At 46.1% G+C, this 57,671-nt stretch carries 56 protein-coding genes and 1 other RNA gene (1 of these 57 running past the window's edge); 28 read left to right on the top strand and 29 right to left on the bottom strand.

Features of this window, described 5'->3' with window-relative positions:
• The 10 genes from ABWW54_RS18850 to ABWW54_RS18895 all read left to right on the top strand — a co-directional run.
• Nucleotides 1-278: hypothetical protein (locus tag ABWW54_RS18850; RefSeq protein WP_353414613.1), on the top strand; the 278-nt coding region annotated here is incomplete at its 5' end.
• 463 nt (nt 279-741) lie between these two features.
• Complete coding sequence (locus ABWW54_RS18855; protein WP_353414615.1) at nt 742-1,236, top strand: nuclear transport factor 2 family protein; 495 nt, start codon at nt 742-744, stop codon at nt 1,234-1,236.
• 900 nt (nt 1,237-2,136) lie between these two features.
• On the top strand, nt 2,137-2,481 hold the full coding sequence (locus tag ABWW54_RS18860) for a cupin domain-containing protein (RefSeq protein ID WP_353414617.1): 345 nt from the start codon (nt 2,137-2,139) through the stop codon (nt 2,479-2,481).
• A gap of 68 nt (nt 2,482-2,549) precedes the next feature.
• Nucleotides 2,550-2,969 (top strand): GNAT family N-acetyltransferase, encoded by a 420-nt coding sequence (locus ABWW54_RS18865; RefSeq protein WP_353414619.1) that lies wholly within the window; start codon nt 2,550-2,552, stop codon nt 2,967-2,969.
• Between the two features lie 201 nt (nt 2,970-3,170).
• Nucleotides 3,171-3,665, top strand: a complete 495-nt coding sequence (locus ABWW54_RS18870; RefSeq protein ID WP_353414621.1) for a GNAT family N-acetyltransferase — start codon at nt 3,171-3,173, stop codon at nt 3,663-3,665.
• Between the two features lie 47 nt (nt 3,666-3,712).
• A complete protein-coding gene (locus tag ABWW54_RS18875; protein WP_353414622.1) occupies nt 3,713-3,940 on the top strand; it encodes a hypothetical protein in 228 nt (75 codons plus the stop codon).
• A 203-nt stretch (nt 3,941-4,143) separates the two neighbouring features.
• Nucleotides 4,144-4,716 (top strand): flavodoxin family protein, encoded by a 573-nt coding sequence (locus ABWW54_RS18880; protein ID WP_353414624.1) that lies wholly within the window; start codon nt 4,144-4,146, stop codon nt 4,714-4,716.
• A gap of 88 nt (nt 4,717-4,804) precedes the next feature.
• Entirely contained in the window at nt 4,805-5,677 is an 873-nt protein-coding gene (locus ABWW54_RS18885; RefSeq protein WP_353414626.1) for an alpha/beta hydrolase, read from the top strand.
• Nucleotides 5,678-5,758: 81 nt separating this feature from the next.
• Entirely contained in the window at nt 5,759-6,154 is a 396-nt protein-coding gene (locus tag ABWW54_RS18890; protein ID WP_353414628.1) for a MerR family transcriptional regulator, read from the top strand.
• A 44-nt stretch (nt 6,155-6,198) separates the two neighbouring features.
• Nucleotides 6,199-7,092 carry a sterol desaturase family protein gene (locus tag ABWW54_RS18895; protein ID WP_353414630.1) on the top strand — a complete coding sequence of 298 codons (894 nt, stop codon included), beginning with the start codon at nt 6,199-6,201 and terminating at the stop codon, nt 7,090-7,092.
• Nucleotides 7,093-7,127: 35 nt separating this feature from the next.
• Here ABWW54_RS18895 and ABWW54_RS18900 read toward each other — a convergent pair whose 3' ends face one another.
• Nucleotides 7,128-7,667: a YaeQ family protein gene (locus ABWW54_RS18900; RefSeq protein WP_353414632.1), complete on the bottom strand. Its 540-nt coding sequence runs from the start codon at nt 7,665-7,667 to the stop codon at nt 7,128-7,130.
• Nucleotides 7,668-7,740: 73 nt separating this feature from the next.
• Between ABWW54_RS18900 and ABWW54_RS18905 the strand changes: the two genes are divergently transcribed.
• Nucleotides 7,741-8,964, top strand: a complete 1,224-nt coding sequence (locus ABWW54_RS18905; RefSeq protein ID WP_353414634.1) for a M24 family metallopeptidase — start codon at nt 7,741-7,743, stop codon at nt 8,962-8,964.
• Nucleotides 8,961-9,431, top strand: a complete 471-nt coding sequence (locus ABWW54_RS18910) for a GNAT family N-acetyltransferase (protein ID WP_353414636.1) — start codon at nt 8,961-8,963, stop codon at nt 9,429-9,431. Before ABWW54_RS18905 ends, ABWW54_RS18910 begins: the two co-directional genes overlap by 4 nt.
• Before the next feature lie 44 nt (nt 9,432-9,475).
• On the opposite strand, the gene dbpA is transcribed toward ABWW54_RS18910, so the two are convergent.
• The 11 genes from dbpA to ffh form a co-directional block, all read right to left on the bottom strand.
• Nucleotides 9,476-10,858 carry an ATP-dependent RNA helicase DbpA gene (dbpA, locus tag ABWW54_RS18915; RefSeq protein ID WP_353414638.1) on the bottom strand — a complete coding sequence of 461 codons (1,383 nt, stop codon included), beginning with the start codon at nt 10,856-10,858 and terminating at the stop codon, nt 9,476-9,478.
• Nucleotides 10,859-10,962: 104 nt separating this feature from the next.
• Nucleotides 10,963-12,009, bottom strand: coding sequence for a hypothetical protein (locus ABWW54_RS18920; RefSeq protein ID WP_353414640.1), 1,047 nt, complete (start codon nt 12,007-12,009; stop codon nt 10,963-10,965).
• A gap of 118 nt (nt 12,010-12,127) precedes the next feature.
• Complete coding sequence (locus ABWW54_RS18925; RefSeq protein ID WP_353414642.1) at nt 12,128-12,415, bottom strand: peptidylprolyl isomerase; 288 nt, start codon at nt 12,413-12,415, stop codon at nt 12,128-12,130.
• Between the two features lie 3 nt (nt 12,416-12,418).
• Nucleotides 12,419-14,191 (bottom strand): glycoside hydrolase family 9 protein, encoded by a 1,773-nt coding sequence (locus tag ABWW54_RS18930; RefSeq protein ID WP_353414644.1) that lies wholly within the window; start codon nt 14,189-14,191, stop codon nt 12,419-12,421.
• A 167-nt stretch (nt 14,192-14,358) separates the two neighbouring features.
• Nucleotides 14,359-15,036, bottom strand: a complete 678-nt coding sequence (locus tag ABWW54_RS18935) for an alpha/beta hydrolase (RefSeq protein ID WP_353414646.1) — start codon at nt 15,034-15,036, stop codon at nt 14,359-14,361.
• A 103-nt stretch (nt 15,037-15,139) separates the two neighbouring features.
• Nucleotides 15,140-16,501 carry a M20/M25/M40 family metallo-hydrolase gene (locus ABWW54_RS18940; protein WP_353414648.1) on the bottom strand — a complete coding sequence of 454 codons (1,362 nt, stop codon included), beginning with the start codon at nt 16,499-16,501 and terminating at the stop codon, nt 15,140-15,142.
• 6 nt (nt 16,502-16,507) lie between these two features.
• Nucleotides 16,508-19,162: an efflux RND transporter permease subunit gene (locus ABWW54_RS18945; protein WP_353414650.1), complete on the bottom strand. Its 2,655-nt coding sequence runs from the start codon at nt 19,160-19,162 to the stop codon at nt 16,508-16,510.
• A 102-nt stretch (nt 19,163-19,264) separates the two neighbouring features.
• Entirely contained in the window at nt 19,265-19,897 is a 633-nt protein-coding gene (locus ABWW54_RS18950) for a YceI family protein (RefSeq protein ID WP_353414652.1), read from the bottom strand.
• Between the two features lie 133 nt (nt 19,898-20,030).
• Complete coding sequence (locus ABWW54_RS18955) at nt 20,031-20,987, bottom strand: type II secretion system F family protein (RefSeq protein WP_353414653.1); 957 nt, start codon at nt 20,985-20,987, stop codon at nt 20,031-20,033.
• Nucleotides 20,988-21,054: 67 nt separating this feature from the next.
• Nucleotides 21,055-22,854 (bottom strand): acyl-CoA dehydrogenase, encoded by a 1,800-nt coding sequence (locus tag ABWW54_RS18960; protein WP_353414655.1) that lies wholly within the window; start codon nt 22,852-22,854, stop codon nt 21,055-21,057.
• Nucleotides 22,855-23,031: 177 nt separating this feature from the next.
• Complete coding sequence (gene ffh, locus ABWW54_RS18965) at nt 23,032-24,453, bottom strand: signal recognition particle protein (protein WP_353414657.1); 1,422 nt, start codon at nt 24,451-24,453, stop codon at nt 23,032-23,034.
• Nucleotides 24,454-24,573: 120 nt separating this feature from the next.
• Here ffh and ABWW54_RS18970 point away from each other — a divergent pair, with 120 nt between their 5' ends.
• The 3 genes from ABWW54_RS18970 to ABWW54_RS18980 all read left to right on the top strand — a co-directional run bounded on the left by ABWW54_RS18970 (nt 24,574) and on the right by ABWW54_RS18980 (nt 27,315).
• Nucleotides 24,574-25,395, top strand: coding sequence for a cytochrome C assembly family protein (locus tag ABWW54_RS18970; protein ID WP_353414659.1), 822 nt, complete (start codon nt 24,574-24,576; stop codon nt 25,393-25,395).
• A gap of 136 nt (nt 25,396-25,531) precedes the next feature.
• A complete protein-coding gene (locus ABWW54_RS18975; RefSeq protein WP_353414660.1) occupies nt 25,532-26,683 on the top strand; it encodes a flavodoxin/ferredoxin-dependent (E)-4-hydroxy-3-methylbut-2-enyl-diphosphate synthase in 1,152 nt (383 codons plus the stop codon).
• Entirely contained in the window at nt 26,680-27,315 is a 636-nt protein-coding gene (locus ABWW54_RS18980) for a Pr6Pr family membrane protein (RefSeq protein ID WP_353414662.1), read from the top strand. Before ABWW54_RS18975 ends, ABWW54_RS18980 begins: the two co-directional genes overlap by 4 nt.
• 141 nt (nt 27,316-27,456) lie before the next feature.
• On the opposite strand, the gene rnpB is transcribed toward ABWW54_RS18980, so the two are convergent.
• From rnpB to rsmI, 5 genes are all read right to left on the bottom strand, one after another.
• An RNA gene (gene rnpB / locus ABWW54_RS18985) (RNase P RNA component class A) lies at nt 27,457-27,899 on the bottom strand.
• Between the two features lie 67 nt (nt 27,900-27,966).
• Complete coding sequence (gene pyrD, locus ABWW54_RS18990) at nt 27,967-29,055, bottom strand: quinone-dependent dihydroorotate dehydrogenase (protein ID WP_353414664.1); 1,089 nt, start codon at nt 29,053-29,055, stop codon at nt 27,967-27,969.
• Between the two features lie 94 nt (nt 29,056-29,149).
• Entirely contained in the window at nt 29,150-30,883 is a 1,734-nt protein-coding gene (locus ABWW54_RS18995; protein ID WP_353414767.1) for an ABCB family ABC transporter ATP-binding protein/permease, read from the bottom strand.
• A 90-nt stretch (nt 30,884-30,973) separates the two neighbouring features.
• Nucleotides 30,974-32,176, bottom strand: coding sequence for a D-alanyl-D-alanine carboxypeptidase/D-alanyl-D-alanine-endopeptidase (locus ABWW54_RS19000; protein WP_353414666.1), 1,203 nt, complete (start codon nt 32,174-32,176; stop codon nt 30,974-30,976).
• On the bottom strand, nt 32,160-33,065 hold the full coding sequence (rsmI, locus tag ABWW54_RS19005) for a 16S rRNA (cytidine(1402)-2'-O)-methyltransferase (protein ID WP_353414668.1): 906 nt from the start codon (nt 33,063-33,065) through the stop codon (nt 32,160-32,162). The genes ABWW54_RS19000 and rsmI overlap by 17 nt, the downstream gene beginning before the upstream one ends.
• Before the next feature lie 65 nt (nt 33,066-33,130).
• Between rsmI and ABWW54_RS19010 the strand changes: the two genes are divergently transcribed.
• The 5 genes from ABWW54_RS19010 (at nt 33,131) to ABWW54_RS19030 (ending at nt 37,952) form a co-directional block, all read left to right on the top strand.
• On the top strand, nt 33,131-35,350 hold the full coding sequence (locus ABWW54_RS19010) for a penicillin-binding protein activator (protein ID WP_353414669.1): 2,220 nt from the start codon (nt 33,131-33,133) through the stop codon (nt 35,348-35,350).
• Entirely contained in the window at nt 35,301-35,654 is a 354-nt protein-coding gene (locus ABWW54_RS19015) for a YraN family protein (RefSeq protein ID WP_353414671.1), read from the top strand. The genes ABWW54_RS19010 and ABWW54_RS19015 overlap by 50 nt, the downstream gene beginning before the upstream one ends.
• 152 nt (nt 35,655-35,806) lie before the next feature.
• Complete coding sequence (locus tag ABWW54_RS19020) at nt 35,807-36,439, top strand: BON domain-containing protein (protein ID WP_353414672.1); 633 nt, start codon at nt 35,807-35,809, stop codon at nt 36,437-36,439.
• A gap of 16 nt (nt 36,440-36,455) precedes the next feature.
• Entirely contained in the window at nt 36,456-36,944 is a 489-nt protein-coding gene (gene rfaE2, locus ABWW54_RS19025) for a D-glycero-beta-D-manno-heptose 1-phosphate adenylyltransferase (RefSeq protein ID WP_353414673.1), read from the top strand.
• 36 nt (nt 36,945-36,980) lie between these two features.
• On the top strand, nt 36,981-37,952 hold the full coding sequence (locus tag ABWW54_RS19030; protein WP_353414675.1) for a hypothetical protein: 972 nt from the start codon (nt 36,981-36,983) through the stop codon (nt 37,950-37,952).
• A gap of 67 nt (nt 37,953-38,019) precedes the next feature.
• Here ABWW54_RS19030 and ABWW54_RS19035 read toward each other — a convergent pair whose 3' ends face one another.
• Both ABWW54_RS19035 and ABWW54_RS19040 read right to left on the bottom strand, forming a co-directional pair.
• Nucleotides 38,020-39,306 carry a penicillin-binding transpeptidase domain-containing protein gene (locus ABWW54_RS19035; protein WP_353414677.1) on the bottom strand — a complete coding sequence of 429 codons (1,287 nt, stop codon included), beginning with the start codon at nt 39,304-39,306 and terminating at the stop codon, nt 38,020-38,022.
• A gap of 3 nt (nt 39,307-39,309) precedes the next feature.
• Nucleotides 39,310-39,834 carry an RNA pyrophosphohydrolase gene (locus ABWW54_RS19040; protein WP_353414678.1) on the bottom strand — a complete coding sequence of 175 codons (525 nt, stop codon included), beginning with the start codon at nt 39,832-39,834 and terminating at the stop codon, nt 39,310-39,312.
• Between the two features lie 169 nt (nt 39,835-40,003).
• On the opposite strand from ABWW54_RS19040, the gene ABWW54_RS19045 reads away from it, so the two are divergent.
• Nucleotides 40,004-40,651 carry a histidinol-phosphatase gene (locus ABWW54_RS19045; protein WP_353414680.1) on the top strand — a complete coding sequence of 216 codons (648 nt, stop codon included), beginning with the start codon at nt 40,004-40,006 and terminating at the stop codon, nt 40,649-40,651.
• Between the two features lie 96 nt (nt 40,652-40,747).
• Nucleotides 40,748-41,215: a peroxiredoxin gene (locus ABWW54_RS19050; RefSeq protein WP_353414681.1), complete on the top strand. Its 468-nt coding sequence runs from the start codon at nt 40,748-40,750 to the stop codon at nt 41,213-41,215.
• A gap of 79 nt (nt 41,216-41,294) precedes the next feature.
• On the opposite strand, the gene ABWW54_RS19055 is transcribed toward ABWW54_RS19050, so the two are convergent.
• Genes ABWW54_RS19055 through ABWW54_RS19065 form a run of 3 tightly spaced genes read right to left on the bottom strand, consistent with a single transcriptional unit; the run spans nt 41,295 to nt 44,297 of the window.
• Nucleotides 41,295-41,954, bottom strand: coding sequence for a glutathione S-transferase family protein (locus ABWW54_RS19055; protein ID WP_353414682.1), 660 nt, complete (start codon nt 41,952-41,954; stop codon nt 41,295-41,297).
• Nucleotides 41,955-43,088 carry a type IV pilus twitching motility protein PilT gene (locus ABWW54_RS19060; protein WP_353414683.1) on the bottom strand — a complete coding sequence of 378 codons (1,134 nt, stop codon included), beginning with the start codon at nt 43,086-43,088 and terminating at the stop codon, nt 41,955-41,957.
• A gap of 39 nt (nt 43,089-43,127) precedes the next feature.
• The gene (locus ABWW54_RS19065) at nt 43,128-44,297 is read right to left on the bottom strand and encodes an anthranilate phosphoribosyltransferase (protein ID WP_353414685.1); all 1,170 of its coding nucleotides are present in this window, start codon (nt 44,295-44,297) and stop codon (nt 43,128-43,130) included.
• Here ABWW54_RS19065 and cysG point away from each other — a divergent pair.
• Nucleotides 44,292-45,683, top strand: a complete 1,392-nt coding sequence (gene cysG / locus ABWW54_RS19070) for a siroheme synthase CysG (protein WP_353414687.1) — start codon at nt 44,292-44,294, stop codon at nt 45,681-45,683. The genes ABWW54_RS19065 and cysG overlap by 6 nt on opposite strands.
• Before the next feature lie 24 nt (nt 45,684-45,707).
• On the opposite strand, the gene ABWW54_RS19075 is transcribed toward cysG, so the two are convergent.
• The 4 genes from ABWW54_RS19075 to rplU form a co-directional block, all read right to left on the bottom strand.
• Complete coding sequence (locus ABWW54_RS19075) at nt 45,708-46,499, bottom strand: hypothetical protein (protein ID WP_353414689.1); 792 nt, start codon at nt 46,497-46,499, stop codon at nt 45,708-45,710.
• A 50-nt stretch (nt 46,500-46,549) separates the two neighbouring features.
• Nucleotides 46,550-47,194: a response regulator gene (locus tag ABWW54_RS19080; protein WP_353414691.1), complete on the bottom strand. Its 645-nt coding sequence runs from the start codon at nt 47,192-47,194 to the stop codon at nt 46,550-46,552.
• A 127-nt stretch (nt 47,195-47,321) separates the two neighbouring features.
• Nucleotides 47,322-47,579, bottom strand: coding sequence for a 50S ribosomal protein L27 (rpmA, locus tag ABWW54_RS19085; protein WP_353414693.1), 258 nt, complete (start codon nt 47,577-47,579; stop codon nt 47,322-47,324).
• Between the two features lie 28 nt (nt 47,580-47,607).
• Nucleotides 47,608-48,207: a 50S ribosomal protein L21 gene (rplU, locus tag ABWW54_RS19090; RefSeq protein ID WP_353414695.1), complete on the bottom strand. Its 600-nt coding sequence runs from the start codon at nt 48,205-48,207 to the stop codon at nt 47,608-47,610.
• A 226-nt stretch (nt 48,208-48,433) separates the two neighbouring features.
• Here rplU and ABWW54_RS19095 point away from each other — a divergent pair, with 226 nt between their 5' ends.
• From ABWW54_RS19095 to ABWW54_RS19105, 3 genes are all read left to right on the top strand, one after another.
• A complete protein-coding gene (locus tag ABWW54_RS19095; RefSeq protein ID WP_353414696.1) occupies nt 48,434-49,459 on the top strand; it encodes a polyprenyl synthetase family protein in 1,026 nt (341 codons plus the stop codon).
• 86 nt (nt 49,460-49,545) lie between these two features.
• On the top strand, nt 49,546-50,367 hold the full coding sequence (locus ABWW54_RS19100; RefSeq protein WP_353414697.1) for an ABC transporter permease: 822 nt from the start codon (nt 49,546-49,548) through the stop codon (nt 50,365-50,367).
• A gap of 13 nt (nt 50,368-50,380) precedes the next feature.
• A complete protein-coding gene (locus ABWW54_RS19105; protein ID WP_353414699.1) occupies nt 50,381-51,601 on the top strand; it encodes an ABC transporter ATP-binding protein in 1,221 nt (406 codons plus the stop codon).
• On the opposite strand, the gene ABWW54_RS19110 is transcribed toward ABWW54_RS19105, so the two are convergent.
• Nucleotides 51,598-52,323 carry a spermidine synthase gene (locus tag ABWW54_RS19110; protein WP_353414700.1) on the bottom strand — a complete coding sequence of 242 codons (726 nt, stop codon included), beginning with the start codon at nt 52,321-52,323 and terminating at the stop codon, nt 51,598-51,600. The two genes, ABWW54_RS19105 and ABWW54_RS19110, sit on opposite strands and share 4 nt — an antisense overlap.
• 107 nt (nt 52,324-52,430) lie before the next feature.
• Nucleotides 52,431-54,377 carry a M1 family metallopeptidase gene (locus tag ABWW54_RS19115; protein WP_353414701.1) on the bottom strand — a complete coding sequence of 649 codons (1,947 nt, stop codon included), beginning with the start codon at nt 54,375-54,377 and terminating at the stop codon, nt 52,431-52,433.
• Nucleotides 54,378-54,479: 102 nt separating this feature from the next.
• On the opposite strand from ABWW54_RS19115, the gene ABWW54_RS19120 reads away from it, so the two are divergent.
• Complete coding sequence (locus ABWW54_RS19120; protein WP_353414702.1) at nt 54,480-55,535, top strand: helix-turn-helix domain-containing protein; 1,056 nt, start codon at nt 54,480-54,482, stop codon at nt 55,533-55,535.
• Nucleotides 55,536-55,663: 128 nt separating this feature from the next.
• The gene (locus ABWW54_RS19125) at nt 55,664-56,476 is read left to right on the top strand and encodes a sterol desaturase family protein (RefSeq protein ID WP_353414704.1); all 813 of its coding nucleotides are present in this window, start codon (nt 55,664-55,666) and stop codon (nt 56,474-56,476) included.
• Between the two features lie 154 nt (nt 56,477-56,630).
• Here ABWW54_RS19125 and ABWW54_RS19130 read toward each other — a convergent pair whose 3' ends face one another.
• On the bottom strand, nt 56,631-57,671 hold the 3' portion of the coding sequence (locus tag ABWW54_RS19130) for a helix-turn-helix domain-containing protein (protein WP_353414705.1). The gene runs 147 nt beyond the window's last position; the window shows 1,041 of its 1,188 coding nt (coding positions 148-1,188); its start codon lies off the right edge, out of view; it ends in the stop codon at nt 56,631-56,633.

Genomic DNA, 57,671 nt, shown 5'->3' on the forward strand with positions numbered 1-57,671 from the left:
TATGCGGAATCAGACTCATGGAACACGGTAAAGACTTTGTTTATTTAGAAGAGCATGAAGAGGAAATTAATAACCTACAGCTAATGTATGAGGGTCTAGAAGAAGACTATCATCTGCATGTAAGTGGCTTAGCTGGCCTTGCAACATACTTCGCATTTGATAAATGGTATTACGCTGTTCCACTGGCAATAGTCCTTTATATATTCCTTAGAAAATTTCATTCGAAACAGGTTTTTGACAAAGACATAAGGCATGACAGGAAAGACCAAGATATTTAACAAGTTGCCCAACTTCACTCCGCCCGTAAACGGGCTCCGCGGGACGCGCCTGTCGGCGCGCCCCTTGGCAAGGCGTTATGTGTGTTTTTAGTTAAGGGCAGGTTATTTCTTTTAATCGAGATCAAGTTAGTTTGCTGTAGGTGTTGCGCGTAAAAGTCAGGCGCAACTGGTTAGCGACAATAAGGTACAGGCTCAATCCACATGAATATTTCTACTACGTAAATATTCAAAGAAAAATGTGTAATCGGTAAGGCGCTCGTAGTTTGGCAAATTCTGCCAAATCAGTTTATGCTATGAAAAACGGTTTAGTTCTTTTCGCTCCGTTCAACATCATCTAGAAACAGAGAAATGGAAATTCTAAAAGATCACCACATAACAAGAACATAAACTACCCCTCCCGTTGGTCGCGCGGCGCGCGTAATGGGCATGTACTTTCTGTCTTCATCTGATCTAGAGGTAATATATGAGCATTGGAAAAATATCGACTAAAGCCTTACTTTTGGGAATTTTCACGCTGACTTTAGTAGGTGAAGTTAATGCGAAAGAAAGCACAGGAACTGCTTTAGAGAAATCTAATCTAAAGAAGGCTCTGTATTGTATGGATATTCTCGAGAATCGACCTGACCTTGAGCCTTCGCTCCGAATAAGTATTTTACGTAATGAGTGTTACAGCGAAGACTTTATTGAGCATGCCCCGAACATTGAGGGTGGTAGAGAAGGATTATTAAGCTTGTTTGCAAGCCGGTATAAGAAGTACCCAAAACTGTCAATGTCCATTAAACGAACCGCTTCCGACGGAGACCTTGTTTGGCTCCATCTGCACGTCAAACACACGCCTGAGTCTCTTGGTGCTGCTGGAATTCATATATTTCGAATGAAAGAGGGAAAAATTGTTGAGCATTGGGGTGTGAATCAGCCGGTCCCAGAAAAATCAAAAAATGACAATACAATGTTTTGAACTAGTTTCTGGGCTTTCCAAGTAACACACTGTCGCAGTTCACTCCAGTACAAACGGAACCTCCCTTGGCAAATAGACAACGTTAATAACGATGAATTCGCAATTTACTCGAAATCAAATAGTTCTTTACCTAATAAAGCTTTTATCCGCATTGTTCTTTATTTTATGCGCGGTTTACGTTTTATATGAACTGAAACCGTCTTTGAAAATAATCGCCATTGCAGCTGGCGTTGTGGGAACATTATTTCTAATTCATATAACTATTAGATTATTGGAGAACTTGATCCAAGAAAAAAAGAAAGTTATGTCTAGTCGTGTACTAGCAACATGTGAATTGCTTAGTGAACTCTTCGAGGCTACCCGCTATGTTCTTTTTGGAGTTTGGTTGGGCGTTTCATATTATAGAGATGATCAGTCATCGTATATTGCGGCCGCGGTTGTTTTTTTATTCTATTTAAGAGAAACCTACGCAAAAAAAGTTAATCGGATTAAACACGAAAAAGCCAACAACGTTCGCACACGACCGGTTTGAGAGGCGTTCTGAATACTGTGATCCTTAGCTAAACCTTAAGTTTGAAATGGAATCTGTGTAAATGGCATTCGCAGCATTTTTAGCTTACGCTTCTGGAATACTATTTTTTGTATTCTGGATTTACCTAAATACAAAAATTGTATTTTCTCTGGTGCCTAAAGAACGCTATTTTTTAAGATTTCTTGCTTGGGTTTCTATAGGCCTTATATCCTCTATCATTGTATATGCTTTATTTATGGGCTTTGTAATGCTGATGGTTTTTGTTGCAAATAACGTTCTGGGGCTCACTGTATGAACCTTGTACATGTTCGAAATTAAAAGAGTCAGTAAGGCTAAGCTATGTACAAATACCCGCATATCTAAAAATCATGAAAATTCCATTTTCCGAGAATCTATCAAAGTTACCATTACCTGCCACTAAGAAATGGCCCGAGGGTGTTTGGGACACAGAGGCTCTAAAGCACGGCTCAATGTCACTGATTCTGTTTGCCCCCGAAGGAAATGACCATCAAACTCCGCACACACAAGATGAGTTGTATCTGGTCATCGAGGGCAGTGGCGTTTTGGAGGTCGAGGGTACAGAATTTTCCTTTGAACGCGGCGATGCTCTTTTTGTAAAGGCTGGCGAAAAGCACAGATTCACCCAGTTTGAGAAAGGTCTAACAATGTGGGCCGTATTTTGGGGCGATGAAGGTGGCGAAACCAATGCCTAACAAATTGTTCAGCTTTCCCCTGCCCGTCAAACAGCACTGCGCTGTGCGCTTGTAGACGATTCCCGATCATGATGAAATTTGCAACAACTAAAAATGAAATCATTGAATGCTTCAATGTACTCTCACTCCTGAGGCCGCAATTAAGTTTAGATGAGTTCCTATCAAGCGTTGAGAGGATGTCTGAGAGCACAGGGTACAAATTAGCTTATTTAGTAGAAGGTGAAATAAGAGCTGTAGCCGGTATTAGAATTTCTGAGTGGCTTCACACTGGGAAGTATTTGGAAATTGAGGAACTGATCACCAACGAAAGAGAACGGTCTAAAGGTTATGGTGGCCAGTTGTTTGATTGGATTCTTGAATACGCCAAAGAAGAAGGCTGTAACCAAGTCCGGCTGGTGTCAGGTGTGACTCGTGAAAAAGCCCATCAGTTTTATCTGAATAAAGGTATGAAGTTTGAGGCCAAGTATTTTTCCATCAATGTACCGTAACCCCTCAAAGAACAAGCGACTTGATTTTTTCGGCAAGCCGTCCACTGTTCCACAAGGGCTCCCTGAATTAAGCTGGAACCATGCAGGTCTTAATAAACCAAGTTACTGCCTTTTTTCATGACTGCAAGTTGATACCCCATACACGCACAAACCAGCTAAACTGACGATAGTTACGCAGGCAATATTTAGAGAGCTCGAAAAATGAACGAGATTGTTACCACCTATCATTTAGAAATGAACTCAGTGACTGAGTTGAACGAAAAAACTGACTCAAAAGGCTTAAGTGTCCTAGAAGCAGAACTTGATGAGTACAGATTTAATCGATACCTATATGAGTACATAGGTTCACCGTGGGAATGGACAGACAAACTGTCGCAATCTGATTCTGAATGGGCAGAGTATGTCGAAAATCCAAATTTGAGGACATGGGTAGCCTATTTAAAAGGCTCAATCGCCGGGTATTTCGAACTCCTAGCCAACGGTGATGGCACCACCGAAATCGCGTATTTTGGGTTAGCCGAATCGTTTATTGGCAAAGGTTTCGGTGGTTACTTTTTGTCTCAAGCGATAAAGAATGCTTGGTCTATTGACTCTACAAAGCGTGTTTACGTGCACACGTGTACTCTAGATCATGAGTCTGCATTAATGAACTATAAGGCCAGAGGCTTCAAGGTTTACAGAACCGAAACAACCTAAAAATAACCAGCACCGCTGAAACAACGCAACGTCAAAGGAGATATAAGATGATAATTAGTAACCCGACTTATGAGCCAGTAAGCCTGTCCATTCTTACCAACAATGGCCCCGTTGGGCCCTCGTCAATACCCGGTGGCGCGTGGCAGCAAGTGGATATGCCTGCTGGCACAAACACCATTCAGATCACCATGGGTCAAGAGTTCAATGACGATTTACGAGCTAATGACTGCGTCACCTATACTGAGAACGGTTTGTTGCTTTCTGGACCACTGTAAATGGCGCCGTAGTGTTGTTTATTTAATAAGAATGGAATGTGCAGCACGTGCGTATCACTTACCACAAGCAGCGCCACACATTCAATTGAACGCCTCTTTTACGGTGCATCACCACCGCTCATTTAAAAGGCTCTTCAACATTCAAAAGGCATCAATAGTGGATACGTTTATAACAAAGCCTTCAAGGCGTTTAGGAGTCACAGTTGGCTAGAGTAGCGATTGTTTTTCATTCAGCTAGCGGAAGCACCAAACGGCTAGCCCAGGCGGTGGCCAATGGTGCGCGTTCCTTGCCTGAAGTCGATGTATTAGAGATCGAATTAACAGGTTCCGATATTAAGGAAGGTAGGTACAAAAATCAGAGCGTACTGGACAGGTTAGATGACGTTGACGCCGTCATTTTTGGCTCGCCAACGTACATGGGAAGTGTTTCCGCTCAGTTCAAAGCATTTGCCGATGCGACGGGCGACAAATGGAGTGAGAAAAGATGGGCCGACAAAATAGCAGGAGGCTTTACCATTGGCTCTAACGTTAGTGGCGACCAGTTAATGACCATCCAGTATCTTCAAATATTCGCTAGTCAACATGGAATGATCTGGGCCAGTTTAGACATTCCAGGCGGGGGTGACCCAGAAGGTCGTAATCGTTTGGGAGCGCAATCAGGCCTGATTGCCCATAGCACCGATAGCAATCTACACGAAACGGATCTGGTGACGGCGGAGTATTTGGGCTTGCGAATTGCGAAATTAGCATTACGGAACTCAAAAAGTGACGCCTGATAATCCATTCCTCAACCGTCTACGACTCATTGCAAGGTAGTTTATGAATTCCAACAAGGTAGTTAACAACAAATCTGTAGTTAGTCTAATGATCGGATTGATCCTACTCATAGCCACAAATTCTTATGCGTTACCCGCGAACATTGAAACACGTTTAGATGTTACGTATGGCGAATCTGAAGATCAGGCATTGGACGTCTATTACCCTTCAGTGAAAACACGAAACGCGCCCGTTATATTTATGGTGCACGGTGGCGCATGGAGAGTTGGGGATAAAGCCTCTAAGTCAGTCGTTAAAAACAAAGTCGCTCACTGGGTACCAAAGGGTTTTATTTTCGTTTCGGTGAATTATCGAATGCTGCCTAACACTCGTCCTGTTAAACAAGCCGAAGACATAGAAAAGGCTCTAGAGTTTGCGCAACGAAACGCTCGTCGGTGGGGTGGAGCACCAGAGAAATTTATTCTGATGGGACACTCAGCTGGAGCCCATTTAGTGGCTCTGGTGTCCGCGCGCAATGATCCGGCGCAGACACCCTGGCTTGGTACTGTTGCGTTAGATTCCGCCGCGTATGATGTGGTGAAAATAATGAGCTCTCCGTCTCCTGCCAGATTCTATAAAAAAGCGTTTGGCAAACACATCGAGTATTGGAAGATGGCCTCCCCTATTCTTAAGCTGGAGGCGAAAACACCTCCATTTTTAGCCATTTGTTCAACCAAGCGTAAGGATGATTCATGTTCGCAGGGCGGAAACTTCGTCAAAAAAGCAAACTCTCTTGGGTCTCGCGCACAGCTTATGCGTGTGCCTCTTTCTCACCGGAAGGTCAACGTGGACCTGGGTTTGAATAATTGCTACACACAAGGGGTGGATGATTTTCTAAAGACCTTGCATCCAAGTGTAGCGTCACTTTTAAGCGGACAATCGCGCTTGCGACAAAGGCGGCGCAATTGCACAGATTACTAGAGCTACAACTGTGTGCAGTTTATGATGATATTCTCTATTGCTACTCCGACTGGCATCCTCCGCGGAACGTGCAGGTGATTTATGTACATTGGTGAAGTTTCAAAGACAACCGGAGCGTCGATAAAAGCGATTCGGTTTTATGAAGAAATTGGCTTGCTCAATGACGTACAAAGATCGGGAAAATACCGCGTCTACGATCAACACCATGTAGTGCTCATCGAGCTAATACTCAAAGCTAAATCACTTGGGTTCAGATTATCCGAGATGAAAGGGTTTTCGGATCAACAAGACAACCATTCTCCTTGGGAACGAATTCTTCACCTTATTACTCAAAGGGCGGAGCAGGTAGACGTTGAATTAGTTGAATTGAAAAAGCAGCAAGAAGCGCTCTCAAACTACAAGAACAGCATCGAGAACTGTTTGGCTGAGAACCCAAATTGCACGGTTAACCATATTGACCTTGACTCTCCCCCATAAGGGAGACCGTAGACTTAGCGCTTAGCCACTCTGGAGAAGCCATTATGTACACATTTCTAACCCGGCATTTGCTGTTATTGATTCTGACGTGTAGCGTATTTACGTTTTACGTGGGTCATTTAAATCAATGGAATCTGGAGCTTGTTGTTCTGGGTACAACGTCATTAACCCTGGCGATTGCGCTTCTGTTAGAACGCCGCATTCCATTTGACCCCAACTGGAATAAAAGCCAGGGAGATACTACGACCGACCTCACCAGTGCCTTTGTGTTGATTGCTTTAGTGGATCCGTTTCTAAAATTTCTATCGCCGATAGTCGTGGTAGCCGTCTATTCATTGCTTAACCTCGCTGGCCCCAACAGTATTATTGACCCGGCGTCGCTGCCATTGATCATACACATCATCGTTGTCACGCTGCTTGTTGAATTGGGGCGGTACTGGTCGCATCGGCTTCATCATGTGTTGGCCCCACTATGGCGCCTGCATGCTATGCACCACAGTAGCCGAAGACTCTATGCCATTAACAATCTGCGCTTTCATCCACTAAACTACGGGCTTAACTTCGGCGTCAGCGTACTTCCGGTGATGATACTTGGCTTTCCACCGGAAGCCTTGCTCGGATACTTGGCCATCAGCCAGCCGATCTTAATGCTACAACACGCAAATCTTAACCTTAACAGTGGCTGGCTAAACTACGTGTTTAGCACTAACGAATTGCACCGCTGGCATCACTCAAACTCGGCTGAGGAAGCAAATTCTAACTACGGTAATGCCATCGTGTTGTGGGACCATGTCTTTAACACGTTTCGCTACGAGGCTGATTCAATCAACAGCCCAAGGACGGTTGGTCTGTTCGCATCGGATCAAAACTACCCTGAAAAAATGGGCTACTTTAAACAACTTTGTTCATCCTTCAAGCCAGGATGCTGTGCGACATAAATTTGCTACGGTAAGTACGTCGAAATCGCAGCGAGTTAATTCAATTCTTGCAACGTTTCCCAAGTGACCTCGGCGTGGTTAGATTCATCCGTGATGTAGGCGGATTGCCCTGTGATGGTAATCGACCAGTCCACCGTCCGGCTTAACAAGCCTGCTAGATGTTCAATTTCAGCCGCGTTAAAGCGAACCACTTCTGAATTCAGAAAACCGAATTTAGATTGGCTTTGCGACCACCAACTCTCGGATTTGGTATTAAACGAATAGACCTTAACGGCTTTTGCTTTTCGTGTGGCTTTCTTGATTCTTTCAGAATCAGGCTCACCCACTTCGATCCATAACGAAGTTTGATCATCCAGGGTACGCCGCCAAATGTCAGGTTCTTCAATGTCACTTAGGCCTTTGGTGAATTGAAGGTCTTCTTGTGCGTTTAAGCAAAACGCCAAGACCCTTGCAATTAGACGCTGAGTTGTCTCTGAGGGGTGCAACGCCACCGTTAAATTTAGAGTGTCGTAGTGGTTGCGTTCTAAGTCAGAGAGTGCAATCCTCAACTTATATATCGTCGGTTTTATGGCCACGAAAGAGTTTCCAAGTGTTATTCGATTGGGGACCTGTTTATAACGTTTATTGGCGCCTAGCGCGAGGAAAATAATGACCATTGGTGTTGGTGGTAGCGATGCCCAAACTGAACTCGCTAAACTGAATGACATGACTGGGGACGTTACCCCAATCAGCAAGTCGGAATACGAACTTAGAATTAGAAAAGCGTGCGCGTTAATGCAAGAAAATGATCTTGGTGCGATCTACCTAAACGCAGGCACAAATCTTTATTACTTTACAGGCACTCGTTGGGGCGCCAGCGAGCGCATGGTTGGTGCCATACTGACCAGCGCTGGCGAATTGCACTATATTGCACCGGCGTTTGAGATCAGCACGCTAAGCGGCTACATGTTGATAGACGGAAAGGTTCACGGATGGCAAGAGCACGAAAGCCCCTATTCTCTTTTTGGTGATGTTTTAAAAAAAGCAAATATCACCAGCAAGCGCATTGGCCTAGATGAGTCTTGCTCGTTTTTTATTTCAGACGGGCTCTCTAAAGCCAACCCCGAGAACGAGTTCTCGAATGCGATGCCAGTGACGGCTGGATGCCGGATGTGCAAATCAGAAAACGAACTTGCGCTGCTCCAACAAGCAAAAGACATGACGCTCGAAGTTCATAAAGCGGCCGCAAAAATTCTGCGCCCAGGTATCAGTACTCAAGAAGTCACGTCTTTCATCCATCAAGCACACCTTAAAGCCGGTGCCGCAAAAGGATCTTACTTCTGTATCGTTTTATTCGGCGAAGACACCGCTTATCCTCACGGCGTCAGCAACCCGAAAACATTGGATGTGGACGACATGGTGTTGATAGACACTGGCTGCCAAGTTGAAGGATACAACTCCGACATCACTCGTACCTATGTATACGGCACCCCAAGTGACCGAGCGAGAGAGGTATGGAACCAAGAAAAGTCCAGCCAAGCTGAAGGGTTCGCAGCCGCCAAACTGGGCGAACACTGCGGTTCAGTTGATCGTGCAGCACGCGGCTACTTAGAGGCAGAGGGCTATGGCCCAGGGTACGCCACTCCAGGGCTTCCCCATCGAACAGGGCACGGAATTGGGCTGGATATCCACGAGTGGCCATATTTAGTCTCTTCGGATAAAACGCCGTTAGACATCGGCATGTGTTTTAGCAATGAACCAATGATTTGCATCCCCGGAGAATTTGGCATTCGTTTAGAAGACCACTTCTATATGACCGAGCAGGGTCCCAAATGGTTTACCGAACCCTCTTACTCAATTGATGACCCATTTGGGTATTCAATAAATTCATGACCACGGAATTCCACTGGCAAGTTAAATCTTTTGAACAGCTCTCGCCCGTTGAGCTGTTCGATTACTTGAAGCTGCGTCAAGCGGTGTTTATTGTTGAACAGACCTGCGCTTACCCAGACATAGATGACACGGATAAGCTGGCTCATCACTTGCTCGGCTACAAAGGTGGGCTACTGGTAGCCTGCGCGCGCTTGATTCCAGCCAACGTCACCTACGAGCATCCCTCTATTGGCCGCATAGCAACGCACGCTCAAGCGCGTGGTTCTGGCCTAGGACGCCAACTGATGACACACTGTGTTTCAACCATGCACGACTTGTATCCTGGTCAAACGATTAAAATTGGCGCTCAACAGTACCTTGAAAACTTCTACCAATCGTTTGGATTTGAAACGACTTCTGATGTCTATTTAGAAGACGGTATTCCACACATAGATATGGTGTTGGAGAGCCCTGATCAACAACCCTAAATCGCCGCGCCCGCCTTTCGCGAGACTAGGATAGCTTTCGCTGGCTAAATAAGCCTTACTCGAAACGACTTGCCTTTGATTTTCCCTTGGCTAACCTTATTGAGTGCGGATTTTGCGATGGCTCTTTCTATTGCGACGTACGCCCAATTATCCATAACTTGTATCTTGCCAATCTGATCCCCTTTAAAATCACCTCCCTTGGTAATAGCACCAACAATGTCACCTGGACGAAGCTTTTGCTTTTTACCACCCTCTATACGCAAGGTGGACATGACTGGGCGCTCGGGCTTTTGTGAAGCCAACTCCTTGGGAGGAAGCTCAGAAACCGTAATTTGCTTACCTAAATAAGACTCTAATTGGTCGATGCGAAATTGTTCGGACGCTTGAAACAGCGCATGAGCAGTGCCTTTTGCTCCGGCTCGGCCTGTACGACCAATTCTATGAGTATAGACTTCAAGCTCACGAGGCAAATGGTAATTGAAAACAACATCGAGTGAATCAATGTCCAAACCGCGCGCTGCCACGTCTGTTGCCACTAAGGTATTGATACTGTTGTTTGAAAATCGAATCAACGTTTGATCTCGGTCTTTTTGCTCCATGTCTCCATGCAGCGCCGCAGCGCTAAAGCCCCCACTTTTTAGGCCTCCAGCAACACTTTGAGCGTCAGCTCTGGTATTACAAAACACCACACTCTGCAAACTACCCTGCTGTAGAAGCAATAATTGAAGAGCGTGCATTCGCTCTTTTTCATTAACCACTTGATAGAAATGTTCATCGATCCGAACTGAATCCTGAGTAGGAGCCACCTTGGCAAGCTCTGCATTTTTGGTGATTTTTTCAGCAATCTCTTTAATCTTCGGAGGATAAGTTGCGCTGAACAATAATGTCTGCCGTTCCTTAGGAACAACGTCAATGATGGCGTCGAGCGTCTTTTGAAACCCCATATCAAGCATGCGGTCGGCTTCGTCCAGCACTAAGGTTGTGAGTTCCTCTAAGGGCAATGAACCTTTATTGAGATGATCTTCAACACGCCCAGGCGTGCCAACAACAATGTGCGCCCCTTTGGCAATAGAGTCGGCCTGAGCTTTAATTGGCGTACCACCATACAAAGTAATAATTTTAACGTTGGGGACACTTCTGGCAAGGCGCCGAAGCTCTCCAGACACTTGTTCGGCTAGCTCTCTAGTAGGGCACAACACCAAGGATTGAACTCGGAAACGTTTCACATCCAGTTTGTTTAGCAACCCCAATCCAAACGCAGCGGTCTTACCAGAGCCCGTTTGACCTTGCCCGATGACGTCTCGCCCTTTCAATATCAACGGTAGGCTCTGCGCTTGTATGGCCGTCATTGAGTTATAACCTAATGAACTCAGGTTTGTGACCAGTTCAGGAATTAATGCCAATGAGGCAAAGTCATTTGAATTCATAATAGAGAGGAAAAGGAAGCCGTATTTAATGGCTCCATTTTACCCTCTTTTCGATCTTTTAGCTCCCTGTGAATTCACAAATAGAATACGACACTATCCGCCTGTCACTGCCCCACCGACCTAAACTCAATTTCAAACCAATACGATGTCGGTATGATTTTACCGCGGGCACCTTGTTTGCGAGTTACGTTAATTTTGCTCTTCTGGCGGAATTCATTAAATCCATGTTCGCTCATATGTTCGCGTAAGGCGCACTGCATTTTTTCCGTAAATAGATCCGACGAAAATACCGGAAAACCATCGTTAGTTAGATTCATTCTAAATACACCGTCCTCAATAGCAACGGATGACTTCCTCATTACTCGACGTTTATCGTCATCACAAGACTTTGTGGCTCCCAACGTGTTCAGTTCCACCTTGGCCCACGTTTGAGGCCCTGGCACCGATTGTTGAACGTTTACATTTCGTAGGCTAAACACAGATCGCTCACCATCAAATAGGGTAGCCAGTGTCGCTCTGAGTTTTGGCTTACTGATGAGCGCCAAGTCTTTTCGTAGTGTGTCTCGAGCTTCGAGTTTTGTTAATGAGTCTATGTAGAAAGCATCAGGTTCAACATTAATGATAAGTCGTCCTAAGTAAGTAGCTTCGCCTGACTGAATATCGAAGGTCAATCCAAAATGACTGATGTCGACGTCTTGGTGAGAGGAAACAGTGTCAGTGTACCGACCTCGCTGACGAGTTCCGACTGCTTTTCGAATGGTAATTTTATTTATCCGATATCGGCCTTCAGGCACTCTATAAGCATTCACTAATTGACGACGAAACATTGTTTTGTCGCCCATGTCCACTTGTTGGGTTTTTGAATTGTTAAGCTGAATCTGAGTATTGTAAAAGCAAATTATTTTCTCACCCGTCACTAAGTTCTCACACTCGCCATAAAACTCACTGACACGCTCATCGAACGAAAACAGTTTCGCGTTCATAAACATGACCCCACTTCCTGCCTTCGACTTGAGTCGTTTGTAATTAGTGAGGATCGTTACTTTTTCATACTGAGTAACAGACGTGCTGTCACGTGACAAGCCATCAATGGGCAACGCCAGTGACAAAAGAAAGCAGACCAATGCTGAGAACTTACAATACCAATTCATTCTGATTTACTACGAATTTTGGTTTAACCACAGAATCAACGCACCGCCTATATACGATGCGTTGGAACGAACAATCACGCTAGAAGGATAACCTAAAGGGGCTTAATTTAAAGCGGCATTAATCTTTGTACAAGACTTGAATGAGATGAAACCCAAACTTAGTTTTAATCGGGCCCAAATATTTTTTATCTTCACTGCCATTAGCGAATACCGCTTTATCAAACGCCGGCACCATAGCGCCTTTGCGGAATTCGCCGAGATCACCACCCTTCTTTGCTGACGGGCAGGTTGAAAATTTCTTCGCTAACCCAGAGAAATTTTCTCCTTGGTCAAGCTTTCCAGCTATTTTTTCGCACTCATCTTTTGTTTTAACCAAAATGTGTGAGGCACACGCTAGTTTTGCCATTATTTAATCACGTTGAGAAACCGCAGCGCCTAGTATATACACCAATGGTGCATTCCAGTTAATCGCAATTTCATTTGTTGAATAACTGCATTCGATATCCGCGTAATTGGTCGCTGGAAGGTCCCCGTCATACGGACATTTATCTTGTCGACCCGTATGGGGGCCACCGGCTAAGAAGCCTGGCACGGGAATACTAAGAGTATCCGCGACTGAAGGCCGATGGTGAATGTGCATTGGGGTCAGATTGCCATACCCGGTAACAAAAGAATACCCCGTTGCATTGGTTCCAAGAACGTAGTCCAAGGTTGAGAGCGCCGCTGTCTGATATTTCTCTTCCATGGTACTTAAGTAAGCTTGATACAAAACGAGCCCATTATTAAGTGCCGACGAGTTGCTGCCCCACTGAAAATCACCGTCGTTCATGGCAACGTTGTAGGCTGAACCCTCGTGCAAGGCTAATAGTTCATCCGCCGACGACTGCAATTGCTTCTTAACTAAAGCGTAGTCGTTCTGTCCCAGTAAACCTTCTCCAAAACTCACGAGGGACACGAGAGGCAACACCGACACATTTCCCCAATTAAGGTGTGCGGACAGGTTTAGCTCCTGCTGGCGATAATCATTCCAATAGGCCTTGTCTTTAGTCAACAAAAATAGTTCAGCGGCTGCCCACGCAAATTCATCGCTAACTTCGTCGTCTGAATAAGCTCCGGTGCTCACATCCTCAGGCTGCTTATAAATCGCATCTGGATGTTTCTTTGCCCACGCGTACGCTCTTATCGCCTTCTTTCGGTAACGTTGACTGACGTTATCAAGCTCCGCATCATAAGGGCTCATCACTCGACTTGCCATTGCCATAACGGCAGCAAAGTCCAACGCGGCGGTAACAGACTTACCTATAACCCATCGTTGATTCACATCTTGATCTGGCATGGTATTCAAATTCGAAAAATTTAACGCGGTGAGCTTATGATAGACCCCGCCATCGGTGTCCTGCATGGATTCCAACCAATCCAAGTTCCATTTTATTTCATCAAGCAGATCAGGGATCGCATTGCTCGATTCAGGAATTGACAGATCCAGCGTCTTATACTCGTCTGAAAAATGTTCAAACGCTAATAACATGGTGTATGTCGATATGCCGGAGTTCACGGTGTACTTACCGTAGTCACCCGCGTCGTACCAACCTCGAGGAGCCGAAATGCTAGACCCGGTTTCTCTAAGTGGACCTGCCGCTGAGCCGTGCACCTTAACATCAGTATCTGGATGCCCAAGCTTTCGTGCGAAAATCCCGGCGTACTCTGTTTTGAGTTCGATGCTGGCTCTGTTCAAATAAAATGACTTTATGGACGCTTCATGCACGGAATCTAGCGCAGCGTCTGAAATGCTAAAGGGCGAAGAGAGCTTTTTACCAACCCTTAGCCGATATAATCCGTCGCTATCAAGTTTAGAGAAATCGGCCTGTTGTACAGACTCCTTGGAATACTCCCAAACAACGGGCTCGCTCAGTTTGCCTCTGAAAACAACCTCAGAACCTTCGGCCCCGACGACCTCAAATTCAGAAGTCGACTGCGATAGAACAATCGCCACTTTATTCGCTCTTGTCCGATAACCAACTTGGTTTAGCCTAATAACAGATGAACTGGCGTTGGGGCTTTTTAATGTAAGGTCTGCGTTTTCTGCGTGAGACGTTGCGGTAAAAAGCGATAACACTCCACACGCAAGGAGATTAACTAAGGTGAGTCGACTGCAACGCGTTTGAATGATTTTTGGAAACATAAGGCAACACTCTTTATTCCCACCAATTTAAATTTAGTGGTGTAAATTGCCTCTCTCTTTTGTCCTCTAACCCTAAGATACTATGTTTTTACCAGAAGGAAAACCACCAGGTGTGTGACACACTTTTTGCCGAGGACCTAGCGTTATCGCATTCCTAAGAGCATCGGCTATTTATCTCGAAACACGGACTCAATCCATTTCCCGATATCTTGAATTTGTTCCATCGCGACTTGGTGTTCCATCGGGTATGTTTTCCAATCAACGTGATAACCCAATTCTTTTAGTACGCCGACACTCATTTCTCCTAACCCAATTGGTACAACGGCATCAAACGTGCCGTGGCTCGCAAAAATGGGGGTTTTAACATTCGCCCCCGAGTGCTGTGCTTGCGAGTCTGAGTCAAAAGGAAGGTAAGTGGATAGCGCCAACAAACCTGCGAACTTGTGCTGTGAACGAATACCGGTGAAATACGTCACAGCGCCGCCTTGAGAGAAACCAGCCAGCACGATGTTGGTGCTTTTTATACCTGAATCAATTAACCCCGACACAATGCTTTCGAGTAATACTTGCGATTGAGCCATACCTTCTGCGTCTTGCTTGTCTTCGATATTCATTCCTTTGATATCGTACCAACCTGGCATATTCATTCCGCCGTTAATCGTAATCGGCCTACTCGGTGCTTGCGGGAATATGAATTTGATTGTCCTTGTGTCAGACAAGCCCAGTTCAGGGACGATAGGAGGAAAGTCATTTGCGGTGGCTCCCAGTCCATGCAACCAAATAACGGCGTGCGTTGCCTCTCCGGTTCCGTGCACAAGTTCAATCGAATTAGGGGGTAAATTCATCGTATTCTCAGGTAGTTTTGTTTGAGTCGCCTTCACTTGAGTGACCAAAAAGCATAAGACCAACCCAGTCAAAACGCCCTTTAACACTCGGGTCAAGACCACATTATTTTTCGTGCAGCTGTCTTGCTAACAAGATCGCCGCGAGCTTGGTTCTCTCAATCAGACTGTTAATGCTCGAAGCTTCGCGCGATGAATGCGCTCCGGTTCCATCCAGCCCTAAACTGTCCATGGTGGGCAGTCCAACACCTTGAGCGATCGAGCCATCGGTGCCTCCACCAGAATATCGGGTTCCCGTAATAGGTTCACCCACCAATATGCTGATTCCCATGGCTTCGCTAATCAACTTGTCAACCTCAGCGTGTTGTGGCTTCGAGGGACGGTGCAAAACCGCCCAGGACTCAGTCCGAGGTAAGCCAGGGTATTGCGGATGTGACGTGTGTGTGTTGTTGGCTATTCTCTCTATCTCAGCTTTCAGATACTCACCGCCTTGCTCAGCAGGAAATCTCATGTCCACGTACGCATCAGCACACCCTGGAACCGTATTACGTTTCTCCCCCCCATTCATCACCCCTGTATTGACCGTCAACTTTTTAGCGTAATCGGTCAGGCCTTCGATCTCGATGATCTTGTGAGCCAGCTCTAAATTGGCTGAAACACCGTCTTGGTGTGCACCGCCAGCGTGAGATTCGCGGCCGGTAACTTTAAGTCGAGCTTGCCCAAGACCTTTGCGTGCACGAGTCACTCTGCTTCCGTACGTGCCTTCAAACACAAGCCCAATATCGTGTTTACCTGCTAAGCTCTCAATCAAACTGCGCGAGCCTAAAGAGCCGATTTCTTCATCACTATTAAATAATACGGTTAGGTTGCTCCCCTCCAGCAGGCCTTGATCGCTCAGCGCACGCAGTGCATTGAGCATCACAACGATTCCGCCTTTCATGTCCGCAACACCCGGCCCCTTCAACACTCCATCGTCCGAAATCTGCAAGGACTGAAATTCATCGGTCGCTGAAAACACGGTATCCATGTGACCATTGATCAAAACCCGTGGCCCATCCCCACCGCGAATCACTCCGGTTAAGTGGTCTGCCACTAAGACCTGACCACCTTCACAGGTCAGCACATCAATGGGTACTGAACTGTGCGTTTCGGTGGTAAACCCCAAAGCTGCAAGCTCCTGCTCGAGCACCGTTCTGTAGCGATCAATTCCCTCAATGTTTGCGGTCCCCGTATTGATGTCCACATGGGCACTCAATTCAGTGATGATCGATTGTTTACGTTCATCAACCCAAGCCACCATAGCCCGCTCTTGGGCGGTCAAGGTTGTTTCGATCGGCAAAACTTCACCCGCCTGATTCAGGCTAAGGGGGCTGCCTTGGCCTTGCACCGTCAACGACGCTGCCAGGCCGATTACTCCCGTTATTAAAAATCGGGAAATACGTCGACGACACACTACCTTGATGTTCATACAGCGTTACACCTTCAAAGGCCGAAACTTGTTTATTAGCATTGGCAACATAATCAAGTTTGCGATTAACGCCGCAACCATCGCAATGCCAGTTAGCACACCAAAGTACATTGTTGGCACAAAGTTCGAGAAAACCATTATCAAAAAGCCGGCCGTTATCACAATTGTTGTGTAAAACATGGCTTGCCCTACGTTTCTGGTAGCCACATCGATTGATGAGGGATAGTTCTCAGTGGTGTTAAATTCGTCCATAAACCGATGAACAAAATGAATCGAATTATCCACGGCAATTCCAACACTAATGGCCGCAATTGTGATGGTCATAAGGTCTAAGGGAATCGTGAAAATGCCCATAATGCCTAAGACAACCGCCGCCGAAAACACATTTGGAATGATCGTCAAAAGAGCCAGCTTTATGCTTCTGAACAGCACAATAAACATCAAGAATATGACGGCAAAGACTGTTCCCAATGTGGCGATTTGCGAACTGAAAAGCGAGTTCAACATATTATTGTACATGACAACAAGCCCAGTAATATTGACCTGTTCATCCGTCAAACCATGCTCTTGTGTCAACATACTGCGGATGTCTGCGATCAACTTATTGCGATCTAAGCCTTTAATGGTTTCGAACACGCGTATATTGATATGCACTTGGTTGCCGTCTTCGGACATGTAAGGCGCAAACAAGGTCTTCTTATTGTCCTCAGAAAGTGCGTTGTACATGAAGCCGAGATCAATATCGTCAATTTCAGTTGCACCACGCAGAGTTTCAAACACACTCATCGTGGTCGCTAACGACATCACCTTGCCCGTTGCCTCAATGGAATCAAGGCTAGTTTGAATGCCTTTTAGCTGGTTTAATCCTCGCGTATTAAACCAATAAGACGTCGCGACTAAATTTGGCGCCACCTCTTCTTCCTCTTCTTCTGCGCTAAAATCATCAAAGTCGTCAAAATCGTCGTCTTGAGTGTCATCACCAGCTGACGCGGTGTCAAAGTCATCAAAATCGTCGAAATCGCTCCCCTCTTCATTGGGAGATTCAAGCGCCAATGCTTCAGCACGCTGAGCGGCCAATTGAGCCGGAGAGACGTACCCTTTCGGAGCGTCTAAAACAATGTCTAATGGCGTGGTTCCTCCGAGTTTGGTGTCTATTTCAACCATGCCTTGATAGATTTCTGTTTCAGGCTTGAAGTAGTCTATGAATCGATTCTCCACGGTCAAGTTCAAGCAACCGTAAATCGCCGCCGCACTCACACAGCAAAAAAACAGGCTCACCCAAACGCCTCTTTCATGCAACGTTTGTGCGCCACCAAGCACCACTTTAGAAATGATGTCCCGATTGGATTTCACTTGGGTGGGCCTCATTAACATCGCAAGCGCGGGAAACAATGTAAATGTCGTCACTACCGCGACTACGATGCCAAGACACATGATCCAGCCAAAATCGATGACAGGCCTTATACCACTGACAATGAGTGATGCGAATGCAACAATGGTGGTTAATGCCGTGTAAACACATGGGATAAACTTTGATCGTACTGTTTCAGAAAGAAGCGACTGCTGCGTCTTTTCTGGGAACTCCTTTGCCAGTTCTCGATAGCGAACGATCAAATGGATATTCAACGACAGAGTGATGATCAGAAGCAACGATAAGAAGTTTGACGACACCACCGAGATTGGCCAATCGAGCAGGCCTAACAAACACACCATCAGAAAACCGGTCGTTACGCAATTTATCAAGGGCATCATTACCCAACCAATTTGCCTAAACGCGATCGCTAAAATCAATACAATAACCAACAATGCCGACAAGCCAAACGTAACCACGTCACCTTTAATAAAGTCGGTTGAGTCTGCGGCGATCATTGGAACGCCGCCTAAAAATAACTTCGCCTTATCTCGGTGCTCATCGATTAATCCGCGCATTTGTTCAACTAAACGGCTTTGCCTTTCGCCATTTGCTGCCGCCATTTGGCGGTGTTCTAAGGTGACGGCCTTAAGCTCACTCAGCTGATCTCGGGTGGCGGTGCCTGCCGCACGCAGCTCTCTCAGGGTATTGCGCTTAGTCAATAAGTTACTCAATTCTGGATCGGCTTCTAACGACACGGCGATGGCGGTCGTTTTCAAATCAGCGCTGACAAGCAGCTCCCTAAACAATTCGCTGGTTTGAAACTCAGCCTTGGCTAGCGTGCGATCTGTCCGGTCGTCGAGCAGGGTTTGCGGCGAGCTGGCAAGTTCAGCCAAGGTCACTGGTGGGCTCTGTGTCAATGGCACATCTAAAATAGAGTTGACGCCGGCCACCATATCCAGTGTGAGTATTTTCTCTCTCAAGGTGGTTAGGTCTGCCAAAACGTCATTGCTGAACAGATCTTGCTTGGGGGAGTAAGTCACGATCAATAACTCGGATGCACTGTACTTTGAAACTACCTCCCGAAAATACTTGAGAGACGAATCGTTTTCTAACACTAAGGAATCAGAGGAGTTATCCAATCTGAAATTGCTCGAAAATTGCGCTAACGACAGCAAAAGAATGGCAAATAAAACGAGTACCCACTTGGCATTTTCAAAGACAAGAGTGTTATAAAGCGATTTTGATTGAGACATATTAAAAAAACCCAGAGCCGACTTCCAATCGATGGTGGCCCGCTTCCATTTCATTATTGTGCGCGCACATCATACTCACGCGTTGTGACTTTACATTTAAACACAAAACGGCCTCAGCCGGTGAGCTGAGGCCGCCTTAAACCAATAGATATTGAACTAATCTGCCTTCAAAAACTCACCTTGAATTTCGACGGCTACGTCTGCGCCGATCTTCGGAGCGTACTTGCTAACACCCCAAGCCGTGCGATCAATAGTCGTGGTTGCCGAAAAACCCACAAGTGGCTTCTTAGCAAAAGGGTGAGTTGGCGTTGCACCATTAATCTTTGCATTTAATGTCACCGGGTGAGTTTGACCCGCCATACTCATTTCACCTTCAATTGTGAAGGAATCACCATTGAGTGGGCTCACCTTGGTACTGGTGAATACAATCGACGGCGCTTGTTCAGACTTCAACCAGCCTTCGGACAATTTTTTATCAAAGTCTTCTTTTTCAGGGTTGGGGTAAGCTGTATCTATGGAATTGACCTTAATTTCCACTGACACTGAACTCTTGGTAAAATCATCGACGTCTAAATCTACGTCGGCGGTAAAATCATTAAACCTTCCAACGTAGGTTGAAAAACCAAAATGGCTTACTTTCCAAATCACACTCGCGTGAGAAAGGTCAACCGAGTACTTACCTGAAGGGATACCATCAAGAAGTTCGTCTTGTGCAAACGTTGGAACGTTCATTGAAAATATCAAAATCGCGAAAAGAGTCATGCGTCGCATAACAAGTTTTATGGCCATGGTTACCTCGAAGGCTAAATAGGTTGTTAATTAAGAATGCGTGAAATCATTATAATGAGTCTACAGGTTTATGATGAAATAAACGTTCTGTAAACCTACAAAACTATGACCAGACATCAGACTACATTCATACTCATAAAATATGCTTCGTCAACACAACAAGCACCAACAAATAGGCCAGTCTAGGAAACCACTTGGTCAGGTTATGTAACCAAAGCTTTAGTGCCCTACTTTGTTGATTAAGCTCATGGATTATCGATGCGTCAAAACTGCCGGTATCTTGACTCATTCGCATTACTTGCTCTAGTTTAGCACTGAGCACCAGCTTCTGTTCCACCAATGATTTAGCAAGCCCCTTGCCCAGACTAAGCGAACGAGATGCTGACGACACGGCGCGCTGAAAACTGGGGTTTACCAATATTTCTCGATTATTGGACAGCGCTTCATCAAACGCGACTCCGGACTGAATCTGCCAACACAGCGGAACATAGAAACTCTGAACGTAGCTGGCTCGGTAAACGAACACGCTCCTTTTCAGAAAATCGGAGAGCAGCGGTATATTCCAACCAATGGAAAGGTACACCCTCGAATCCACTGATAACACTCTCAAGGCCAAGCCCAAACAAGCAACCAATAACAGCGCTGGGATCATTACCGAGAGCAAAGTGTTAACCACGGTCTGACCTGACACTAGTTTTATAAGTATCCCGGCCATCGACCCAATAATTAGTAGACCAATCGGAAAAAACAGGCTCGCCTTGAGCGAGCTAACCATTTGAGCCTGTGACAATCCACGATCCGCTAACATGACCAAGGCTTCGCCAACACGGCCTGCTCGCTCGGATGTGTTAAGTAAGTGGAAATCCGCCCTGCTAACACAGCGTTGTAACAACAAAGACTTACTTAGAGGCACGCCCCTCGACACTTGCTGTTGAACTCTTGACAACTTTTTTTGTACAACCGATGGTTTCACAGATCGGGGCATCGACGGCCGGGCATTGGAACCAGCCAAAGAACCTAGCGCCTTATCGATGGCCACGCCTGCCTCTAACATCACACCAAGTTGCTTTAAAGCTAGATAATCCTCCAACTCTCTCCCCTTTTTTATGTCAGAGGCGAGACCGTGGTTCTAATTAGATCAATGATGATCATTACAATCACACGCCCACAAATTGATCTTCAGACAGATTAAAGCACGTATCATCAACTTCCGCGACCAGCTCAAATTGCACGATTGCTTTAGGCAATTCATAGCGAAAGAAAAAATCACAGGCCGACAATTTTCCTTGATAAAACGCCACATCAGTGTCAGATGAAGATTCCAACCCTTTAGTCGCCGCTACAGCCTGCTTTAACCACATCCACGCGATAACAACGTGTCCCATTGCATCCAAGAATATGGTGGCATTCGCAAGTGCCAACGCGGGATCTGATGCTCGGCTCACTGACTCAAGCGTCGATTGCACGACAGACAATGCTGAACCAAGATCTTGGCAATGGCGCTGCAGCTTAGTCAGCGTCGAGGCCTCGCTTATCGTTTCCATAATCTCCGACGCCAAAATCTTTAAAGCCGCCCCATCTGCCATTCTGACTTTTCGCCCCATAATGTCCAAACCATGAATCGCGTGGGTCCCTTCATGAATGTGGTTTAGGCGATTATCACGATACAGTCTTTCAACGGGGTATTCTCGGGTGTAGCCATAACCACCCAAAATCTGAATGGCGTGTTTATTCGCTTCCAAACAAAATTCAGACGGCCAAGACTTACAAATGGGCGTCAACAGCTCAAGTAACAAAGTGGCACGATTGCGCTCATCATCATTCTTTGCAATCTTTTGCTCATCCAGCAGCTGGGCTGAAAAATACATTAAAGCCAGAGCGCCTTCAACGTACGCTTTTTGAGTCATGAGCAGTCGCTTTACATCCGCATGCTCAGAGATCATGACCATTGGGGTTTCGGGGTCTTTGTTCGCTAAGTGTCGGCCTTGAGGGCGATTTCGAGCGTAATCGAGTGAATATAAAAAACCTCCCAAGCCGATAATTGTTGCCGCCATGCCAACGCCAATTCGAGCCTCATTCATCATATGGAACATATTGCTCAAGCCTTGATTTTCCTCGCCTACAAGGTAGCCAATCGTATCGCCGCTTTCGCCAAAGTTAAGCAAACAGTTAGTGGTGCCTCTGTGCCCCATTTTGTGGTTTAAACCAGCCAACGCAACATTATTTGACTCACCAATTGTTCCATCGGTATTTACTTGGTGCTTAGGCACAAGAAACAATGAAATTCCCTTAACCCCAGATGGGCCGCCCGGAATTTTGGCTAAAACCATATGGATGATGTTTTCGGTCAACTCATGATCACCACCTGAAATCCACATTTTGGTTCCAGTGATTTTATAGCTACCGTCTTCAAGCCGTTCCGCTTTAGTTCGAATGTCTGCCAGTGAAGAACCGGCTTGCGGCTCAGACAAACACATGGTGCCAAACCAGTCACCATCCAACATTTTAGTCATAAATTTGGCTTTAAGCTCAGCCGAGCCACAGGCGTTCAGCATATTAGTAGCGCCTTGAGTCAAAAATGCGTAGTTCGACACCGATGTATTCGCACAAACAAACATGGAATTAAGAGCTTGGTGTGCCATCCAAGGAAGTTGCATACCACCAATATCAGCATCGTAACCGGTCATGAATAAGCCTGCGTCTTTGTAGGCATCCAATGCGTCTCGAACTTCAGGAATTATCTCGACTTTGCCATCCACAAACTGAGGCTCATTCGCGTCAAGTTTGGCCGCAAAAGGCTGAAAAACATCCTCCGCTATGGACTGCGATACGTCGAATATCGCGTCAATCGACTCTTTGTCGTAATCGGCAAAACGCTCATTTTCAAGCAGTTTACTAAGATCTAAGGTTTCATATAGAAGGAAGTCGAGGTCACGACGATTTACGATAGTAGACATAAAGCATTGAGGGTATCTGTTACAAACAATTCGAGTTTACACTACCTAGGTCGGCATTATGTTCGTAGCAGGCTGAACAGTATTCACAACTTTAAGTGAATTTTGCTTGAAGCAAACAATCCTTGTCGTTGTCTATTTCGCCCAGCCGAACGAGCGAAATAGACATTGAAAGCAGGTCTAGAACGGCAATCCTCCACCGCCACCCATACCGCCAGGGCCGCCCATTCCGCCGGGAGGAAACTTGCCCCCCATGCCAGGCATACCACCCATGCCGCGCATCATCTTTGCCATTTTTCCTTTACCACCCATTTTTTTCATCATTTTTTGCATCTGAGTGAATTGCTTCAAGGTCTTGTTCACATCTTGAATTGTTGTGCCTGAGCCAGCAGCAATGCGCTTCTTTCGACTCCCTTGAATCAAATTCGGAAATCGGCGCTCCTTAGCCGTCATGGAATTGATAATAGCAACGCTCTTATTCATATCGCCCATGGCGGAAGTCATGGCGTTGTTGGGTAATTTCATATTGCCCATGCCAGGCAATTTATCCATCATGCTTTCAATGCCACCGAGGTTATTCATTTGCGTTACCTGATCACGATAATCTTCGAGATCAAAGCCTTTGCCTTTCTTTAGCTTTTTGACCAGCTTTTCGGCTTTTTCCTTATCTACCTTTTGCTCGGCCTCCTCGATCAAGGTCATGACGTCGCCCATGCCCAAGATACGTGACGCTACTCGATCTGGATGAAACGCTTCGATGCCGTCTATTTTCTCACCAATACCAAGGAACTTGATTGGCTTACCAGTCACTTCTCGTATGGATAAAGCGGCACCACCACGCGCATCACCATCGGTCTTTGTCAAAATAACACCCGTCAATGGAAGGGCATCGTCGAACGCTTTTGCGCTAACCACGGCGTCTTGACCGGTCATAGAGTCAACGACAAATAGTGTTTCCACTGGGTTTGCGGCTTTATGCACAAGCTTAATCTCTTGCATAAGCTCTTGATCTACGTGCAGGCGCCCCGCGGTGTCGACGATAAGCACGTCGAACACCCCATTTTTAGCCGCTTTTTTAGCATTCTCAACAATCGTTATCGGATTTTGATCTGACTCGCTAGGGCACCAGGTGACATCGATACTCTCAGCAAGAGTCTTAAGTTGCTGGATAGCCGCTGGACGGTAAACGTCGGCGCTGACTACCATGACCTTTTTCCCTTCTTGCTGCTTTAAACGGTTAGCCAGCTTACCAACGGTGGTGGTTTTACCCGCACCTTGCAAGCCTGCCACTAAAATAACGGCAGGAGGCGTCTGCGCTAAGTTAAGCGCGTCATTCGCTGCTCCCATTAGCTGTACAAGTTCGTCCTGAACTATCTTCACTACCATTTGGCCAGGGTTTAAGCTTTTCGAAACATCGGTTCCGACGGCTTTATCCTTAACTCGTTTTACAAACGATTTAACCACAGGTAAGGAAACGTCAGCCTCTAACAAAGCGATGCGAACCTCTCGCATTGCGTCGGAAATATTTTCTTCGGTAAGCCGAGCTTGGCCGCGGATTTTTTTAAGGGTGCCTTGTAAGCGATCGCCGAGTTGTTCAAACATAATACTGAAAGCCGTTGGATGCGAATTAAGGTGTGATATTCTACCCGTTTACTGGTGAAATCTCACGTTAAGTCGCCGCCTAATTGATCTTTTAAACTGACAAACCACTGTAAAGAGCGAATGTTAAACACTGTTTTACCCTTATGTGCTATCGGCTTATACACGGTATCTACTGGGCTGATCGCTCACCATATTAGCGCAGTCAGTGCTGGTAATGCGAAATCGCCTTCGATTTCAACTGCGTTTATATTGGCCTGGCTGGGAACGTTTGTTCATCTAGTGTTCGCCTACACTTATTGTTTTTCCAATGGCTCTTTGAATTTCAGTCTCAGCTCTATGGCGGTGTTAGTCAGCGGGTTGATGTCATTCATATTTGTACTCGGCTCTTTGGGCATTCCCATACGCCGATTGGGCATCTTGGTTTTTCCACTAACCAGCGCAAGCCTCCTGTTTTCGCTGTTCTGGGGAAAAGAGTCTGTTAGCCTGTCCGGGAGCAGCTCAGCTGCAAGCGTTCATATTGTGGTGTCAATTCTTGCTTATTGCTTATTGGCAATTGCCGCGATACAGGCCCTATTATACGTTTATCAAGAACGACAGATTAAACGCCGAGCAACCCCAGCCATGCTAATGGCGCTACCCCCGTTACAGACAATGGAACTCCTGCTCTTCAGACTTATTTGGACAGGGTTTGCCTTATTGAGCCTTACTCTGTTAACCGGCGCGATGTTTAGCCAAGAGATCTTTGGCAAAGCGTTTGAATTCAACCATCACACCATACTGGCGCTTCTAGGCTGGATAGTATTTGCCATCTTGCTGCTTAAGCGCACCATTCAAGGCTTACGCGGGTCGCAAGCGGTCTACTGGACAGTTGGCGGCTTTCTATTAATACAATTAGGTTATTTCGGTACCAAAATCGTGTCGGAAACGTTGTCCGTACAGTAAACTATCGCTCCATCCCTCGAGACAAAATAACCCGTCATTTTTTGACTACTGTTTTTTATCTAAGAAGTTGCTTAAGTGCGCCAATTTCGATATCAATCACGAAAATAACCAAGAAAATTTATCAAGAGTTCCGACAGTGAATATTACTCGTAACCCAACCCGCGAAGTTGCCGTTGGCAATAGCAAAATAGGTAACAACAACCCTATATTAGTGCAAAGCATGTGCGCAACACGCACTCAAGATATTGATGCAACCATTGAGCAAACCAATGCCTTGCACGAACGTAACGCGGGCGTTGTGCGTATTGCCGTTGATAATAAACAAGACGCTGCTGCGCTGGCTGAAATCCGCAAAGCCACTAACGCAACACTGTCTGTTGATCTACAAGAAAACTACCGAATGGCGGAGTTGGTAGCGCCTTACGTCGATAAAATACGTTACAACCCAGGCCACCTGTTTCATCATGAACGAAAAAAGACCTGGCAAGAAAAAGTGAGCTACCTGGCAGACATCGCTGGATCAAACGATTGCGCCATGAGGGTAGGCGTTAATTGCGGCTCGGTAGACCCCGCTAAAGCGGACAAATACGACCCTAGAGACTCGGTTTCCCCGATGTTGGACAGCGCCCTTGAACATTGCGAATATTTAGACTCCATCGGCTTTACTCGGTATGTGGTTTCACTTAAAGATTCTGACCCGCAACGAGTCATCACCGCAAACATACGATTCGCTGAAGCCCGCCCGGACGTACCACTGCACTTAGGCGTTACTGAAGCGGGCATGCCGCCAATGGGAGTGGTAAAAACACGCATCGCTTTTGAACAACTCATTGGCCGCGGCATCGGTGATACAGTTCGAGTATCTCTCACCCTGCCCAACAAAATCAAAGCTGATGAAGTGGATGCTGGTCATGAAATTATCGACGACATCTACGCAGGCCGTGTAAGAAGCGTTGTCGCTTTTGACCCTAATAAGCTTAACATCATCAGCTGCCCAAGCTGTTCCAGAGTGGAAAATGAGGCCTTTATTGAGCTTGCGCAAGACGTCAAGGAAATGACCAGTTACGCGGAAGAACACAATATCACCATCGCTGTCATGGGGTGTCGAGTCAATGGCCCAGGAGAAACTGACGACGCTGACCTTGGGCTTTGGTGTGGCCCGCGGCAAGTAAACCTTAAACGTCAGGGCGAAAAGCTTGGCGCTTTTGGCTACGATACTATCTTAGACAAGTTAAAAATTGAGCTAGACGCTCTGATTGTGAACAAGACAGCGGTTAGTGAATCTTGAGAACAACTACTGCGAGTTGGACGGTTACCCCTCTCGCACGAACTGCCGCTCAACTATTAGCCGCCATTACGTTGGCTGGATTGATCATTCGAGTCATTCTAGCGACAGAGCAATTTGGTTCGTTTTTCTCAGGGGTCTCCCATCTATTTCAGTTTTTCACGATAGCGACCAACACTCTTGTCTTGTGGGTGATGGGATCAATGTCATTGAATCGTCCAGTTCATCGCATTCTACAGCACGCCACCGTCGTATCCATCGTTGGGGTGGGCATTATTTTTCATGCACTTCTAAGCCACGCTGGCGCACAACACGGGCTAGATGGCCTAGCAAATCTAATAACGCACACACTGGTACCATCGTTGACACTTTTTTGGTGGCTTGCCTTTGCTGATCTGCGCTCGACCCGTTGGAGAGACTCGCTTTTCTCACTGATTTGGCCTAGTGCCTATTGTGTTTATGCGTTGGTCAGAGCCGAATACAGCAACTTCTACCCCTATCCGTTTATCAACTTGGAAACACTAGGTTGGATTGGGTTGCTAAAAAGCGTCGGCAATTTGAGCTTAGCGTTCTTAGTCCTGGCACTGCTGACCATTGCGTATGCTCGAACGTACGCCAAACTGATCTTGAAATAGCTCGATCACTCACGCTTTATCAAGACTCAATGTATCAATCCTTTTAAGATGTATTTTTCAAGGCCTTTCTTCTGAAAAGTCTTTCTTGAAACGCTTGCCTTCTCATTCACTAGGTGAAAATGAAAAAGCAAGCGCGAACAATAGATTAGCCAACCTATAAGCCGGGTTCTGTCGAGAACAGTCATTCATCTAGGGCGCACATCGCTGTACGCCTCAAGCAACCTACCCGTGTTCAATGCGGGCCGCATCGTTACATACTTTTCTCTCGAAAAGTTGAGTGAACACCTATTTGGTCTTGCTCCGAGTGGGGTTTACCATGCCGCTTGTGTTACCACTCGCGCGGTGCGCTCTTACCGCACCATTTCACCCTTACCTCTCTACAACCTGCACCACTTCAACGTTGTCTATGACAACGACAAAATGGCGACATAGTAGCTATACGAAAGGCGGTATCTTTCTGCTGCACTGGCCGTCGGCTTTCGCCGCCCAGACGTTATCTGGCACCCTGCCCTATGGAGCCCGGACTTTCCTCCCCCTGCATTCTCAATTAAGAGACGTCAGGCGGCGACTGCCCAGTTGGCTGCGACGGAGGATACGCGCCGCAAGCAATTAGAGCAATAGTTTGCGGCGGTTTTAAGAAACTTCAGCCAATTATTTACGCAATGCAGCAAGCGCAGCAGGAAGGTCAGAATAGCCAGCAGCTTTCACCTTACGCTCAAGCCCTTGTACAATGGCCTTAATCATTGCCGGCCCTTGATAGATAAACTGACTGTATATTTGAATATAGTCCGCGCCAGCTAACATTTTATCCCATGCATCGTCTGCGTTCTTAACGCCCCCAACGCCGATAATCTGTACTTGGCCTTGTAAGTGTCGATAAAACTCTCGAATGCATGCCGTAGACATTTCCTTAACTGGCGCACCACTTAGCCCTCCGGCTTGGTCCCGATGAGTGCTTTTTAACGACTCTGGGCGAGCCACGGTGGTATTCGTGGCTATCAGCGCATCAAATTTATGCGACATCACCAGTTCGGCTATTGTTTCAATTTCATCCTCATCAAGGTCAGGGGCAACCTTTAGTGCAATCGGCACATAACGTTTATGAACTTTCTCACACTTGAGTTGAGCTTGCTTAATGTCGCTTAGTAAGCCATCGAGAAACCCTGCGTTTTGTAAATCGCGCAAAGATTTAGTATTGGGGGATGAAATATTGGCCGTAATGTAATCAGCATGTGAATAGACTCGCTGCATCGCATTGACGTAATCCGACGCCGCGTTTTCAATTGGTGTGACGGCATTTTTACCGACGTTAATCCCTGCCACACAAGTTCGATTAGTTTTAGTTAAGTTTGCTAGAAACGCATCTACGCCACCAGAATTAAAACCCATTCTATTAATAATGGCCTCGTCTTCGACCAATCGAAACATCCTTGGTTTATCATTTCCTGGCTGAGATTTGGGCGTGACCGTGCCCATTTCAACACCGCTGAAGCCCAGCGCTGAGAAAGCAGGGAATGCGCGAGCATCCTTATCCAAACCAGCGGCCAAACCCACAGGGTGCCGAAAATCGATACCCATACAAGAAATGGGTAGATCGGGCACACAGGCTCCAGTCAAACGTTCTAGTTGCCGTGTCGCGAACGGAAGTTTTGAAATCTTTGCAAACCCGCCAATGGCCACATCATGAGCGGTTTCAGGATCGAGCGCAAAAAGGGCTGGCTTGGCAAATGAGTACAACATAAGGCCTCTGTGTAACGGTAGACAGGTAACTGAGATGATTCAGTCAATTTTCGCGCAAGTCTATCAGACGCGCTCTGAAAATTCTGCTTCAAGACTACAGACTTTGGTTCTGTAACTCCCACGCTGCCGCATAAAGGCCACCCAGCTCTAAAAGCTCTGCATGCTTACCTTGCTCAGCAATCTGGCCCTGTTCAAGTACCAATATTTGATCGGCATCGACAATGGTAGAGAGACGATGTGCTATCACGACACTGGTGTAGTCACCTCGAACGGCGTCCATGGCTTGAAGAATTCTCTTTTCCGCCTGCGAATCCAATGATGAAGTCGCTTCATCAAAAATCATAATCTTAGGCTTTTTAAGGATGGCACGAGCAATCGCTACTCGTTGCTTTTCACCGCCAGAAAGCTTCAGACCGCGCTCTCCGACCTCAGTCTGTTCTTTATCGGGCAAGCTCTTAATAAAGTCCTCCAAAAACGCCATCCGGATAGCGCTCCACACATCTTGGTCGGTCGCGCCAACGTTGCCATACTGAATATTTTCAAAAATACTTGCATTAAACAGAACGGTATCTTGAGGCACAACGCTCACGGCCTGCCTCAGACTCTGCTGGGTTACTTGTGAAATATCTTGCCCGTCGATACTGATATGCCCTCCGTCAATGTTATAAAAGCGGAAAAGCATTTTAAGAATTGTGGACTTCCCTGATCCGCTGCCACCAACGATCGCAATCTTTTGCCGTGGCTCGACACGGAACGACACTCCCTTGAGGATCGGCCTCTCGGAATGATAGGCAAAGGACACGTTATCAAATTCAATCCGCCCTAATACAACGTTCAATTGCTTAGCGTCCTCGACGTCTTGCACCGTTGACTCAACATTGAGCAACGCAAACATCGCATCAATATTGGCCATTGAACCCTTCATTTCTCGATAAACAAACCCCAGAAAATTTAGCGGCACGAAAATTTGCATCATCAACGCATTGATCAACACAAATTCCCCGATGCTCATATCACCACTCTCTACCCGATACCCAGCCAAAATCATTGACGCCGTAAGTGACCCCGCAATAATGAAACTCTGCCCAGCATTAAGACCAAACAAAGTGAGTCTATTTTGACGACGCGCCAGCTCCCATGCCTTTAGGTCTTCGTCATAACGGTCCGCCTCATAGCGTTCATTATTAAAATACTTTACCGTTTCAAAATTGAGCAAACTGTCCACCGAACGCGTACTGGACTTGCTTTCAGCCTTATTCATTTTACGAATGGTCTCGGTGCGCCACTCTGTGGCTACTACTGAAAAACTAACGTAGGCGACAACTGAGACCAAAACAATAACCGCAAACCAAGGAGAATATTTCAAAAACAATATGCCAACTATCATGCCGATTTCGATGAATGTTGGAACGATATTAAACACCATAAACCGCATTAAGAAGCTGATGCCATTAACACCTCGTTCGATGTCTCTCGAAACGCCACCGGTGCGTCGGTTTAGATGGTAAGACAAATCCAAAGAATGGAGGTGCTGAAATACCTTATGACCAATTCGTCGCATGGCGCGTTCAGTCACTCGACCAAACAAAGTGTCTCGAAGCTCGCCAAAAAGCACATTTGCAAATCGAACAACACCGTAAGCGACCAGTAACGCTATGGGAACCACCACAACCGCCGGAGCGTTTAACGTATCGACAACATCTTTAAGAATAAATGGCAAACCAACACTTGCGACCTTAGCTCCGATCAAACAAAGCATCGCCAAAAAAATCCTTCCTTTGAATTCAACTAGGTAAGGAACCAACTCTTTTAAACTAGACCAATTCATACGCTCCGGCGCACCCAGTCCATCGACGTCGGCACCGCGCAAGCTACTTTTCTTTCCACCAAATCCACGCATGGGCTAGGGTTCCTATGGTTATTCTGTCAATAAGTGCAAACGTGCCACCAGTTTGCGTAGTAGGGTCTCTCGGTATTTGTATGGAACAACTCGATTGAAGTTAAATACAAAACGATATTCTTTGCCCTTGAAGTTAATATAACCAGCAAAACTATGAACTCCGTTTAAGGTGCCGGTCTTTGCTCTTACCAAGGTTGAGGGTTCGCCAGAGTTGTACTGTTTAAATAACCTTTTGTGGTCGCTCAACCGATCCAACAAATCAATGAGCTGTCTAGCAGACAAACGGTTCTTACGAGACAAGCCGGAACCTTCAACTACCGTCACCGAGCTCCATCCAAACTCCTGACGAAGTAATGGCTCTATCGCAGCCGAGGTGTCGGAGAAGTCGACTTGAGCAATGCCAGGCAACATAAGAAAAAGCTGATTGGCCATGAAATTGTTTGAAAATTCCAGGGTCCCTCTTACCACATCGGACACAGTGTGACTGTTTTGGTATCGATGAAAATGCACGGTGCTCTCTGGCATCAACCCTCGACCGACCTCGACGTGCTCAAGATCAGCCTTGATGGCTAATAACTCAGCAAAATTCAATTCTGAGTTTTTTGCATCAATAAGGTTTATACGTTCACTGGCATTAAGCGAAGGTTGACCCAACCGTTTCGCTGCCGACAAAGCCGACCTCGTGAGTGGGGACTGAGCCTCTGCGCTGGTAATCTGGCCTCGCGTATTCTTAAGCTTAGCGGTATTAAAGTTTGCGGCTACGGCGGAAAGCGGCGCATTATAAGGGTCTGCGACGTTTGTTCTACCGGGTACTTGCTGGGACTTGAAGTAAGACCCGTCAATCATTATTCGCTTAACCCAAGTCAGCCCTTGGACCTGCAACTGGCGCACAATTTCATCCATTTCTTCGGACACAATAAAAGGATCTCCATAACCTTTAACCCACAGGACATCGCCGGATCGGTAAAAATCAGTTGGGAAGCGGTAATTCGCACCCCATTTTTCAAGCGCCAAGAATGAAGTCACTAACTTCGTCAAAGAAGCGGGAATCAGCGGTTTATCGGCCTGCCATTCATAGGCAACTGCTCCATCTTTTTGTGCGACCAAAATAGAATCATCAGCTTCAAACTTGTCAGCCAGCAACCGAGCTTCAACTGAGAAAGCAACGCCCGATAAGACGATGCCGAGAAAGACACACCAGTGGCTAGCCAGCGATTTCATCTCTGATTTCCTGAGCAAGGCTATACGCTTCATTTTTTCGCACTCCGGTAAGCTTGACAGCCAGGCCAACGGCTTGTTTGACCGGCAACTCGTCGACTAGCACAGTCAGTAATGCACGCAAAGATGTCTGCATCTCATCATTATTTTCAGAGCTTGCGGCACCGGCAATCATAACCACGAACTCGCCTTTACTTTGGTCAGAGTCTATAGCAAGTCGCTCCACCAACGAAGACGCACTGCCACTCAAAACCGTCTCAAACCGCTTTGTAAGCTCGCGGGCGATGACAATGGTTCTTGAGTCTCCGATAACCTTCGCGATACTAGCAATGCAGGCCGCAATGCGATGTGATGATTCGAGCAATACTACGGTTCGCGTTTCGTCTGCATAATGTTTAAGCGCGACTTCTCGTGCTGAAGCCTTAGCTGGCAAAAATCCGTCGTAGATAAAGCTATCGGTAGGTAAGCCCGCAATGGAAAGAGCCGCTATAATGGAACTCGGCCCGGGGACTGTCACAACTTGCAAACCTCGATCGCGTAATGCGCGAACCAACACGAACCCCGGATCACTGATAAGCGGCGTACCAGCATCACTTATTAAAGCAATATCTTTACCTTCATTTAACGCTTCTGACACCCACTCGATTTGCTGCTCCTCATTATGCTCATGACAGGATCGTAAGCGAGTATTAATGCCGTAGTGCCCTAAAAGTCGTTTACTATGCCGCGTATCTTCAGCCAATATGCAATCAACATCGCGTAAAGTCTTCAAAGCTCGCTGACTAATGTCAGATAAGTTACCAATGGGCGTAGCCACAACCAACAATTGTCCAGGGTGATTTGAACTTAGGGACTCTAGACTTGTAACTTCTTTGCTATCTGGGTGGGTCACTCGGTATACTTCCAGCTAATCAGAGGGCGGGTTTGGGCGTCCAGAATAATCGGAAACTAGGTGAAATGCACTCTCTATTACCAGTACGTCAATATTTAACACCGCCTTCGAGCGACATATTCTCCCGTTTGACCATCGCGGTCGGAGTAATTTTGATTCTTGGCGGATGCGCAAGCACGGAACGGCAAGCCTCTGATGTCGAGGTGCGCGACGTCCTGCCAAGTCAACAAAATGGTCCCGAGGAAGGCGAATCAAACGCCTACGATGATGGACCCGCGTTAATCGTTTCTTCGGTCGGTGATGACGAAGGTTCTCGAGAGGCTGCCCGCGCCGAATTTTATCAACAACAAGCGCAAAACCAATCTGACGAATATTCAAAAATAGAGTCCAACCTAAACTCCGCTGAATACTACGTTCAGGCTGGCCAACATGAGCGTGCTGCTGACATTGTGAATGCAATTCGCTTGCGGATTTCTGACCCAATCCAATTAGACAGAGCTTCGGTGATTCTGGCCTACGCAGACTACGCTAGCGGCGATTATTCTGTAGCCTTAGCGCGCTTGTCTCGCTTAATTGAACCCAACCCTACAACCTCGATCAATGAATCGGATTTCAAACAAGGTGAAGAACAGGCAGCGCAAGACGTCTCAGTCGAACAAGAGTCCGATGGACTGGATGCCGACGTAACTGAGCGAAACTATATTGTCGACGATATTGCCCTACCAGATCAGGAGCAGCTAAGCATTCAACAGGTTGATGCCCTGCTATTAGCTTCTTTTTGCCACCAAGCGTTGGGCAATAATGAAGCGGCTATTGGCGTATTGTTACGCAGAGAGACGGCTCTCTATGGCGCCGCTCGTGCTGAAACGACGCGTTACATATGGCAAGTTATCAGCGCCCTCCCTGACGAGGCTAAACAAGCGTTAGCAGACCACAGTCGTAACATCCAAGTTCGCAATCGTGTCATGCAGAGCCTCGGTGGCGAAATAGGACAAGTTGAAAAACAGCCTCAACAATTTAATCAGTGGCGAGAAGACTTAACATCTCTTGACGGAGCCAGTGTTATTGACAGTGGCTGGGAACAACGTTCACCCCGCTCTATATTTGTACTACTCCCGCTTAGCTCACGGTACGCCAAAGCGGCCCAAGCTGTTAAAGCAGGCATTGAACGACAGCATGATGAGAATCAATCAATATATCAGCCATCATTGAGCTTCTATGACATTGGCGACAACCCGCTGCAAATAGGCCAGTATTACGCCGCGGCAGTGAGGTCTGGCGCGGATTTCATTATTGGCCCACTTGGCAAAGACTACAGCAACGAAGCAACGAACAACAGTGCCTACTTTTCGGATAGTAGATATGGCGCACAGGTACCAATGTTAATGCTCGGAGGAGATCTTCCTCTCACGTCAAATAATCTTCGCTTTGATATGAGCCCAGAAATTGAGGGACAGCATGTGGCGGACAGGGCTTGGAAGGAAGGCTATCTAAGCGCGGGAATAATCACCCACAATTCCCGTCGTGCTCAACGTATTTCTCAAGGGTTCGTAAATCGTTGGTTATCGCTGGGGGGGAAGCTTGGTAAGTCAGTACAGTATTCTGAGCAACAATATGACCACAGCGTTGAACTCAAACAGCTATTCAATATTCAAGTCAGTGAATACCGCCACCGCAAACTGAGTCAGGCCTTGGGCTTCAAACCAAAGTTTGCGCCATATCAACGTGGGGATATCGATTTTGTGTTCATGATCGCTGACAATAAAACGGGCCGAATATTAAGACCACAAATCAACTTCTTCACAAACTCGCAAATGCCTGTTTACTCCACCTCTGCGCTTTACAACGGCATTGAAGACACGATCAACAACATGGACTTAGACAGCACTCTATTCCCAGTTATGCCGTGGGTTGTTAAATCTGGACAAGCGTCGCAATACGCAGGACAACTGAATATGTTGCATGCGATGGGAATGGATGCCTACAAAATCGCAGGAAACTTACCGAGATTGACGGCCGATAGCAACGCTGCGATTAATGGCGCGACGGGGCAGCTGCAGATCAACGGTCGTCAAGAGATTACTTATGACCCGGTGTGGGCAAAATTCACCAATGGCGAACTCGAAGTGGTGGACTCTTTAGGCCTGGATATTGAACCAATTATTAACGCCGATGACTTAGAAGGAGCAGACGGTGAACCTTTTAACTCATCCAATCAAAGCAAAGGAAGCTACAATGATCAAAACTGGGATGCTGGGAAATCGCGCAGAAAAACTGGCCGCTAAATACTTACAACAGCGCAAGCTGACACTTATTGAAACTAATTACCGATGCAAACTCGGCGAGCTTGATCTCGTTATGTGGGATCAAGACTACTTGGTTTTCGTCGAGGTCCGGTACCGCAAGTCACCGGATTTCGGAGGAGCATTGGAGAGTATTGATCGCCACAAACAAGCTAAGCTGCTAAAAGCCGCACAACATTATTTAATAACTCGAAACCAGAGTGAACCTCCAGCTCGCTTTGATATAATCTGTTTGACTGGCCAGCTGTCTAAGCCGCAATATCAATGGATTAAAAACGCATTTTAGTCATAACAATACGTAATTATTAACATGACACCGTGAGCTTAATACGTAGAATACGGTCAAATAACAAACAATTCATACGCTTTGTAAAATTTTAGCTAGACTTGACAAATAACCGTTAGCCCCTGTTGACACTCCTAAGGAGAGCGCCTTCCATGAATTTTTATCTTACTAATAGAGTATTCCTAGCCAAGCAGAAACTCGTTCGCTTAGCCAAGCTTATTACTGTATCTTCCTTGTTGCTTATCACTCTAAGTGGTTGTGTCACGGCAATCGTCGCAGGAGTCGCTATTGCAACGGTTGATATCATTCATGACCGCCGTACGGTAGGCGAATACATCGATGACAATGCTGTTGAACTCACGGCCAGAAATATCATCGCCTCAAAATCTGAATTTAGAAAATCAGCACACATAAAGCCGCAATCATGGAACGGAATCTTATTAATAACGGGCGAAATTGACACCCCTGAGATAAAACAACCGATCTTAGATAAGTTTCGAGCCATACAAGGCGTGAGGCAAGTTGTCGACGAGACCACGATTACAGACAAAACCCGTATTGGTACGCGTGCAAACGATGCCTGGATTACCAGCAAAGTCAAAAGCCGTCTTATTTTAAAAACCGGATTGGATGCTAATCGTGTAAAGGTAGTTACAACGCGAGGGAGCGTCTACCTGATGGGTATCGTTACACGAGAAGAGGCCGACAAGGCCACAGAGTACGCAAGTCGAGTTAGGGGCGTACAGCGAGTTGTACGTGTGTTTGAATATAAAGAGCCCAGCTAAAAAACGGTATAGATCCATGCTTAACTCACTGGCAAAGGTGATCGCGGCGGAAACCTCTGAAGCAGATTTTCGCGACATCATCTCGAAGCTCCCTAAACCGCTCGTGTTCACGAATGGATGCTTTGACATCCTACACAGAGGGCACACTACTTATCTTGAGCAAGCTCGTAACCTTGGCGGCTCTTTGATTGTTGCGGCCAATACAGATGCCTCTGTAAAGCGGCAAAATAAAGGCGATGATCGACCAATTAACTCTCTAGAAGACAGAATGGCGCTGTTGTCTAGCTTAGAATGTGTGAACGCTGTCATCAGTTTTGATGAAGACACACCCTTTAACGTAATTAAGCGAATTATGCCTGACCACCTAGTTAAAGGCGGCGACTGGGATATTCAAGACATCGTTGGGGGAGACATCGTCCTAGCCAATGGAGGTCAAGTACACTCAATCGATTTCGAGTTTAATCGCTCTACAACCTCTCTTATCAATCAAATACGCAACGTTTAACGGGATAAAACTCTTGCTAGGAGAGTTAAAACAAACGTGTTCAAAAAGTTTTGGCTAAAACGCGAACCGAGTATATCGGTTAATAATCCTTTGCTCGCCACCACACTGAACTGGCTGTCACCTCTACTTGACGACAAGGGTTCGCTGTCCAAACCTAATTGGCACGCAATAGAAGAGTACATTGAACGCCATTCTATGGCCGAACAAAAACGACCAACATGGAACGAGGTTGCTCGTGCTTGGATGGCCAGTTTAACGCACAAGTTACCCCACGAATACACTCAAACTGAATCAGCAAATTTCATTTTGATCAGTGCTGAACCGGCGCGCTACAATGTCTCTCTATGTACATTCCTAGAGCGTGCTCGAAGGCGCCTACTGTCAACTGCAGGCGCTATATTCCAAGATAATGTAACTGGAAAATACGTAATAATCGTTTTTGCTGACATTGATAGTTATTATGATTACGTTTCACAATTTGGGTCAGAAGAAGGCACTTTTGGGCTCAGCTCGGGCATGTACATCAATTACGGTTATGGGCATTTCGTATTTCAACAGGACCAACTTGAAACGGCAGAAGTCATCGCTGCACACGAACTGACTCATGCCTTACTAGAACATCTTCCTATTCCACACTGGTTAAACGAAGGGCTGGCTGTGAATATGGAGGCCCTCATTACCGGCCATGCAAACAATCGACTAACCAGTTCAAGCATAGGCTCACACACCGAGTTTTGGCAACACAATGTAATTCAGCAATTTTGGAATGGCGATGCCTTCTTTAGATCCGACGAAGGGCAAAACTTAAGTTATCAATTGGCACAGCTGCTCGTATCAAACCTATCTAAAGACTATGATTTATTCGTGGAATTTGTAAACCGTGCTCACCACAAGGACGCAGGCGATAGCGCTCTGCAAAGCACCTACGGGGTAAGTTTGAACGAGTTGACCGCGAGTTTTTTAGGCGACGGTAATTGGGCACCCCAAGCTAAAAATGGGACACATTAGACTGACTAAACATACCAACAAACAAGGTTTGACTTAAGCGCTTAATTTGTCGCCGCCCGTACTCGTTTTAATTCGCTAACCCCGTCGTTGCCTCTGCTGATTGCCCTACCACTGATTCAGCATTTTGCTTAGCGATCGCTTCATCCAGATCACTGTAATAATGATAAATAAATTGCCGGGCCACGTACGCACTGCGCACGTACCACTTATCCTTATTGATAATCAGCGATGCATAGGCCACTTTACGACCATTTTTTTCGGCGTAACCCACAAACCAATCGTGCCTCCCTTTTGGAGAATAACCGGTCAACGACCCGGTTTTACCGCCGATTTCCATGCCTTTATACACCTTGTACCGGTTCAAACCGGTAAATGACTTACGAGCCGACCCAGACTTTGCCGTCTCTCGCATAAGCAATCGCATGGCTCTTGCCGAAGCGGGTTTGATAACCTGCGTGTTATCGCTAACCGCACTTTTTTCATACAGCGTTTCCCCACGGCCGTTGGTCACAGATTCAACCATATATGGGGTTACCATCTTGCCATCATTAGCCACGATTGCGGCCATCTGAGCCGCATGAATGGGGCTCAATTTAATGTTTTTGGTATAGCCAGAAGCCGCCTCCGCAATTTCCCATTGCTCCTCAAAATCGAGACCAATTTGACTGACAGGAATCTGAAAGTCGGTAAGCATTGGCTTATCAAAGCCAAACCTCATTGCGTAGTCAATTAATCGATCTTTCCCCAGTTTAAAAATACCTATTTGCGCAAACACCGCATTGATGGACTTAGCAAAAGATTCTTTGAGCGTGGGATTACGCGTCCACTTGTTGGTCTTATGCCTAAGCACCTGGCTTTTATACAGTGAGGTTCCCTTTCCGTTAAACGGGATTACCGTGTCTGTCTTCAACTTACCAGAATCCAATCCAGCAGCGGCCGTAATCATTTTAAATACAGAGGCCGCTGGGTAGTCGGCTCGCATGACAAGATTATCCCAATCTTCATCGGCTTTTACAAAACTAGTCAAATTCAAAATAGCGCCGGTTTCCACGTCTAAAGCAACGAAACAAGCGTAATCTGGCTGATACTTTAGATATACATCGGCCATGTTCGCGTGCACTTCGGGGTCAAAGGTGTAATCCACATACCCCACGGTAGATTGACCTTTATTGTCCTTAAAACTCAGTTTATTGGGAAAACGGCTTTCGATGGCATGCTTTGTGATCACCTCAGCGACTTTCTCTTTACTGACCTTGTTTGCAGCAAAAACGTCATTAATGAATATGGGGGATGCCGACAGCAGAGGGACCAACGCCCAAAAACTGGCATTGGCTATCAATTTTCTAATTCTCATGGATCAACTATTGGGTAGAAACTGCTCTAGTTCACTTAAGGCTTTTTTATATACAGTTCGTTTGAAATCAACGATATTATCTATGGCGTGACGGCAATCTACCCATCGCCAGTCATCGAACTCAGGTTGCTCAAGGCCACCATGAAGATCTACTGCTGAATCATCATCAACCAATTTCAAAAGAAACCAAACTTGCTTTTGCCCCTTAAAACTCACTCTTTTTCGCCCCCCCATTGGGGAACGCCGACGCTGATTACGTAACAATTTTTGCGGCAAATCATAATGCAACCACTGTTTGGTATGCGCCATAATCTTAACCTGCTTATGGGCAAGCCCGGTTTCCTCGTGTAGCTCTCGATACATTGCCTCAATCAAGCCTTCATTGCGACTAACACCGCCTTGAGGAAACTGCCAACCATCATTATTAATTCTACGCGCCCAAAACACCTGCCCGTGTTCGTTGCAAATAATTATGCCAACATTCGGCCTGTAGCCGTCGTTGGCGAATATGGGTTCAAAATTATTCATGTGGCTGAGTAATAACTGCTCAATCCTGTAACCTTTTGGCATTATAATCAGAACCGCGCGGCTTTTGCATTAGTTTCCTGTAAGCTTAGCGCCGAAACCTGTTTGCTTGGCACTCTAGAGGTGTTTGGTAGTTTTTATTTCCCCCTTCGTTTTTTAGAGGAATATTTTCGTGACATTGGCACTTTTTGATCTTGATAATACGCTACTCAATGGCGATAGCGACCATGGCTGGGGAATGTACCTCGCCAAAGTCGGCGCCGTTGACCCGATACAGCAACAAATTAAACAAGATTATTTTTATCAACAATACCTAGAAGGCTCCCTAGACATTTTGGAGTTTTGTGAGTACCAATTTGAGATACTCGCGAAAACCCCATTACCCCAGTTAAGGCAATGGCACGATGGTTTTATGGAAGAAATCGTTGAACCTATGATTGTAAACGGTAAAGCAGACTTGTTATGCAAACACCAAGACGCCGGAGACGATGTCCTCATTATTACTGCCACCAATGACTTTGTTACATCCCCAATAGCAGAGCGGCTAGGAGTCGACACAATATTGGCTACAACGGCGGAATTTTTAGATGGGAAGTACACTGGAAAAGTGAGCGGCACTCCTTGCTTTCAAGAAGGAAAAATAACGCGTCTTATGGCCTGGCTAGACAAACACAACAAAACCTTTCAAGACAGTGTCTTTTACAGTGATTCGGCCAATGACCTTCCATTGCTTGAGCGGGTCGATACCCCCATTGCGGTGACACCGGATGAGAAATTGCGTGCTCACGCAGAAAAACATCACTGGGAAATCATTGATTGACCGTATACTTAGGCATCCCTGCGAAACCGTTATAGTTTCAATTGTGTGACCACTTAATAACGCATTGCACGAACACACCAAATACCCCACTTAATCATGACTATTAAACTCGGCGAACAGATTCCAGATCTTACTGTAGCAACCACCAAGAACGAGGCGCTTTCGTTGCGCAATGACCTTTCCGGGAAAAATCTAGTGCTCTATTTTTACCCGAAGGACAGCACACCAGGATGCACCACCCAAGGACAAAATTTTCGAGACCTCCATGCAGAGTTCCAAGCACAAAACGCCGTGATATTGGGCTGCTCGCGCGAGAGCATTAGGTCGCACAACAACTTCATCAATAAACAAGAATTTAATTTCGACCTAATATCCGACCCTGATGAAATACTTTGTAATGCAATGGGAGTAATAAAGGAAAAAAACATGTACGGAAGGAAATTCATGGGCATCGAGCGAAGCACATTCATTTTTGACGACAAAGGGTTGCTGCGCCATGAAATCAGAAAAGTCAAAGTCAAAGGGCACGTGGATGCCGTTCTTGAGTTAGTCAAAGAGCTCTAATAACGCCAATTTCTTGACCAAAACAGGGAGGCATTAACCTGGCCTCTCTGAGCGACTTACTCTAGACAATCTTTACGCTTCAACTTTCTCGGTCTGCCCCGGCCTCGTCCACGGTAACAACCTCTGTTTCTTGTAAAGCATCTGCTATCCACTTTTTCAGCGCTGGGTGGCTCTGCATCGAGTTCATATACGCAGAGGCTGGCTTAGATAATGCTGGCTGATACGTTTTAAAGCGCATAACGACTGGTGCAAACATGCAGTCAGCAAGGCCGAATCGCCCAAATAGGCGTAAATCACCAAACTCATCTTCCCGAGCATAGCGCGACCAAATTTCGTCAATACGCTTAATGTCATTCAAACACTGATTCGATGCCTCTATCGTCCTCGATGCGCGAATGTTCATTGGCATCTCATTGCGAAGCGCCGAAAACCCAGAATGCATTTCAGCGACCACTGAACGAGCGATGGCTCGATCCGATGCTCCCTCTGGAAGCGCCGTATTATCGAGATAGACTTCATTGACGTACTCACAAATTGCCAATGAGTCCCACACGGTCAGGTCTCCATCATTCAGCACCGGGACACGAGCTGAGTCGGAAAACTGCAGCAAACGCTTTGAAAGCTCAGGCTCTTGCAGCGAAACCCATTGCTCTTCAAATTGCACATTGCCAGCCGTCAACAGTAACCAGGGCCTCAAAGACCAACTACTGTAATTCTTATTTCCGATAACTAATTGCACTTAGAACCCCTTAAGTTTGAGAGCCAGGTCGGTTGCGCTGGTCGCGTTATTTAACGCCACCTCTTCTGTCACCTGATCCGATCGAACCAGCTCCATCAAGTGCTGATCAAACGCCAACATACCATCCACGGTATCGCCGCCATTTATCAAGTCCTTAATTTCCTTAATTCGTGCGGGATCAACCATCAATTCTCGAGCTAACGGTGTAACGGTGAGAACTTCACACGCCACGGTCCGTCCTGACCCTTCCTTTCGAGGTAACAGACGCTGGGTGACCACAGCCCTCAAATTTTGCGATAACTTGGCTCTGATTGTGGATTGCTCATCCCCGTCAAAACTTGACACCATCCGAGTAATTGCATCAGCCGAGTTTGGCGCATGCAGAGTACTGAATACCAAGTGGCCTGTTTCAGCGGCGGTCAGAGCGATATCAATACTCTCAGGATCTCGCATCTCTCCCATTAAAATTATGTCAGGATCTTCACGCAAAGCGGCCTTCATTGCTTTTCCAAAATCAGGCACATCTATTCCAACTTGCCTCTGAGAAATAACACACCGCTCTTCTGTAAAAATATACTCAACGGGGTCCTCAATGGTCAATATATGAGAATAACGTTCTTTATTAACTTGGTTAAGTAATGACGCCATGGAAGTTGATTTTCCAGACCCCGTGGCTCCAGAAAAAATCACCAACCCCTGTCGCATCTTTGATATCGCCTGAACTTGAGGAGGCAAACTGAGCTCATCCATGGACGGAATATGGTTTTCAATAACTCGCATCACCACAGCCAAGCGACCAAGCTGGCGAAACATGTTCACCCTTACGCGATGCCCATCGTTATCACTTAACGATAAATCGACTTGATTATCCTCTTGAAATATTCCTAAATGGTATTTAGACATTAGCGGAAATATCAATCGCTCGATCATTTCATCGCTCATGATGGGCGACCCCTTAACCTGGCGAATTCGACCATCAAGGCGCATCATAATCTGATGCCCCGATCGAATATGTATGTCCGACGCCTTAAACTGGCAAGCTGACCCCACTATACTGGTCAGGAACTCAAGCGCTTCTTTGACTTGAGGAGTGTCGGGTAATTTGGCAGCAAAACCACTCTTGGAAGTAGACATAAGGGTATCCTTAATTTAAATTTTAGTAGGGCGTTTTAATTATTGTAACTGGGCTTGAAAGCGTTCCAGCGCAGCTCCATTATCCAAACAGGCATTTACTTTTTCAAGCGCTTGATTAAAGCTCAATTGAATATCATACGCCGTAAGTATTTGCGCACAGGCTAGGCTTAAGGAGTCCCGCGCAACCCCTGAGTGACCTTTAAGCACCTCGAGCCCGCGTTCTAGACACTGCTCCACCATATCTTGATCTTGCTGCATCGGCAACGCTGCACAGCTAGCGGACCCAGAAAATGGCGTATCCAATACAGATTTATTCGAGTCAACATCCTCAGGGCAGACGCCATCGAAAACAAAACGACGAAGTGGTTTATTCAACGCCGGTGCGAGCCCCCCTTCAACACCCTTTAATAAGAGCACATGATCAAAACCACCTTCAAATGCCAATCGTGTGTAAATGTCTGGGTACGCTTTATGCACATAACCGAGCACTAGCCTCGTGTGACTCTGCCCTCGAATTGGAATCAGTAAGCGCTCCAGCGTGGTTAACGCGCTCCGTTTAACGATTCGATGCCTCAAATCTTGCAAAGCATAAAGCGATGGAGAGTAAAGGCTTTGATCAACATAACAAAAACCGACACTTTCCATCTTTTTCGCCGCCCGCTCAACACTTAATCCTGTATCAATGCCAGCTAGCTTGTATACCTTATTAGCGGTAACGCCATGTTTGGGGCCCACCGAGTTCACACCATGAATGACAGAATGCAGGCCGTTAGCCGCAAGTACCGCAGGTATAAACGGAGTCATCGTCACATTGCGCAAATAGCCATCAAATGGATCTGCTAATGACACCACCGTTTGAACATTCGAGACAATCGACTCTGTCTCACTCAATAAAGCCGAATACAATCCAGTAAACTCGTTAAGGGTTTCACGCTTCATCCTCAGCGCTATTAGAAAAATGCCCACTTGAACTTCGTCGACTTGTTTCTTTAAAACAGCATGCATGACTTTCTGAGCCGCGTCGCGACTAATGTCTCGGCCTCGATCTGGTCCGACTGCGATGTCTTGTATTGCAGAGCGAACGATGTGATCTATGCTTGGATCGTTTTCTTTTGTCGGATTCACGTCTATCAGTAATAATTTGTTTGTACTTAACGCAGGCAATGATGCCACAAGAGCGCCTTGCTGCGTTAAAATACCTAGATGCAAAACTATCCTATTTTCGTCGACCTGAAAAACCAACCATGCTTGGTGGTGGGTGCAGGCCCTGTCGCATTACGCAAAATCAGGCTTATGTATTCTGCTGGTGCCAAAATTACCGTTATTGCACCTGAGATTTGCGCGGAAATCACTGATGAGTTTGACGCAGGATTAACGTACCACGAGCGAACTTTTCGAGACACAGACATCAAAGGGTATCGCCTCATAACCGCAGCCACCAACGACCCAATGGTTAACAAGCGAGTCAGCGAGCTAGCGAACGCGATAAATGTACCGGTTAATGTTGTAGATGAGCCTGAACTGTGCAGTTTTATCACGCCTTCTATTGTCGATCGGTCTCCAGTGCTAATTGCCATTTCCACCGGCGGCGGAGCCCCTGTATTGGCTCGTCTATTACGCGCTAAGTTAGAGGCGTTCATTCCGGCAAGTTACGGCAAACTGGCTCACAGCATGTCCAAAGCCAGAGATAGATTGAAAAAAATAGTTCCAATCGAACGTGATCGACGAATTTTTTGGGAACGCATTGTGCAAGGACCAACCGCAGAGAAATTTTTCTCTGGACGGGCCAGTGAAGGCGAACTAGCGCTGGATCGAGCTTTGGAAGAAGCCGCCAATCCTGACCAGAAGAACATCGGTGAGGTTTGGCTAATTGGAGCTGGGCCTGGTGACCCAGACTTGCTAACGTTTAGAGCATTACGACTTATGCAGCAAGCTGACGTCGTCTTATACGACCGACTCGTTAGCGAAGAGATTCTAAACCTTACGCGACGCGATGCTGATCGAGTATACGTAGGCAAAAAGAGAGCTGAGCATGCCGTTCCTCAAGGAGACATAAATCAGCTGCTTGTCGATCTCGCGAAAGAGGGCAAAAATGTGGTTCGCCTCAAGGGTGGTGACCCATTTATATTTGGGCGCGGCGGGGAAGAAATTGAGTTACTCGCGGCCAACGATGTCCCTTTTCAAATTGTCCCTGGCATTACCGCAGCCAGCGGCTGCGCTACCTACGCCGGAATCCCTCTCACCCACAGAGACCACTCTCAATCATGCTTATTTGTTACTGGGCATTTGAAGAATGGCACGGTGGACTTAAATTGGGAGCTACTATCAACACCCAACCAAACGGTGGTTATCTATATGGGGCTTGTGGGACTTCCGACAATCTGTGAAAAGTTAATACAACATGGCGTAAGCGGTGACATGCCTATAGCACTGGTTCAGCAAGGCACGACTCAAAACCAACACGTTTTTACCGGCACGCTATCTACCATGAATGACAAAATCGCAGGCAAGAACGTACAGGCGCCAACGCTGATTATCGTTGGGTCAGTGGTGTCATTGCATAGTAGCTTGGCTTGGTTCGACCCCACGGCTTAAACCGCCGACGGGTTACCTTTCACCTTATTTCACCAGCCCAATTCGCCGAAATTCTATTCCAATTTCATTGACGGTTTCCGGGATGGATTCACTCCAGTCATCGCCCAATAAATTTCTCAACTGTTTTCCTTGATAAGTTTCGGCCGTGATTCTTAGACCCGATATCAACGAATTTAAGTGATCATTGATATTCACCGCTTCGTCCTGATAATTTTTTTGAAAGTACGCCGAAAAATCCGTGATAGGAATGATCAATCTTAACCACCTATCTGCACGAGCATGTTGGTCGATACTGATTTTAACATCCAAATTCAGAGATCGTGTGGCCTGATCTAAGGCTCCACTTTCAAACATTGTAAAACCCAGGGTTACCAAGCCATCATCCAAACCAGATAATGTTTTTGCGGGCGCGACATCGCCATATCGTTGCACAATGTGATCTTCAGAGATAACCGATGTATCAGCCGACACTAGTCTAAACACCACTTCTACGGCTCCAATGGACTCCAACTTAACGTCACTAGTCGCCAGCGATGACTCTATTCCATTGGGGTGCTGTTGAGTCCAGTCGCTTAATTTGACTAGTAAGTTAAGGTTCAAGGTGGATGAATCTCCGCACTCTTCATTAGGGCTATATTTGCTTTCATCCACACGATAAAAGTCCGGCGTCAGTTTCAAACCAAGCCGGGCTAGATTTTCCGAATCTACGTGACTCCATCCGACAAAGGTATTAGCACGTTCATCTAAAAGCGATACAACCGAGTCGAATTTGCTTACTTCATTACAATCACCCAACTCCGTTAACTCATGAGTCAACCCCAAAGAGCCCCCAAAAGAGCAGAGTAAAATGAATGATCGAAGTATACCTATACCCAACGTCTATCCACCGCATACTTAACCAAGCCGGCTGCGGTTTTCACATTAAGTTTGTTCATCAGATTTTTCCTGTGGCTCCTAACAGTCTCAACGCTAATAAACAACTTTTCTGAAATTTCCTTATTTGTCATTTCCTTAGCGATACATATTATCACTTCTCGCTCTCTGTCTTTAAGCCCGACGTATTCACCGCCCATGTGCTTATCAGTATACTGATAACCTTTATCGACGGATGCTTTTGCAGCTGCACTCAAATATTGCTTGCCGGCAAGAATTGTTTCAAAGGCTAATGTTAGCTCTTCGAGTGTCGCTCCTTTAAGGATGTAACCCTTTGCACCTTCTATTAACATACTGTTGACGTACTCAATCTCAGTCAACAATGAATGTCCAATCACTATTTGATCGGGGTTTCTACGGCACACTTCACGGGCCGTATCAATGCCATCCATGCCGGGCAAACTTACGTCCAGCAAAACCATATCAACTTTAGTTTTTTCCAGAAAATCAAGCACCTCACCACCCGTGCTCGCCGACCCAACTACTTTATAGCTTGAGTCCTCCCCAAACAGGTCACTCAAGCCAATTGAAACGAGGTCAAGTTGATCTGCCACCAAAATAGTATATTGTTTTTCCATAAATCAAGTTTATTGGTTGAAACGACCTGCTGTCAAACATCGAATTCATTCTATCAGCAAGGTACAAAAAAGCCCCGCTGAGCGAGGCTTTTTTGGTGTTTTAAAAACCGATTGCTAAGTTTAAGAACTAAGCTGCAACAATGCTGACGTGTCTTCGATTTTTAGGGCCTTTCTTTTCAAACTTAACCACACCAGTTTCAAGTGCGAATAAAGTGAAATCCTTACCCATACCAACATTATCACCAGCGTGAAAGCTGCTGCCACGTTGACGAACAATAATTGTGCCAGCATTAATAGCTTGACCAGAATATCGTTTAACGCCTAAACGCTTGGAATTCGAATCGCGACCGTTTCTAGAACTACCGCCTGCCTTTTTATGTGCCATTTTAAATAACCTCTGGTTAGCCTAAGAATTAACCCTTAAGGAATTCTTTAGCTTGTGAAACCCAATTATCACGCTCGATACGACCTTTGAAGTTTAGTTCTCCGTCGATGCGCGCAATGTCGTCTGCTGTGAAATCAGCGATTTGTTGGAAAGTAGTTATACCTAGCTTTTCCAATTTACCAACGATGACTGGACCTACGCCAGAAATCTTGCTCAAATCATCACCACCTTCGGCTTTCTTTGCTTTAGGGGCTGCTTTCTTGACTGCTTCCTTTTTAGGAGCTTCAGCCTTTTTGGCAGGCGCTTTTTTAGCCGCCGCTTTTCCACCGATGGCTGTGATTTCAAGCTCGGTGTAATTTTGACGGTGGCCCGTGCGAGTACGAGAATTCTGACGACGACGAAACTTAACGATGCGGAGTTTTTTACCACGCCCGTTACTAAGCACGGTTGCTTCAACGGTCTTAGCAAGAGTAGGAGTTCCTACCTCTACTTTATCACCGTCGCCAATCATTAATACATGGTCTAGAACAACCTTACCGCCAACTTCTACTTTAAGGCTTTCTACTTTTAATTTGTCGCCAACTGCGACACGGTATTGCTTACCGCCGGTTTTGATTACCGCGTACATATTTGTCTCTCCGGCCTGTCGGCCAATTAAACGTTCAGAAGGGGTCGCTACCGAAAAAATAAGCAGCGTCTTTCTCCCAGATTGGGCCCAGCGAACAGGAAGGCGGATTTTATGGGTTTCAACCCGATTGGTCAACAGAATAAGAGCAATAACTTAAGCTTAAATTAGGCTGAAAATTTATCCGAATCTACGTTGATTGCGAAACATTACGTTATACTAGGCACCCATGACGATAAGCACCTCCCCTATTAGCGACATTAAGGCGCAAACCATTGATATTAAATCAATTATTGATTTGGTATCGAACGATATGACCGAAGTTACGCAAACTATCGGCAATAATTTAGACAGCAATGTAGCGCTCATCAACCAACTAGGCGCGTATATCGTGCAGGCCGGAGGTAAGCGTCTCAGACCCGTTGCGCTACTATTGGCCGCCAAAGCCGCCAACCCAGAAGAGACCGAGGTCAGTAAAGATCAGGTCTTGCTAGCGGCGATCATTGAGTTCATTCACACGGCCACATTACTGCACGATGACGTCGTGGATGAATCTGAGATGCGTCGCGGTCGAGAGACCGCAAACGAGGTATTTGGTAATGCAGCCAGTGTGTTGGTTGGTGACTACCTGTATTCACGCTCATTTCAAATGATGGTAGACGTTGGAAGTATGCGCGTCATGGAGATATTGTCACGAACTACAAACCAGATTGCAGAAGGCGAAGTTATGCAATTGATTAACTGCGGTTCAGCGGAAACCACCGAACAGCAGTATATGGATACCATTCAGTCCAAAACAGCAATACTATTCGAAGCTGCTACGCAACTAGGCGGAGTGATAACGAAACAAGCTCGCCCGGTCGAAGATGCTCTCGCACAGTACGGATTACACCTCGGTACCGCCTTCCAATTGGTAGACGACATCTTAGACTATACTGCCGACGCCGATGCCATGGGTAAAAATGTCGGCGATGACCTGGCAGAAGGAAAACCGACACTGCCTCTGATCAATGCCATCGAAAGGTCCCAAGGCGAAGACAAAGCGTTGCTCGAAAATGCCATCACCAATGCGAGCCGCGACAACCTTGACGCCGTCCTCTCGATTATTGAGAAGACTGGATCGTTAGGCTACACCGCCAGGGCCGCTCGCGACCAAGCCAGATTAGCTCAAGAAGCCTTAGTCGTACTGCCCGAATCACAGTACAAAACCGCTCTACTGGCTCTCGCCGAGTTTTCTGTTGAGCGAACATTTTAATTCATGATTTTTTATGCGTTCGTACCCTGCCTGCCACCTCGAGAAATCAATTTTCTTCGAAGCTGTCGAACTTTCGACGTTCGGTCATGAGTAAACCAGTCACCATAATCAAGCCAGCTAGCGACGCGGCTAGGCTCAGCTTTCACGAGATATGGAAGTTCAGGGAATTAATTTCAATTCTCGCTATGCGTGATATCAAAGTCCGTTACAAGCAGACTGCGCTGGGTGTTATTTGGTCGGTAATTCAACCCCTGTTTCTAATGCTCATTTTCAGCCTGCTATTCGGGCGATTAGCGAAGATTCCTTCAGACGGAGTGCCCTATCCGATTTTTGTGTTTTCAGGTCTACTTATCTGGAATTTTTTTTCCGCTGGCGTGAGCAGTTGCAGTAATTCGCTCGTTGGCTCAGCCACTATGATCAGCAAAGTCTACTTCCCAAGAATGGCCATTCCACTAGCGAGTGTCGGAGTTAGCCTGATCGATTTTTCGATCTCTGTTCTGGTACTACTCGCTTTGATGGCGTTCTACGCCGTCATGCCCACATGGCAATTTTTATTGATCCCCTTGTTTGCCTGCGGCGCTTTTATTTCAATATTGGGGATCGGCTTGTGGCTGTCAGCAATCACGGTAACCTATCGAGATTTTCGTTATGTTGTGCCTTTTATGCTTCAGCTTTGGATGTATATCACCCCAGTAATATACCCGACGTCATTCATTCCAGCAGAATTCAGATGGTTAACTTATTTGAACCCCATCACGGGCTGGGTTTCAGGTACCCGATCAGCATTTTTAGGAACTCAGATCGACTGGATTGCCTGCGGGTGCTCTTTGGCGCTCAGCTTGATTATGCTGAGCGTAGGATTACGCTATTTTTCCAATGCCGAACAACGTTTTGCTGACGTGATTTAGAGACGGGTGCGCCATGATTGAAGTCGAGAATATTTGGAAACAATATAAATTAGGGGCCACAGTCGAAGTCGGGAAAACCTTCCGTGAAGCCCTGTCCCAAAAACTGACTAGAAAGCCAGCCACGACATCGCTTGATAGCCGCAATCAACACTTCTGGGCGCTAAGCGACATTAATCTTTCAATTGATTCTGGACGAACTCTAGGATTAATAGGCCACAACGGCGCAGGTAAAAGCACGTTACTAAAGATACTAAGCCGAATTACTAAGCCAACCAAGGGACAAATTAGAATTCAGGGATCACTATCCAGCTTGCTTGAAGTTGGGACTGGTTTTCACCCAGAACTTTCGGGTAGAGAGAACATTTTTCTTTATGGATCAATCATGGGCATGTCTCGTAGAGACATCGAGCACAAGCTCGACCAAATCGTTGATTATGCTGGCGTAGAAAAATTTCTCGACACTCCAGTGAAACGTTATTCTAGCGGTATGTATGTGCGGCTCGCATTTTCGATTGCCGCTCATGTTGAGCCCGATATTCTAGTAGTCGATGAAGTTCTTGCTGTTGGTGATAAAGAGTTTAGAGAAAAATGTTTGGGCAAAATGGACGATGTCGCTCAAAGCGGAAGAACGGTCATATTCGTTAGCCACAACATGAACGCAATTGCCTCTCTATGCCAAGATGTCGCTTGGTTAGATCGAGGCAAGATTGCTCAAGTTGGCCCAGCTCACTCGATCATCAGTTCTTACGAAAACAGCCTTATTAAAAGCACAGCAAGCGAACGAGCGTCGATGCTGTTTAACGGAAGTTTGTCTGAAGCGATATCTCTGCAACAATTGATCGTTCAAGGCGTGGACAACAGCTACTCTGTTACGATTAGGAGCGATGAGGTAATACGAATTAAAGCGACATGGTTGGTACACACTTCCATTGAAAAGCTGGTTATGAATATGGCGCTCTACCATCGAGATACAAGACTAATAACCTTGCAAGATGTTAAGCAGCCGGAAAACGCAGCGGAAGGATCTTTTACTACGGTCTTTGAGATTCCCGCAAACACCTTTAACAATGCCGATTTAACGCTGGCAATAGGCGGCAAAGAGCTAGCGAACGGCAGATGGTGCTGGGCTGAGGGAGTGGCAAGGTTAAATTTAGTTAGTGATGGCCTTCAGCAGTCAGTAGAGGCAGGTGATATATTTTCTGCTTTTGGCAAAGGAACCAGAGAAGCTGGTTAAAGAACGCTTGCTACGTATATTGTATTGATTGACTCACCGCCAGAATACGGATTGTCGAAACGAACGACGTGTGCATGAGTCTCATGAAACACGCTATCTAACAGCGAAACAAAACGGTCATCTGGCCAATCATTTGACCACAAAGCAAATACGCCGCCCGCGACGATTTTTCTTGAGACTGTTGTTAGAGAATCCTTGGCGTAGAAAGAATGATTGGAATCCTTAAGCCAATGACTGGGAGAATGGTCAATATCAAGAAACAAAGCATGAACTTGCTCATCATTGAGAAAACCTTTCTTGTTGTCAGTAGCAATAGCAAAGAAATCACCGTGAACTAACGAGCTTTTAGGGTCTCGTGCTAGAATATCCCCAACCGGGAGCATCCCTTTTTGATGCCAGTTGATGACAGGCAGCATAACATCGATGGTTCTAAGCTCGGTGACGGCTCGGTCAGCCAATGCTGTAATGGCCGTATACCCTAGCCCCAGACCGCCTACAACGATGCGTAAGCCATCGTGATAACCGTTCTGCTTTAGTCTGGCCAGACCAAGCATTGATAATTGCTCCTCCGCTTCCACAAACAAACTGGACATCAAAAACTCTTCTCCGAGCTTCACTTCGTAAATAATTTTGTGATCCAGTCTTGGCTCTGAACGCCGCCTCAAGCTTATTTCGCCAAATTCAGTCTTTTGATAATCGAGCTCTTCAAAAACGTGTTCCATTGTACCTATCCAAATCAGGAGCGATTACGAGCGAAAGCCCGCAATCGCTTACCGTTTATTAAACGCAAACCAATAAACTATTTATACGGTTTACATTGATGCCTTTCTTACTGCACAAACCCTTCATTAGCTTTTACCGTCAAAGGGTGATAACCCGGCTTCGCCTTAGTAAATGCCGCTTTACCCAGAGCTCGGCCCTTTTCTGTTTTCGCTAGTTCCCGGTAGAGTGGCTTGACCAGCTTGTTACGCCCAATCTCAACCAGATATTGGCGCAATCTGGGCAGAGCCGGCTCGTACCAGTTACGCACACTCATCAACAACCAACTATGAGCTATTTCGTTGTTTTTAGAGTTTGTCAGGTCGAATGCGGCGTCCAAATCAGCCAGTTGTTGCTCTGTTAATTTTTCTGGCAAATTATTTAAAAAGTACAGCCATTGGTGGACAACCCAATTTTTTGTTTCTATGTCACTCGCCTTCAACTCTCCTGTAAGCCACTTCGTTCTGGCGTCATCCACCAGGGTAAACGCATTTGATTTCTCTAACGGAAGTTCTTCGGGGAGGCCGCCATTGAAGATCCATGCCTCTATTCTTTTAATATCCAACTTGTCAGCATGATCCTTAAGTAAAGTCTGCTTCAGGTAATCCACAAATTGATCTGTCGTGATACTTTGAAAGGCAAATTCTTCGAAGTACTTGGTTAAAAACACATCAAAATCATCCCGCCCTACTTTTTGCTCAAGCTCTCGCAAAAATAGCGCACCTTTTTCATAGGGTATGTTTGAAAACACATCATCGGGGTCCCGTCCACGCAAATCAATCGCCAAAATTTCATCATCCAATTCGAGACGGCCTATATCTGCCTCTAGGTCTTCAAAACCTAGCACGGCCTCCATTTTGTACCGATCCGTCCCATACACCATTTCCATGATGCGATAGGTCAAATACGTTGTAAAACCTTCGTTCAACCACAAATCACGCCAAGTCGCGTTGGTTACCGTATTACCTGACCAAGAATGAGCTAACTCATGCGCGATCAATGAAACCAAACTTTTATCACCAGCAATCACCGTAGGGGTAATAAACGAGAGACGAGGATTTTCCATACCACCAAACGGGAACGAAGGAGGCAAAATCAATAGGTCATAACGATCCCAACCATAAGGCCCGTACCTCTTTTCAGTCTCAATAAGCATGGACTCGGTGTCTTCAAACTCTGCCGCAGCCGCCTCTAGCATGGAAGGCTCAGCATACACCCCAGTTCGTTCACCCATTGCCTTGAAGCGCAAATCACCAACTGCCAACGCGATCAAATAGGACGGCACGGGTTGTGGCATCGTGAACTCATACACACCATCAACTTTCATCTGTGGGTCGTTCGATGCACTCATGACCGCCAGTAAGTCTATGGGCGTTCGAAGCGTCGCACTGTACGTCACTCTTACCTGGGGAGAGTCTTGCAAGGGAATGAAACTTCGTGCGTGAATGGCCTGAGCTTGCGAGAACAAAAATGGCTGCTTTCCACCAGCGGTCTGCTGAGGATTAAGCCATTGCAAACCTGACGCATCAGGTGATGTCGTGTAAGCGACCGTCAACTTATTGCCTTGTTCTGGCAAAGTTATCTCGAGGGCCGAACCCAGAAAGGAGTCGGATGAACGTAGACTATGCTCAAGTACCTGCTGATCTGAAGTGACGCCATGTATCGTCAAATCTCGGGTATCGAGTATGAGAAGCTTAGCCGCTTCATCCTTTTTCTCAAACGTAAGTTCAGCCGTTCCTGTTAGCACTTTTTTATCGAAATCTACGGTTAAATCCAAAGCGATGTGCTGGATCACCACTTGCTCAGGATTAGAAAAAGAGTGGTAATCTTTACCTACTTCAATATCACTGTTTTCGCTCGGCGTCACCGCAGACTTCGACGGTGGACTCTTTTTTTCAGCGCTTGAGCTTGGCTGATTCGCTGGTACAGCGCTTTCAACTGTGGGCTCACTCTGCTGATTACAGGCGGTAAGAAAAATCAAAGAGCATAAATAGTATAAAAATGGTCTGCGCAACATAGATGAGCTATCGTGTAAGTTAATCGTGTGCTAAGTCTACTGATTTCTGACAAGAAAGCGACTGAGATTGAGTTCCGAGGCAAAAAGACATAACCTAGACTGATGCTCTTACTCGATGTTCTCACTCGCTATCCCGCCGTCACTTTGCTGCTCTTGATTGCGGCCATGGCCATACGCGACGGGGCAGGTAACATGGTGTCGACCATTGGCGCTCTAACCGCCATCAGTATTGCGGCCATGTTGCTTGGCACACCCCATCCCGAGTTAGTTCTACCTCAGTTCCCTCGTGTGATTGTTCGTTTTCTAGACGTGCCCAGTGTGGTGCTTGTTTGGTGGTTCGGTCGGTCTTTATTCGAAGATGATTTCTCGCTAGGGATACTCGAGTGGGGCGTGATGCTCGCATTCGTTTTCCCCATTGCCTACTTTAGACTTTTCGAGTTCGGTCTTGTATCTACCCTTCCATCGGAACTTCTATACTTAGTGACAGGTATGTCGGTAGTTCTGATGTTGCACCTCACTTACACAACCTTGAGAGGGCGAAATGATGATGTCATTGAGTCAAGGCGACGACTCCGCTTTTTCTTTGTAGTGGGTTTAGTCATCGCCACCACGGTATCGGTGATAAGCGAGCGGCTATTTTATGATTCCCCTATCGAGTTGAACATCCTCAGATCAGTGGCCGTTCTTCCGATGGTGATCTTTGGCTCTTTTTGGCTATTAAACTACCAAATCGAAGCACTCACGTTCAAGCGGATAAAGGTTGTCGAATCCGAACCAGCCATTGATAAGCGAGACCACCTATTGCACGAAACACTGCTTGCACACATGGAACAAAAACGAGCCTATCGACAACACGGACTGACGATTGCCATCTTAGCCGAACAACTCGATACGCAAGAGCACCGTTTAAGAGCAATGATCAACAAAGGCATGGGGTTTCGCAACTTCAGTGAATTTTTAAATCATTACAGAATAAAAGCAGTCAAGACCGCTATGCAAGATCCAGAGCATACGCGCACTCCCATTCTAACCTTGGCTCTAGAAGAAGGGTTTAGCTCGCTTGCGCCATTCAATCGAGCCTTTAAAAACCTCACTGGCGACACACCCACTCAATACAGAAGGCAATGGATAAAAAATTCCTATAATAATACTGATTGATTCTTAAAATTACTGATCGGTTTCGAAATCGACCTAACTTTTTAGGTATCGAGAGGCTTTGATTCTAGGTTTTCTCCATAGTTTGCTCATCAACAACAACTCAGTACTGATGACCAAAGGAGCACACCATGCAAGCCTCACTCACCGAATTAACTAATCACATAATCAATCAATCTCTCTTAGGCTTCCAGTTTGAAGCAACTCGTTACGCAATTGGAACGCTGAGCGTCTTTTTTGTTATTTGGATTCTGCTTGCCCCGATCTTAAGGTCTCGTCGAATTCGAAAACGACAACCGGCTGGCAAACAAATTCAGTTAGAAATTTTCAATTCAATGAGAACAATCGGCGTATTTGTTCTGTTAGACATCATCATATTTGACCTTGCTAGCAATGGTTCTCTAAAAATCTACACGGACATTTCTGAGTACGGCTTTATCTGGTTCGGAGCCTCAATAATTCTATCAATACTGTTGCATGATACGTATTTTTACTGGATCCACAGAGCGATGCATCTCCCTAAGTTTTACAAACGATTCCATATGACGCATCACAGATCGCATAACCCCACCCCATTTACCGCCTACTCATTTGCAATTGGCGAGGCAGCCGTTGAATACGCATATACTCCAATATTGCTGTTGATGATGCCCATGCACCCGTCGGCGCTCGCCATCATGCTGTTCATTATGATCTTTAAAAATGCCATCGGTCATTGCGGATACGAATTATTTCCACAAGGCAGCACACGCCACCCGATTCTCAAGCATCTAACCACCGTGACGCACCATGATATGCATCATGAGAAAGCAAACGGCAATTACGGGTTTTACTTTACTTGGTGGGATAAATGGATGGGTACCGAGCACGTTAACTATGAAGCGAGGTTTGATGCAATCACGCGAAGCACCCAACTGAAAAAGCAAAAGTTCGTAACTCCCTAGGTCCAGACTTTAAATTAAAAGAAAGAACGCTTGAGTAAGGCAGAGAAGCAACACAACGGCTTTACTCAAGAGGGCTTGCCAGTTTCCAGGACCATCTAGTAAAAAATCTCGTTGGAATTCATATCAAGACGGCCAATTTCCTAAAGACGTACAATCAAGCCAATGCAAGCCCTCTTTTTTGAGCGCTTACTTGTTTGGATTTTCGAAACTCGCTGGGTGTGAATCCCAATTTCTTCTTAAAGAAACTATTGAACGTCGTTTTTGAATTAAATCCTGCCTCAAAGCCGATATCCAAAATCGTTTTATCGCAACTAGGTACGCCAAGTAACTCAACCGCTTCCTCTACTCTGTAAGAATTTATGTATTCAAAGAAATTACAGTTAAAACCTCGATTAATTACTTTAGACAGCAATCGCGGGGACATGTCGAGATCTTTCGCAAGCAAATCCAACGATAAAGTCGGGTTTAGAAAAGGTTTATGCGATTTCATATGCTGGGTCAACGCATTCTCTAAGTTAATATCATGCACGTCGGCGCAGCCACTTTCATCAGCCTCATCTCTATCCAACCCTTCATAAGCGATAGAATGTCCCAAGCTGAAAAATATCAACATACTTACTAACAAAAATGTAGTGTAGTTTCCAATCAACCCCATTAACTCAAAGTCTGCGGAAATATCGAACACCGCATTTAGGATCACGAAAATCAACACCAGCACTGACCATGCACGAAGAACCGTGAACCCGGTTACCAACAACGTCAACCACGTGAGCTCATGCTTATCTATATGAGAAAACTTACTGTGCACATGAGTACGATACCTCTTAAGTTCGACTAAGCAAAGAACACCGATGCCGACACGAAACAACTCACGACAAAATGTGATCCAATGCTGATAACTCGGTATATGAGTTATATTGCCGTAGTCTTCGATTTGAATTGTTTTCTCAATGGACCCCAGACTGAAATAGAAGACACATTGATGCAACAGATAAGCAATAAAGGGCAGCAGGTAGACCAAGTCGCTCCATTGAAGAGCATAGCTTTTATATATCAGAGATCGGACATACCAGAGCATAAGAGGCGCTTCCAACCAATAACCGAACCCGAACACGTAAAACAGGTTTGGAGAAAAGGCCAATGCTCTTTCTCGAAATTCCACCCCAAAACTGATTAATATATCCATTGGGATGGC

It is taken from the genome of Arenicella sp. 4NH20-0111 (genome assembly GCF_040366405.1).
Taxonomy (GTDB): Bacteria; Pseudomonadota; Gammaproteobacteria; order Arenicellales; family Arenicellaceae; genus Arenicella.

Excerpts from the sequence above, each read along its gene's own strand:
- ABWW54_RS18855 (WP_353414615.1), top strand. The coding sequence starts at position 742 with ATGAGCATTGGAAAAATATCGACTAAAGCCTTACTTTTGGGAATTTTC.
- ABWW54_RS18860 (WP_353414617.1), top strand. The coding sequence starts at position 2,137 with ATGAAAATTCCATTTTCCGAGAATCTATCAAAGTTACCATTACCTGCC.
- ABWW54_RS18865 (WP_353414619.1), top strand. The coding sequence starts at position 2,550 with ATGATGAAATTTGCAACAACTAAAAATGAAATCATTGAATGCTTCAAT.
- ABWW54_RS18870 (WP_353414621.1), top strand. The coding sequence starts at position 3,171 with ATGAACGAGATTGTTACCACCTATCATTTAGAAATGAACTCAGTGACT.
- ABWW54_RS18875 (WP_353414622.1), top strand. The coding sequence starts at position 3,713 with ATGATAATTAGTAACCCGACTTATGAGCCAGTAAGCCTGTCCATTCTT.
- ABWW54_RS18885 (WP_353414626.1), top strand. The coding sequence starts at position 4,805 with ATGATCGGATTGATCCTACTCATAGCCACAAATTCTTATGCGTTACCC.
- ABWW54_RS18890 (WP_353414628.1), top strand. The coding sequence starts at position 5,759 with ATGTACATTGGTGAAGTTTCAAAGACAACCGGAGCGTCGATAAAAGCG.
- ABWW54_RS18895 (WP_353414630.1), top strand. The coding sequence starts at position 6,199 with ATGTACACATTTCTAACCCGGCATTTGCTGTTATTGATTCTGACGTGT.
- ABWW54_RS18905 (WP_353414634.1), top strand. The coding sequence starts at position 7,741 with ATGACCATTGGTGTTGGTGGTAGCGATGCCCAAACTGAACTCGCTAAA.
- ABWW54_RS18910 (WP_353414636.1), top strand. The coding sequence starts at position 8,961 with ATGACCACGGAATTCCACTGGCAAGTTAAATCTTTTGAACAGCTCTCG.
- dbpA (WP_353414638.1), bottom strand. The coding sequence starts at position 10,858 with ATGAATTCAAATGACTTTGCCTCATTGGCATTAATTCCTGAACTGGTC.
- ABWW54_RS18920 (WP_353414640.1), bottom strand. The coding sequence starts at position 12,009 with ATGAATTGGTATTGTAAGTTCTCAGCATTGGTCTGCTTTCTTTTGTCA.
- ABWW54_RS18925 (WP_353414642.1), bottom strand. The coding sequence starts at position 12,415 with ATGGCAAAACTAGCGTGTGCCTCACACATTTTGGTTAAAACAAAAGAT.
- ABWW54_RS18930 (WP_353414644.1), bottom strand. The coding sequence starts at position 14,191 with ATGTTTCCAAAAATCATTCAAACGCGTTGCAGTCGACTCACCTTAGTT.
- ABWW54_RS18935 (WP_353414646.1), bottom strand. The coding sequence starts at position 15,036 with ATGAATTTACCCCCTAATTCGATTGAACTTGTGCACGGAACCGGAGAG.
- ABWW54_RS18940 (WP_353414648.1), bottom strand. The coding sequence starts at position 16,501 with ATGAACATCAAGGTAGTGTGTCGTCGACGTATTTCCCGATTTTTAATA.
- ABWW54_RS18945 (WP_353414650.1), bottom strand. The coding sequence starts at position 19,162 with ATGAAATGGAAGCGGGCCACCATCGATTGGAAGTCGGCTCTGGGTTTT.
- ABWW54_RS18950 (WP_353414652.1), bottom strand. The coding sequence starts at position 19,897 with ATGGCCATAAAACTTGTTATGCGACGCATGACTCTTTTCGCGATTTTG.
- ABWW54_RS18960 (WP_353414655.1), bottom strand. The coding sequence starts at position 22,854 with ATGTCTACTATCGTAAATCGTCGTGACCTCGACTTCCTTCTATATGAA.
- ffh (WP_353414657.1), bottom strand. The coding sequence starts at position 24,453 with ATGTTTGAACAACTCGGCGATCGCTTACAAGGCACCCTTAAAAAAATC.
- ABWW54_RS18970 (WP_353414659.1), top strand. The coding sequence starts at position 24,574 with ATGTTAAACACTGTTTTACCCTTATGTGCTATCGGCTTATACACGGTA.
- pyrD (WP_353414664.1), bottom strand. The coding sequence starts at position 29,055 with ATGTTGTACTCATTTGCCAAGCCAGCCCTTTTTGCGCTCGATCCTGAA.
- ABWW54_RS18995 (WP_353414767.1), bottom strand. The coding sequence starts at position 30,883 with ATGAATTGGTCTAGTTTAAAAGAGTTGGTTCCTTACCTAGTTGAATTC.
- ABWW54_RS19000 (WP_353414666.1), bottom strand. The coding sequence starts at position 32,176 with ATGAAATCGCTGGCTAGCCACTGGTGTGTCTTTCTCGGCATCGTCTTA.
- ABWW54_RS19010 (WP_353414669.1), top strand. The coding sequence starts at position 33,131 with ATGCACTCTCTATTACCAGTACGTCAATATTTAACACCGCCTTCGAGC.
- ABWW54_RS19015 (WP_353414671.1), top strand. The coding sequence starts at position 35,301 with ATGATCAAAACTGGGATGCTGGGAAATCGCGCAGAAAAACTGGCCGCT.
- ABWW54_RS19020 (WP_353414672.1), top strand. The coding sequence starts at position 35,807 with ATGAATTTTTATCTTACTAATAGAGTATTCCTAGCCAAGCAGAAACTC.
- rfaE2 (WP_353414673.1), top strand. The coding sequence starts at position 36,456 with ATGCTTAACTCACTGGCAAAGGTGATCGCGGCGGAAACCTCTGAAGCA.
- ABWW54_RS19035 (WP_353414677.1), bottom strand. The coding sequence starts at position 39,306 with ATGAGAATTAGAAAATTGATAGCCAATGCCAGTTTTTGGGCGTTGGTC.
- ABWW54_RS19040 (WP_353414678.1), bottom strand. The coding sequence starts at position 39,834 with ATGAATAATTTTGAACCCATATTCGCCAACGACGGCTACAGGCCGAAT.
- ABWW54_RS19050 (WP_353414681.1), top strand. The coding sequence starts at position 40,748 with ATGACTATTAAACTCGGCGAACAGATTCCAGATCTTACTGTAGCAACC.
- ABWW54_RS19060 (WP_353414683.1), bottom strand. The coding sequence starts at position 43,088 with ATGTCTACTTCCAAGAGTGGTTTTGCTGCCAAATTACCCGACACTCCT.
- cysG (WP_353414687.1), top strand. The coding sequence starts at position 44,292 with ATGCAAAACTATCCTATTTTCGTCGACCTGAAAAACCAACCATGCTTG.
- ABWW54_RS19080 (WP_353414691.1), bottom strand. The coding sequence starts at position 47,194 with ATGGAAAAACAATATACTATTTTGGTGGCAGATCAACTTGACCTCGTT.
- rpmA (WP_353414693.1), bottom strand. The coding sequence starts at position 47,579 with ATGGCACATAAAAAGGCAGGCGGTAGTTCTAGAAACGGTCGCGATTCG.
- rplU (WP_353414695.1), bottom strand. The coding sequence starts at position 48,207 with ATGTACGCGGTAATCAAAACCGGCGGTAAGCAATACCGTGTCGCAGTT.
- ABWW54_RS19095 (WP_353414696.1), top strand. The coding sequence starts at position 48,434 with ATGACGATAAGCACCTCCCCTATTAGCGACATTAAGGCGCAAACCATT.
- ABWW54_RS19100 (WP_353414697.1), top strand. The coding sequence starts at position 49,546 with ATGAGTAAACCAGTCACCATAATCAAGCCAGCTAGCGACGCGGCTAGG.
- ABWW54_RS19105 (WP_353414699.1), top strand. The coding sequence starts at position 50,381 with ATGATTGAAGTCGAGAATATTTGGAAACAATATAAATTAGGGGCCACA.
- ABWW54_RS19110 (WP_353414700.1), bottom strand. The coding sequence starts at position 52,323 with ATGGAACACGTTTTTGAAGAGCTCGATTATCAAAAGACTGAATTTGGC.
- ABWW54_RS19115 (WP_353414701.1), bottom strand. The coding sequence starts at position 54,377 with ATGTTGCGCAGACCATTTTTATACTATTTATGCTCTTTGATTTTTCTT.
- ABWW54_RS19120 (WP_353414702.1), top strand. The coding sequence starts at position 54,480 with ATGCTCTTACTCGATGTTCTCACTCGCTATCCCGCCGTCACTTTGCTG.
- ABWW54_RS19125 (WP_353414704.1), top strand. The coding sequence starts at position 55,664 with ATGCAAGCCTCACTCACCGAATTAACTAATCACATAATCAATCAATCT.